Source organism: Streptococcus sp. HMSC062D07 (assembly GCF_001814215.1).
Classification (GTDB): domain Bacteria; phylum Bacillota; class Bacilli; order Lactobacillales; family Streptococcaceae; genus Streptococcus; species Streptococcus infantis_I.
This window is the reverse complement of sequence record NZ_KV815328.1, coordinates 38,371-79,845: the sequence shown is the minus strand read 5'-3', so window position 1 is coordinate 79,845 and position 41,475 is coordinate 38,371. Positions and strand designations below refer to the sequence as shown.

Here is a 41,475-nt window from a genome sequence, read left to right as displayed (position 1 = left end):
TACAGTTATAGAACACTCCCAAATCTAGTAAAAGACCTGGGAGTGTTAGCAAATTATTCGACAAGATTGAAACTTCTTCGTTCTTGTAGCATTTTTTCAGATAGCTGAACTTAGTGTTAGTCCTTTGTTGGCATAGCTAGGAGCACCAAAAGTGCGATACCTCCAACCATTGGAATAAAAGCAACGAAGATGAGCGCCCAATGGAAACCAGCATCACGTAGACGACGAACTGTCAGTGCTAGTCCAGGCAATAAAACTGCTAGTCCAAAAATGAGATAGACAAATCCGATTAAGCCCAAAGTCATAATAGCAGCTTCGCTATCTGGATTTGCCATTGCAGCACCGTATGCCATGTAGAAAGGAATAGAAAGGATAATGTTTGCCAACCAAATCCACCAGTAATCTGCGCGAGTTGAACGTCCTGAAAAATCTACATAACCTTTAAAGAAATTTTTAATTGCGTTAATCATAAGTTACTCCCTAATTTTTTATTTACTATAGTTTACCATATCTGTTCAATAATAACAAGTTTGTTCAAAAAACTCTGAAAGTCTCTCGAAATCTAGAAAAAAAGATACTATCCGCTCTTTCTCATAAACAGAAGTTGCAGATAATATCTCATCTATTTTTAGTCAACATGTGTTGTTTCATTAGCAAAAGCTATGATTGCTCTCTTCAATTCAGAACCTTGCAAGGTACGGAACTCTTCAATCTTCTGATTGATCATCTCAAGAGGCATTACATTTACTTTACCAACAAAGATTTTGTCCATTACTTGATTATCAACTAGTTCAGTTGATACAAGCAACTCTTCGTATAGTTTTTCACCTGGGCGAATACCTACTTCTACGATTGGAATTTCATTTTCAGTATGGCCACTGAGTAGAACCATTTTCTTAGCCAAATCGTAAATGCGTACTGGCTTGCCCATATCAAGGATAAAGACTTCTCCATCTTTTGCATAAGCACCCGCATGAATCACCAAACGGCTAGCTTCTGGAATGGTCATAAAGTAACGAGTCATTCGGAAGTCTGTCACCGTTACAGGCCCACCTTCAGCAATCTGACGTTCAAAGACAGGAATTACACTACCACGGCTACCGAGTACGTTACCGAAACGAACCGCACAGTAGGTAGATTGGCTACGTTGATTAAATCCTGTAACAATTAACTCAGCCACACGTTTAGTTGCTCCCATTACGTTTGGTGGATTAACAGCCTTATCTGTCGAAATCATGACCATTTTTGGAACTCGAGCAGCGTCAACTGCCTTAGCAACATTATAAGTTCCAAGGATGTTATTCTTGAATGCTTCTTTTGGATTACGCTCCATCATCGGAACATGTTTATGAGCTGCAGCATGGTAAACAATCGCTGGTTCGTACTGTTCAAAAACTTGAAGCAAACGATCGTAATCTTGAATATCGGCAATGACAGGAACAAAGTCAATTCCCTGGAATTTACGAATCAATTCATGGTAAATCAGATAAATAGAGTTTTCTCCATGACCGAGCAAAACGACACGTTCCGGATTGAAGCGACTGACTTGACGGCAAATTTCTGAACCAATCGAACCTCCGGCACCAGTTACCAAAATCGTTTTATTAGTGATTTCAGAACCCAGACGTGATTCATCGAGCTGAATCTCTTTACGTCCCAACAGGTCCGTGATATCAATTTTCTGGAAACCACCTGCTTGAGGCTGGATACCTTGCACAACTGATTCAATCATCGGCATCTTAAAGCATTTTACACCGATACTGTTACACATTTGCAGGATTCGTTCATATTCAGATGGATCTAGAGACGGAATCGCAACGATCACTTTTTCAACTCTGTAGCGTTTAGCCAATTCTGGTAGATCATCATAAGAACCCAAAACTGGGATTTTCCCAAGTTTTTGTCCTTTTTTCTTTTCATCATTATCCAAAATCCCAACTAGTTCAAGGTCACTAGTAGGATGTTGGTAGCTGTTCATAAAGAGCGCGCCACCATCACCAGCACCAATCAAGAAGGTACGACGGTGTTCTCCAGCTCCATTTCCCTTTTTACGTCTTGAGTAAATCAACTGCCAAGTGATACGAGGAAGTAGAATCAAGAATGTTGTTAATAGGATAAAGAGTACGATAAAGCGGATAGAAAAGAGCGGCAAGAAAGCATAGCAGATCACATAAGATAAGATACTACTGATAGTCACTCCGAAGAAAATCTTCATGAAATCTGTTATTTTGCTATATCGACTAATACTAGCATTAAGCCCCCAGAATCCAATCATCAGTTGGTAGAAAAGGAAGGTTAGACCTGTGTAAATGACATAGTCTACCGGGGCTGGATTAATCAAGCCATAAAATAGAATATAGGAAACAATAATTGATAAGACCATACTGGCAATATCAAAAAATCCCCAAAAAATTTGTTTCTGTTGTTTATTTAATACTTCAACCAGATCAATTACGTAATCTGTTATTTTTTTATTCATGTGAATGGTATCCTCCTACACAGAATCACATTTTCTAGTAATCTTCAGATAAATTTTTAAAATCTAATTAGCTTCAATTACTTGCTTTTTCTTAGAAGTTTCAAAAATATAAACTGTCGCACAAATCCTGGACATAGGGCAACGACAACTTGGATTAAAACACTTTTCAGATATTCGCCATAAGAAATCTGTCCACGAGCGTGCATTCTTTGACGTGCTTGGCGATAGAGTTTGAGATAGCGAAGACCTCCACGGCGTTCAAACATCCCTGCTCCCACGCGCACCTTACATAGAATTTGATCCACATTTCCAGTTCGAGCTCCAGCGCTAATCATATTGAGCCAGAGAAGATCATCTTCCATATAAAGACCATCCTCGTAGTTACCAGCCTTGAGAACCATTTCTTTTTTGAACATAACAGTCATATGATTAAAGGCACTTCTCATACGTTGGTAGGCAATGATATCCTCATGCTTAGTCGGTACACGACGGTAAGACACAATCTCGTCAGGTTGGTCGATAAACTCTGCGATATGACCACCTAGTAGGTCCAAGTTTTCTTTTTCCATCAATTCGAACTGCTGTTCGAAACGGTCTTCAACAGCAATATCATCTGTATCCATACGAGCAATGACGTCATATTGGCACTGTAAGACACCGTACTGAAGCGCTAAACCTAAGCCGCGATTTTGCTCAAGTGGACAACGTTTGATTGGAATACTTGACTGTGCTTCCAATTTCTCCAAAACTTGATACAGTTCAGGTGTCAGCGGACCATCTTCGACGATTACCACTTCGCTAGGTTTGAGCGTTTGATGTATGATACTCTCTACCGCCTCTTCTAGAAAGACTGGATTTTCTTTAACATAGACTGACATCAGGACGCTAAATTTACGATTTTCAGACACAGTAGTTCTCCAATATATAGATTTTCTTTCACTATTTTATCACAATTTTTCAGACTTTCCTATTTTTATTTGAATCCCAGAAAAAAACTAGTAAATATATTGTCCTTCTTTACTATGATTTCTATCGACTACGTAGCGAATCACGTCAGGTCAACTTGACATCTTTAGGAAAAAAAATTAAAATAAGCTGCTATCAAAATCAGCTTATTGAGGTTCACATGAAAAAACGATCACTCTTTTTTATTCTAGGAATTATCTTAATTGGAGCGGTCTTAAGAGCTCCTTTCACAGCTTTACCAACTATTTTGGGAGATATTGCCCAAGGTTTAGGCGTGGAAGTCAGTTCACTTGGTGTTTTGACCAGTCTCCCTCTCTTGATGTTTGCCCTCTTCTCCTCTTTTGCGACTCGTTTGGCTCAAAAAATTGGACTCGAGCACCTTTTCACCTATAGTCTTATCGTATTGACCATCGGTTCAGTGATTCGTATCTTTAATCTTCCTTTACTCTATCTAGGGACTTTACTCATCGGAGCAAGTATTGCGATCTTTAACGTGCTCCTTCCTAGCGCCATTCAGGCCAATCACCCACAAAAGATTGGCTTTCTGACAACCATCTATGTGACCTCTATGGGGATTACAACGGCTCTTGCTTCCTATCTCTCAGTCCCCATTACTCAGGCAACATCCTGGAAAGGCTTGATTCTCTGTTTATCCTTGGTCTGCTTACTAACTTTAGTTGCCTGGCTCCCCAATCATCGTCACAATCATTTTCTAAGAGGAAGTGAGAAAAAACAAAAGAAAGAGAATATCTTAAAAAACAAGGAAGTTTGGGCTATTATTGTATTTGGTGGGTTGCAGTCCCTACTCTTCTATACCAGTATGACCTGGCTACCAACCATGGCCATCAGTGCAGGACTATCTCATACAGATGCTGGACTTCTGGCTTCTATCTTTTCACTGATTAGTATCCCCTTCTCGATGACCATTCCAAGTCTCACAACTCGTTTATCAAATCGTCACCGTCAAATCATGCTGACAGTCATCTCTCTGGCTGGAATGCTTGGAATTGCTATGCTCCTATACCCGAGCAAGAGTTTCCTTTACTGGTTAGTAGCGCATCTCTTGATTGGTACTGCTTGTAGCGCTCTTTTCCCTTATCTCATGGTTTGCTTCTCCATCAAAACCAGCTCTCCTGAAAAGACGGCCCAATTATCTGGTCTTGCCCAGACTGGTGGTTACATTCTAGCGGCCTTTGGACCAACTCTCTTTGGTTACAGTTTTAACATGTTCCAGTCTTGGGTTCCAGCGGTACTGATTCTTCTAGTAATTGATATCATCATGACGGTCGCCCTCTTTATGGTGGATCGAGCGGATAAAATCCTCTAATCTTCTAGTTTTTGCTAGAAGATTTTTTTATATATAAAAATTTTACACATATTACTTGACAGGGCTTACATTTAGATGTATGATGTATGTGTAGAATAATTATATATAAAATTTTTACATACTAAAAAAGGAGGTGCCCCATGTATTTTCCAACATCAGCGGCCTTGATTGAATTTCTCATCTTGGCCATCCTAGAACAAGGGGATTCCTATGGTTATGAAATTAGTCAAACCATTAAACTCATTGCCAAAATCAAGGAATCTACCCTCTACCCCATCTTGAAAAAACTGGATACCAACCGCTACCTGACTACATACTCTCGCGAATACCAAGGTCGGATGCGGAAATACTACTCCTTAACAGAGATTGGGGAGGAGCAACTATTTGTACTCAGAGAAGAGTGGACACTCTACACTGACACTATCAACGGCATCATAGAAGGGAGCGTTCGCCATGACAAGAACTGAATATTTGAATCAGCTTGAAGCCTATCTGATGAAGCTTCCTCAATCTGATCGTATCGAAGCCATGGACTACTTCAAAGAACTCTTTGATGATGCTGGTCCAGAAGGTGAGGAAGAACTCATGGCTAGCCTCGGTAGTCCAAAAGAGGCTGCCCATGACATCCTGACTACACTTCTTGATAAAAAAATCAACGAAGAAAATTCCAATAAGAACAACCGTCAGGTTTTACAAATCGCAATCCTCGCACTTCTGGCTGCACCTATTGGGATTCCAGTCGGGATTGGTCTTCTCATGGCTATCATCGGGATTTTTATCGCTGCGGTTAGTGCACTTTTAGCCTTCTTTGCTGTATCAGCAGCTGGACTAATCCTAGGAGGCGTTCTCCTATTTGAAAGCTTCTACGTTCTGGCTGAATCGACATCTGCTTTTACGCTGATTTTTGGTGGAGGTTTGCTAGCTATTGGAGCTTCATCCCTAGTCTTGCTAGCGACTTCCTATGTGACCCGTTTCTTTGGAATACTAATCCTTCGACTTATTCAGTGGATTCTTAATAGAGGAAAGAGAGGTGAAAGTCATGCGTAAATTAACAAAAGGATTTCTTATCTTTGGTGTTGTTACTAGTATCATTGGTTTTGCCATGATGATCATCGGCATCCAAACAGACGGTATCAGAGACCTCCTTGCAATGTCACAAAAACCAGTCTTTGAGAGCCGAATGGAAGAGCTCGTTTTTGATCAAGATATTGAAAATCTTAACATGTCACTGACAGAACATTCGTTAGTCATTAGAGAATCTAGCGATGACAAGATTCGCCTTCAGTATCATCCAACTATCTCTGAAAAAGAAAATCTTCAACATTCTACCAAAGAAAAAACTCTTGAGATTTCTGACACCAAATCAACTACACGTCGTTCTGTAGGTTCTAGTATCCAAGGTATCCTCTTTATCGCAAGCGGAATTTCTAGCCGCAATGATGAAGTCGTTCTATCGTTGCCAAAAGGAAGAGAATTAAAAGATCTAACCGCCCAGGTCGACCACGGTGTCCTTTCGATTGCCGATGTAAAACTCAGCAATGCCAAGATTCAGTCAAATGGCTTTCTTCTTCGTATCACAAATAGCGAGATTAAAAATAGCCAACTGACCACAACTGGAATTGTCAATGTATTTGGAACCAGTCTAACAGATAGCCGTATCCAAGCAGAACATGAACATATCTCTGCTGACGATATCCAAGTGCACGGTAAGGTAGAATTCGAGGCAGAAAATGACATATCGCTCATGTTATCAAGAAAAGAGCTTGAACGAATCAATCTCAATCTCTCGTCAGAATACGGAGCTATTTATCATCGAACTCGAGAAGGAGTGAAGCCTGGCCAGGGAAATGATGTAAATAGGGACGAAGAATTCTCAAATCCTTACAAAGTAGAGAAAAAAGATACGCAAGATCTCCTCGTCGCAAAGGCAGGTCAAGATATCAACATTCCAGACGAACCGGATCGCTCACCTAATTCGAGAGATCATGAATAATAGTTAATCATTACTACTCAAACAAGAAATAAAAAGGAGGTCTCATCATGACTCAAGAATGGTTCGAAAGTGCTGATTTCGAGAAAACAGCCAACAATGAGAAAAAAGATAACCCATCTGACCTAGTCATTCCTGAAGAAGAGTTAAAAGAAAAAGAAGAGTTGCCAGTGGTTGAAGAAAGCCTTCAAGCCAATCCTGAAGAACAAGAAGCTGACCTAGAAAAAGTAGAGAATAGCGAACACGAAGAGATCGTGGAAAATACAGACAAGTCAGAAGAACCTGTAGAGACTGAAGAACAAGAAGAACTGGCAACAAAGACAGACCAAGCAGAAAAACTAGTTAAGGAAGCACCTCAGCCTAGCAAATCTTTGGAAAGTCCATTTGTCCCAGATCCTGTCCCTACAAAAACTACAATCTTCAAAGAAGAATTGGCTGATTTTTGGGTCTGGTTACAAGGTGCTCTCAAAGAGCCAACAGCAAGTATTGATACAGATAAAAAACATAGTTATAATGCCTTTGTGCTCCTAACTATCTTTTCTGCCACAAGTTTCCTCTTTACAGTTTATCACGCCAAACAAGGCTACTATGGTCGTATGGCAAGCATCGATGCTCACTTCATGGAACAATTCCCGTCTCTCAATCTCTTCTCGGTCTTCTCCATCCTAGTGGCGACAAGTCTCTTCTTCTTTTCAATTCTCATGGGTGGATTTGTAGTCAAACGTTTTGTCGACCAGGACAGTGATTGGACATTAGAAAGAGCCTTTCAAGCACATAGCAGACTCTTGGCTATCCCAGTTCTCTTGACAGGTATTGCTAGTTTCTTCGCTCTTTTTAATGGTCTACGATTTGCAGCATTGCTTTGCTTGATTAGCATTGGTCTGACTCTCTTGGCCAATCTCTACTTCATCTCAAGACCTAGCAAGGATAGTCAAACCGATCCCTTCTATCGCCTTCTTTTAGCTTTCCTAGTCAACGGTGGTGTTCTATTTCTCTTCTTTCTAGCAGAAATGGCTCTTGTTTTTGACTATCTTCGAATCCTTGCTTTTATATAAGATAAAATCCTGTCACTCTGACAGGATTTTTTTGTGTACACAAAAAGCAGATCAAACGATCTGCCTTTTCACATTATTTAAAACCAATATCTTTCATTTATGCCTCTAGTTACCTTTTACTAAGTTATCAAAATCTTCCCCTAAGATTGGTCCTACCACTATTTGGTTAGCATCTAAATCCTGATAAAGTTCTTTTGGCAAAGCTCCTAAAAACGCTTGGTAATCCAGTCTAGCTATCGCTTCATAATCTTCTGGTTTTGAGCCATCCCCAGAGATTTTTACCAAATCAATCTCCCAAACAAGTTCCTTGCCTACCAATTGCTCAACGTAAGGAGCAGGAATCACCGGTTCTTTTGGCAAAATGGTTTTTACTCCCTGAGCTAGGTGATAGACCCCATGCACCTTACCTTCACCATCTGGATAAAATTTAGCGCTGGAAGGAAAAGCATCTGACCCTTGAACCCTCTTAACTAGATCTTCAAAACGTGTCAATCCATCTTCTTCTAGGAAGCTTTCTAAATCCTTCTTATCAAAGTAAATAGTTGATAGAATACCCTGACAGAAACCTAAACGAGCAGCCTTATCCGCTAGATAGCTCTTAACCGTTTCTTGGAAATAGTTTTCCAAATCAAAGTCTGCCAAGCCCTCAACTGCTTCACCAACCTTGCTAGACAAAACCCGCAAGAGCCCTTCTACAATCTCCCAGTCAGCTCTTGTAATCAAGTCAGGAATGATTACTTGATAGCCTTTTTGAGCATCTAGATATCGAACTTTAAAGAGAAATTGAGACTTACCTACGATTCCACACTCGATATACTCAAGGCGATTAAGAGGTTGACGGAGGTAAACAGCATCATAACTATGCGACTCTAGGCCTTCTACTAAGCCTAAAATTGATTTAGCTGTGAGAATCTCCTGTTGTCCTAAAATACTTTGTTTATTTGGAATAAAAAATGTCTTCACCATAATGGTCTCCTTTGAAATCGTTTACATATAGTATACACCATTTTCCTGAAAGATGCAGAAACAAATTTAAGATTTTTTAGTCAAAAGCATAGAAAAACAGCCCTTTAGGACTGTTGATACTATTATACGACTTCAGAATGATCTAGGTTCTCACCAATCGCTGCTAAACGCTCGATGACTTGATCTTGTGTCAATTCATGTTCTAAAACATAGCGATTACGTGGGTGAACACGACACTCGTGTGAGCAACCACGAAGATATTTGTCTTCGTTGTCTTCTGATGCCAAGATACGGCGGTTACAGAATGGATTTCCACAGTTGACATAGCGTTCACATGGTGTTCCATCAAACCAGTCTTTCCCTACAATGGTTGGATTTACATGGTTGACATCGACTGCAATACGTTCGTCAAAGACATACATTTTCCCATCCCAAAGTTCCCCTTGAACTTCTGGATCTTTCCCGTAAGTCGCAATTCCTCCATGCAATTGACCGACATCTTTGTAGCCTTCACGGACCATCCAGCCAGAGAATTTCTCACAGCGGACTCCACCTGTACAATAAACTACGACACGCTTGTCCATGAACTTTTCCTTGTTATCACGGACCCATTGTGGTAATTCACGGAAGTTGCGGATGTCAGGACGGATAGCCCCACGGAAGTGCCCAAGATCGTACTCATAGTCATTACGAGTATCAAGGACAACTGTATCTTCGTCAAGAAGGGCTTCTTTGAATTCTTTTGGTGACAAGTAAGCACCTGTTGTTTCAAGAGGATTGATGTCGTTATCAAAGTTATCATCCTCTAAACCAAGGTGAACGATTTCCTTTTTGTAGCGAACAAACATCTTCTTGAAGGCTTGCTCACTTTCTTCATCAATCTTGAACCAGAGGTCTTCCATACCTGGAAGGCTGTGAACGTAGTCCATGTATTTTTGCGTTGTTTCGTAGTCACCAGAAACGGTTCCGTTGATCCCTTCGTCAGCCACTAGGATACGGCCCTTGAGGCCAATAGACTTACAGAAAGCCAAGTGGTCTGCAGCAAATTGTTCCGCGTTTTCGATGGGAACATATTTATAGTAAAGTAAAACTCGAATATCTTTTGACATTTGCTTCTCTTTTCTAAGATTAAATTATCAGAAATTTTCATTCAACTATACCAGTATACTCTCCCAAGAAAGCGAATGCAATTTATTTGACCGAAAAATAAAAAACAAGACCCATTTTCAGATCTTGTTTTAATTAAATATTTGAAGAAGAAAAATTAACAAAAAGATATCCATGGCCTGTCTTGAATAAATTACTAATCATGATCTAAAAAAACAAGACTGATAAGATTTCGAATCCAGAAAAAATTGCACTGATTTTTAGGAGTAGATGGTATTTTTCATGTACCTATTATCAACGCTACTTGTAAGGCAAATGTCTGGATTTCAAACACAGATAATTATATGTATTTGCTCAAAAAAAGAATCACCACCCCGTCTGGAAAAATCCAGACAAGGCAGTGATCGCATCTTTTAGGAATGAATACACGAAATCAATCTATCTTATGATTTTTTGTTTTTCAAGAATTCGTCGTATTGTTTTTGCATTTCATCCAATACTTTTTGGTAAGCACCTTCAGATTTAAGTTTTTCCATCAATTCTGGAATAGCTTTTTCTGGGTCTACAGTACCAGTGTTGATAGCTGTATCGAATTGTTGCATAGTGTTAGTGATAGCTGAGATTTCAGATTTCACGTTGTCAGTGTTGAAGATGAATCCAAGCGCTGGAGATTCTTTTGCAGTTTCCAAGTCTTTCTTAGATTGTGCAATTTGCTCATCTGTAACGTTTTCGTTGATGTAAAGGATCCAGTTGTTACCAGTGTTCCATCCTGACATGTGAGTGTTTCCTTTGTATCCATCAAGGACTTTAACACGGTTTTCTTTACCTGCAACTTTTTCCCAGTTCTTGCCTTCTGGACCGTAAACAAGGCCGTTCAAGAGTTCTGGGTTAGTGTTCAAGAGGTTCAACACTTCCATTGCTTTTTCTTTGTTCTTAGAGTTGTTTGAGATTACAAAGTTTGCAACTTGAGTTGTTTGGTTTTTCTTGATGAAGTTAGTAAATGGTTTGATTTGGATGTCTCTGTTAGCAACACGAGAAAGCAAGCTGCTACCGTAGTCAGCTGGTCCTACTGTTTCTTCACGAACAAGCCAAGTATCTTGAGTAAGGTCATATGAAGTTTCACTTGTTGCTACGTCTTTTGGAATGTATCCTGCTTCATAGTATTTGTGAAGAGTCTTCAAGTGTTCTACGAAACGAGGAACTTCGTAACGGTTTACGATCTTAGTAGTGTCGCCTTCAAGGTCGATAACGAATGGAAGACCATTTGCAACTGGGTAGTCAAAGTTTTCTGACGGGATAAAGTTTTTACCAACAGCGAATGGCATTACGTCTGGAGCTTTTTCTTTGATTTGTTTCAATACTGGTTCAAGTGTTTCGTATGAAGTTACACCTGAGATATCGATTCCATATTTTTCAAGAAGTGGGCCGTTGAAAGCAAAGTTTTGTGAAGATGCAACGTTAGCTGCAACTGGAACAGAATAAATCTTACCGTTTACAGTGTTACCTTTGATGTAAGCTGGGTCAAGCGCTTTGTAAAGGTCAGCTCCTTCTTTCTTGTACAATTCTGTCAAGTCAGCATAAGCACCTTTTTGAGCGTTTACAACGTAGTTATCTGCAAATGCGATATCATAGTTTTCACCTGATGAAGTGATAACTGACATTTTCTTGCTGTAGTCACCCCATCCAAGATATTGGATATCTAATTTAGCACCAACTTTTTCTCCGATGATTTTGTTTGCATTTTCTAGCAACTCATCCAAGTTATCTGGTTTGTCACCGATTTGGTACATCTTGATAACAGTTTTGTCACCTGAAGCTGAGTCAGCAGCTTTTTGGTTGTTACCTTTAAGGTTTCCACAAGCAGCGAGGCTAGCAGCCAAAGCTACAAGGCTAGCAGATGCAAAAGCATATTTTTTCCAGTTTTTCATGATAAAAACTCCTTTTTTTATTTTTAAATTTAAAACAATTTTAGTGATCTACTTTTCAACAAAGAAAAGTTAGATAGGGTAGAGAAAACTTGTTTCTCAGTGCCTCTTATTCTTTAACACCACCGATAGTCAAACCTTTTACAAAGTAGCGTTGGAAGAAAGGATAGAGAATCGCAATTGGGACAGTCGCAACTACGACCATGGCCATACGACCTGTTTCTTTTGGTAGGGCAACCGCAAGCTGTCCTGACATACCAACTGACTTAGCAATGTAATCCATGTTGTTTTGAATTTGCATGAGCAAATATTGCAATGGATACAAGTTGTCACTCTTGATGTAAAGAAGGGCATTGAACCAGTCGTTCCAGAATCCAAGTGCTGTCAAAAGTGTGATAGTCGCGATCCCTGGAAGAGAGAGTGGTAAACAGATTTGGAAGAAGATCCGCGCCTCGCTAGCACCATCGATACGAGCTGATTCGAGGATTGCTTCTGGAATGGTTTTCTTGAAGAAAGACCGCATCAACATGATGTTGAATGGCGATAGAAGCATCGGAACAATCAAGGCCCAAATAGTATCACCCAAGTGAAGTAACTGAGTTACCACAATATAGCCTGGTACCAAACCAGCATTGAACAACATACTAAGAAGAGCAAAGATTGTAAAAAATTTGCGATACTTAAATGTTGAACGTGAGATGGCATAAGCGTATGTTGTTGTGATGAAGACGTTTGTCAAAGTTCCAACAACTGTTACAAAAGCTGAGATAAAGAGCGCTTGTAAAATTTTGTCTTTAAACTGAGCCAAGAATTGGAATCCATCTACACCAAACTTGGAAGGGAAGAAACTATATCCATATTGAACAATACTTTTTTCGTCTGTAACTGAAATAATGATTACGAAGATGAAAGGCAAGATACAAGAGAAGGCCAGCAAACCAGATATGATACTAAAGAAGATATCTGCCTTTTTGCTGAAGGAGTGTATGCCAACATTATCAATTTTTTCTTTTTGAATTTTTTTTGCCATATGCTCCTCCTTTCTAGAATAGTGCTGAGTTAGGATCAACACGTCTTGCAAGTAAGTTTGATAGGATAACGAGAATCAAACCGACGACTGACTGGTAGAGACCGGCTGCTGAAGCCATACCGATATCTGCTGTCTGAGTCAATCCGTTAAAGACATAGACGTCCAATACATTTGTTACACTATAGAGCTGACCTGCGTTGTGAGGGATTTGGTAGAAGAGACCGAAGTCTGCACGGAAGATGTTTCCGACTGCAAGGATGGTCAATACTGTCACAAGCGGTGTCAACTGAGGGATGGTTACGTTACGGATACGTTGCCATTTGCTAGCACCGTCCACTGTCGCTGCTTCGTAGTAAGTTGGGTCAATACCCATGATCGTTGCGTAGTACATCACACTACTATATCCAAAGCCTTTCCAGATACCTAGGAAGAGGAGGAGGTAAGGCCAGATACTGACATCAGCGTAGAAGTTAATACCCTTCATCCCTAGAGCTTCTAAGGTATGGTTGATAAGCCCTTTATCGATATTTAGGAATGCATCTGTAAAGAAACTGATGATAACCCAAGATAGGAAGTAAGGGAATAACATAGATGTTTGGTAGATTTTAACCATTTGCTTAGAGCGAAGTTCACTAAGGATAATGGCGATACCAACTGACACAACCAAACCGATAAAGATAAATCCAAGGTTGTAAAGTACTGTGTTTCGAGTGATGACAAAGGCATCCTTGGAACTAAACAAGAATTTAAAGTTATCTAGTCCGACCCATCTACTATTTATAATACTGTAGACGAATCCTTCACCAGTCATATGGTAGTCTTTGAAGGCAACCACATTCCCAAAAACTGGAATGTAGAAGAATAAAATCAACCAAATTGTTCCTGGTAGAACCATTAAGAGAAAAATCCAATTATCTCTTAAAGTTTTTGAAAACTTGTTCATAATTTCCTCCCTTTTTATTTTCTAAAACTTCATAATCTCACATTTTTAAACTTGATAACGTTTACAAAAATAGTATACTCTTATTTTTAGGACAGTTTAAACTACAAATTATAGAAAAAACTCCACAAATTATTTTATGTGGAGAACTTTTTATATAAGAATAGGTTTCACGGGAAACTTCTTTTCTGAATAGAGTTTTTCTAGGTCGTATAAATAGTCGAAGCTGTCGCAATGGTATGCCATTGATTAGCCGTTGTGGCTGCGAAGTCCTTATCTCCGTAGAAATCGTTGAATGGCAAAATCTCTACTTCCAACTCATCGATACGAGAGATTTCGCCTGCTAGGTAGTTTTCAATGCGACTTTCTGCTCGCTTGATTCGTTGCAATAGGCCACCCATACGGATGTCCACTGTATCCAAGCCAAAGACCTTGTTTTCTTTCAACCATTGGTGGCTAAAGAGCTTGTGGAAGGTTTCAATCTGGCTTCTTAATTTTGGTAATTCTTCCCTAGCAATTTGTTGCAAGCTCTCTTTATCACCTTTTTGATAGGCTTGACGAATGCGTCGGCCCACATCCACCTTGCCACTTAAAATAGCATTCAACTGGGCCTGGGTTTCAAAGAGATAAGCATAGTTTCCTGCTTTTTCTTTAATAGCAGAAAGAGTCTCCGCTGCCTGGGCAAAGTGAGGCTTGTCCTGTTCAGGAGTCATGTGCTTATCAAGGATTGGACAGAGAACATCCTGATAAAAGACATAGCGATTGGGGTTGATCCCGCTGAGATTATCTGGTAGATCTGGCAAGAGGTTGGCAAGATCAAGTTGCATGAAGTCCTCAACCGGTAGACCTGTATTGGTCTTGAAATGAGCTGACAAACGGTCTAAATCATTGCGGTAGCTGAGTTCTGCCCAGATTTGCAAGCTTGGCAGAATAGAGAACTGAGCTGTTTCACCACCATTGTCTCCCCAACCAGTCACAATGACTTCTTTGATCTGATTAGCACGGCAGGCTTTGTTTGCTTCGACAGCGATGAGACGACTGAAATGGTTGTGTGGTGTGAAACCAATCCACTTCCAAGCACCACCTGCAAAGGCAATATCCTGGCTAATCTTGTGGTGATTACCGAAGTTACGGTTGTATTTTTCTTCGCTATCCTGATAATAATCCCAGTAAACCAAGGTCACACGGTCTTTTAGACGGTCAAGATAAACGCGTGTTTCCTCTGGAATTTCGACATCACGGTCGTACTGGCCATCTGCTGACATGAGTTTGAAGAACATATCGCTCCACATCTGGCAGTGGAAACCATACTTGTCTGCAATATCCAGCACGCGCTCCAAGTGTTGGCACATAAGGAGACTACGATCCACAACACCATTGAGAATCAAATAGCGTCCCAAACCAACCAAGTGGGCTTCGTCCATGCCGATATTGACCTTGCGTGTTTGTAGCTTAGACAAAGTGGCAAACATCCCGTCAATCAAATCATAAACCTTTTCTTCACCGATGAGGAGAATGTCCTCTACATCACGAAGTTGCTGAACTTCTTTGACACCCCATTTGACAAAGGCTGATAAGTGAGCCAAGGTCTGGATACAAGGAACAAAAGTCATGTCAAACTGCTGGGCATAAGCTTCGATTTCCTGTAATTCTTCAGCTGAATAAGCCCCGCGGAAATAGCCAAAATAAGGTTGCCCTTCAATCTGATAGGTGTCTTCCATGTAGAGCTCAAAGATTGAATAACCCATCAGAGCCAAGACTTCAATCATCTGCTTGGCTGATGCAACATTTAGAACCGCATTTCGCGAACAGTCAGCCATGTAGGCTAAATCTTCATAAGCCGCTTGTTCTTCAATCTCTACCTTATCACCTTCTACCAAAGCTGTTGCTAGCACAGACAAGGCGCGATAGAGTTGGTGAGGTTTGCGATAAGTCAATTGATAGCTTCCGTCCTCACCCTTGATAGAGATAGAAGCTTGGTCAGACTGAGCGACTGCCACTTCTACATCTGGTAGAGAAATATGCTTTTGAAGTAAGTCTATAGCTTGCTGTTGTTTACTGCTAATTCCGGTAAAATTTACCATTGGTTTTCCTCCTGTAACCAGTTGACAAGGGCACCGTAGAGATTGGCATCTGCGTGATAGGTGCAAGCTTGAATGACTGGAGCGATTGTATATTCTTCATACCTTTCCACAAAGGCGTCTACTGCTTTTTGCACTCCTTTGATAAAATCTGGGTTCTGACTGATAGAGCCACCTAGGCTAATCACATCTGGATCAATCAGGTACTGGATATTGAGCAATCCTTGAGCTAGGTTACGATTCATGCGCTCAATGGCTTCTTGACAGAGAGCATTTCCTGCTGCAGCCTCTTGGTAAACCTTGCGGCCATCCCAGTCAGACTGACCTGATTTTTCAATCACATAACGAACCATGTTTCCCGTAGAAGCTAGTAGTGACCAGTTGTTGAGCTTTTCTGCAGGCTCGATAGTTGTCATATAACCAAACTCTCCACCCAAACCATGACGACCTCGGTGAAGTTTTCCATTGATAATCATAGCGCCACCGATTCCTGTCCCAATCACGATACAGGCTGCATTTTCAATCTCAGGATGAGCTAGCAGTTCACTGAGTCCAACACAGTTGGCATCATTTTCTAGGTGGACAGGAAGCTTATGATGAGCAAGGGCCTCATACCATGAAAAACCATGGATGTAAGGAATGGCACTGATCCCTTCAATCACCCCTGTTTCTTGGTTAACAGCCCCTGGCACACTCATAGCAATCCCACGGTAGTCACGTTCTGACAATCGCTGGTCCAACCAAGCCAACAAATCTTCTAAAGTTTCAGGCGTTGGGGTGTTGGTCTTATCTAAAATTTTTCCATCAGGAGTGAGACTAGCAAATTTTATACCGGTCCCTCCGATATCAATCGTTGCAAGGGTCATTGCTTTTACCTGTAAAAAGGAGCGAGAAAAGTAGTCGGTTCTTACTCTTTTCGCTCCTCCTTTCTTTTTATGTTATCTTTTTGAAATTAGATTTCTTCTTTTTTAATCAATTCTGTGCGAATTTCTTGTAACGCCAATAATCCTGAATGAACTGGATATGGTCGTTCCAATAAGTCAAGAATGGTTTGTTGTTTATCAGACACACGAATATTTTCTTGGCTCATGTTGTAGTAACGAAGGACGTAACCTTCTTCATTTTCAGCTACCTTAAAGGCTGTTGGGCAGACTTGTGGCAAACTGAGTGCCGGATGGTTAAAGAGGCTACCCGTTGCAGCAACGCTACCTTCTTGTTTTGCAACTTGAAGAGCTGTAAATGGCACCTGGAAAGCTTTTGCACGACGGAAGGCTGAGAAACGTTCGCCTGCTTGATGGCATTCTACTGCAAACTCAACTTCGATATCACGCAAGCACTGGGCTTCTGGAGTTGGGAAGTACCCCCAGTCACCTAGCTCACCTGAAGCACGGAGAAGTGTTACAGCTATTGTGTCGTCTCCAAGGATTTCGTATTCGTTCAATCCTTTATTGGATACGGTCACTCCTTTTACATCATCATACAAGCTGACAAAGGCTTGTTGGTGTTGGGGATTTTCAGGATTTTCCCAAGAAGTTGCTGGTTTATTTGGTCTTGTCACAACTTCATAGATGCTTTCAGAATCATTACTTGGACGAGTATTATGAGTTTTTACCAAGAGACGGATACGGTGGTCTTTGGCTGTATTTGTAAAGCGAGTCTTGAAGCGAATCTGTGGATTGTCCACAAAGACAGTCATCTCAGTTTCAAGAGGAATAGTTGTCAATTCTTCTGAACGTCCTGCATCTCGTTTCATGAACTCAATAATGCCTCTTTGTTCAGCATCCAATTTTTCATCTGCGCTAACTGGAATAGTCAAGTCATGTTTTAGTAAAACCTTAGCATAGCGAGCATTATTTTCTAATACTTCATAACCTTTCAGTTGGGCAAAAATTGGCTCAGTTCCTTTTGGTTGGAAGTAAATGTACTCGTTACCGATATCCCCACGATCCTCGAATTGGATAAAGTCTTCGTAAGCTTCGTTTGTAGTCTTGTCATAGACTGTGATGCCTTCGTCTACACTAAGAGTCACGAATGGTGTATCAATGACTCCATTTTGGAAGATACCATCGCTTTGCGCTACTGCCCCTTCGACTAATTGGAAGCTTGCCCAAGAAAGTGGTGCAAGGTGAATTGGAATCGTCACGCGTACTTGACGAGCAATATAAGGCTGACGGAATTTATCCTTAGGTAAAGTGTAGCCAAAACTTGCTCCCAAATCTTCAATCTTGGCTTCAATGACATGACCATCCAAATCTTCAACATGGTAATCTGGCAAAGTCAAAGCTGCCATTTTCTTGAAGCCTTCTGTTGGGTGCAATTCCTTGAAATCACAAGTGGCCACATCTACCACAACACTGGCAGTATCAACCTTGTCATGTAATCCAGTGTTGATGACTGTAAAGAGGTGGTTGCTTTGTGCTTCCTGAGTTGCTATTTTGTGTTTCCATTCATTGAGAAGGTTTGTTTTGACGAAGTTTCCAACTTGGTTGACCTTGGCGAAGCGAGTTTCCATTTCACGGTGAACCTCGTCAATACTACAACCACAGATACTATCGTGTGGGGCATTCTGCAAGAGCGTTTTCCAAGCATAGGTTAACTGATCTTTATGATTATGCCCTCCTGTAAGAATAGTCAATGGTTCCACGACTTGCTCTAGCAAGTTGCTGTTTTCCTGGAAGGCTTGTTTGAGATAAACACGTGAAGAAGAGGTATTGGCAAGGGTGTACCAGCCATCCGTTTCCTGGCTAGTCAACTCACCTGTGACCGTTGATAATTGTTCAGGAAGGGCACTTTCCAGTGCTTGGACATATTCGTCAAATGAGCTATGAATAAAGGTCACGTCAGGGAAGAGTTCGTTTGCCACACGAATGGCTTCGCTCAAGTTCCGTTGAACTGGTTGGTGGTCGCAACCGTTCATCATCAACCATTGGTTAGTTGATGCATAGTCACGAACGTCTGCCAATTTTTGTTTCCAGAAATCCAAAGCTTCATCTTTATCCACTGGAATTTCGTTCCCGTTACTGTACCAGTTGGCAAAGAGAATACCCAGCACACGGCTACCATCAGCCCCTTGCCAGTACATCTCAGAAAATTGAGAGGTAAACTGTTCATCTTCAAGGACTTGATTGTCAAATCCGATTGGCTTGACACCGCGACCAAAGGCTGCTACGTGAATACCTGATTTTTGAAGGATTTGAGGAGCCTGCCCCATATTTCCAAAAGTATCTGGGAAATAACCAATTTGAGTAGATTTGCCCCATTTGGCACATTCCGCTTGTCCAATCAAGGTATTGCGGACGTTAGCTTCACTGGAAATCAAGTAATCATCCTGCAAGATATAGAAAGGCCCAATCTTCAATTTGCCTTCGTCGATATAACGCTGCACCTTGTCACGGTTTTCAGGGCGAATTTCTAAATAGTCATCGAGGACAATGGTTTGTCCATCTAGGTGGAAGCTCTTGAACTCAGGATCATTTTCAAAAAGATCAAAAAGATTGTCAAAAAGTTCCACCAATTGCATACGGTGACTTTCAAAAGGTAGATACCACTCACGATCCCAGTGACTGTGAGAGATGATATGTACAACAACATTTTCCATGAAGTAAAACCTCATTCTAAATTTAAATTTTTATTGTTAACGTTTTAAATGTAAATTTGTGATTCTTTCCAAGAATCAGTTGAGCGAAAACGTACTCCTTATACTCAATGAAAATCAAAGAGCAAACTAGGAAGCTAGCCGCAGGTTGCTCAAAGCACTGCTTTGAGGTTGTAGATAGAACTGACGAAGTCAGTAACATATATACGGCAAGGTGAAGCTGACGTGGTTTGAATTTGATTTTCGAAGAGTATTAGCGAATATCTAGGTAATCCAAGACCAATTCGCAGAACATCATGTTGGCCCATGAGAACCATTCACGAGAGTAGAGAGTCGGATCATCTACGTGGAAGCTTTCATGCATAACACCTGTTCCGCCATCGCAGGCAACTAGTTGGTCTAGCAAGTATTTTTTCTCAGCTTTATCTGTAGCTGTTAAGCCTTGAATTGATAGGGCAATCGGCCAGATATAACGATAGAAGGTATGAGAGCTTCCGAGACCGCTAGCGTATTCTCCTTGGTAGAAGTATGGATTTTCAGGGCTGAGAATGGTGCGACGAGTTGCTTGATACACTTCGTCATTGACATCACAATAACCAAGATATGGAGCAGCTAACAAACTTGGTACGTTAGGGTCGTCCATGATGCTAGCATTTCCTAAACCGTCTACTTCAAAGGCATAGATCTTCTCGCCCTTGCTGTTAGTCGTGTAGGCGTAATTTTCGATCCCTTCTTGGATTTCAGCTTGCAGACGTTTAGCGTCAGCAATGATGCTTTCACTATCAGCTAGACTCAATGTAGCAAAGATTTCTTGGACATAACCTAAGACAACGACTGCAAACATATTGGATGGAATCAAGTAGCTATACTGACAGCAGTCATCGCTTGGACGGAAGGCTGACCAGGTCATCCCTGTCACGGCAAAATCAGGTCCAAAACCATCATTAACCAAAGTGTCTTCCTTACGATCGGTATCACGGACGAAACGGTATGGTGAGTTCTTGTGATCTTGCTCCACCGTCCAAAGATGAAGAATCTCCTTGGTCGCTGTAACAAAAGTCTCATCAAACTGGCTAGTCTCACCAGTTTCCTTCCAAAGAAGGTAAGCCAATTGCAAGGGATAGCAAAGCGAATCTACTTCATACTTGCGTTCCCAAATCCAGCCATTGAGGTCTGTATGGTCTGTCTCGTGATGGCCCTTCCAGTTCTCCTCAATATTGAAAGAGTTGGCATAGGGATCCTTGAGAATCAAAGTCATCTGGCGTTTAACCAAACCAGCAATGGTCTGGCGCAAACGAGGGTCTCTTTTTGCCACATGAAGGTATGGTCTAAGCTGAGCAGTTGAATCCCGAAGCCACATAGCTGGGATATCCCCAGTTAGTACAAAGGTCGAGCCATCTTCTAAGATTTCAACTGTATTGTCTAAAGTGTCTGTATAGCAACGCTCAAAGACATCCACCCATTCAGGATGTTCCTTGGCTCTCTCCGCTACCTCATCTAGCCACTCTCTGACAATTTCTTTAGAATAAACCATAAACTATTTTGCCTCTTTCAAACAAATTTTCATTTTCAGTATATAGCTTTTAGCCCAGAAAATATATACACAAATGTTAGTCATTATTCTACAAAATTGTTATATTTTAAAGTCATTTTCTAAAAGTATCCTTTTTCTGATATAATGTAGAAAACTACAGAAGGAAATCGCTATGAAACCGATACTTGAAACCATTGATACCCGCTTTGGCACCGCGAGCAAGCATGCCTTTTCTCGGGGAAATACCCTACCTTACACAGGTGTGCCTTTTGGGATGAATTACTTTGTTTCACAAACTAGTGACCAGGAAGGGTCTTGGTTTTTTGATCCCCATCTTCCTATCTTTCAGGGCATTCGACTAACCCATCAGCCTAGCCCTTGGATTGGCGATTATTCTTGGTTGCTACTGACTCCTGTTACAGGAGAAATCAGTGGCGAGACCCTCTTCTATCGTCAGTCTTCTTATAATCTTGAACGTGCTATTTTCAATCCTCATTTTCTAAAGATTTTTTCTGAGCGTTATCAGATTGAAACGCAGCTAAGTCCTACTTGCCATGGAGCTTCTATTCAACTAAGACAAACACAAGGAAAAGCCCTCTCCCTCTATCTTCACGCAGCAGATGAACTGACAGTTGAACAAGTCGATAAGCGAACTCTGGCCCTGAGACAAGAAGGTGAAACCGAAACTAATAAAAGTCCTCTCGTCATGTACACTGCCCTCACATTCTCTACGGATATTCTATCTATCAATCAAGAGGGGCAAGACTGGCGTATTGATTTGGCTGGAGCGGAAGCTCAGATTCAATTGGCCACTTCATTTATTTCCAAAGAACAAGCTTTCTTTAATCTTCCTAAACAGGATTTTACAGAAACAAGAGCAGACGCCAAAAAAAGTTGGGAAGATCTTCTAGGCCGATTTGATGTCGTAGAAACCGGCTCTGTAGACCGAACATTTTTTGATCATTGTCTATACAGACTCTTTCTCTTCCCGCAAACCTTTTATGAGGTGAGTGAACAGGGAGAAGAGATTCATATAGACCTCGCTTCAGGAACAATTAAACCAGGTCTTCTCTTTACCAATAATGGTTTCTGGGATACCTTCCGCACTTCATTCCCACTCTTTGCCTTGATTATTCCAGAATACTATCGTCAGTTCCTTGAAGGCTTCCTCAATAGCTACCGCGACACTGGATATCTTCCTAAGTGGCTTGCTCCTGACGAAAGAGGAATGATGCCTGGCACTTTGATTGATGGTCTTATTGCAGATAGCGCCTGCAAAAACATGGCACCTGAGCTTGAGGAAGAATTTCTCAAAGCCATGATCAAAACTGCGACCAAGGCAGATCCAAAAGCTATCAATGGACGCCATGGTCTAAGCCAATATCAAGAACTGGGCTACTTATCCACAGATTATCATGAAAGTGTCAGTCACACACTAGACTATGCCTACAGCGATTTTTGTATCTCTACTTGTGCAGCAAAATTAGGTCAAGAAGAGCTGGCTCAAATCTATGCTCAATATTCTAAAAACTATCAGAATCTATTTGACTCTGAGACGGGGTACATGAGGGCGCGTGATGTAGATGGCAACTTCCGTCCTGACTTTTCTCCCTATAGTTGGGGTCGTGACTACGCTGAGTGTTCAGCTATTCAAGCCAGTCTCGGTGTTTTACACGATATTTCTGGACTTAGTCAACTAATGGGTGGAAAAGAAGCCTTTAGCAACTATCTTTTGAAAGCTTGTCAAAGTCTCCCACTTTTTGAAACGACGGGCTATGGATATGAAATTCATGAGATGAGCGAGATGGCAACAGCGCCATTTGGTCAACTAGCCATTTCCAACCAACCAAGCTTCCACATCCCTTATCTGTTCCACTACAGTAGTTATCCTCAATATACCAGTCTCTTAGTCAAGACTCTCCGTCAAAAAACCTTTCAAGCTGGCTGGGATGCTTATCCAGGAGATGAGGATAATGGTAGTCTATCGGCTTGGTATATATGGTCTGCTCTCGGACTTTACCCAACCTGCCCAGGAAAAGCAAGTTATGACCTTGGAATTCCGCTCTTTAATCACCTTCGTGTCTATCTGGCAGAAACAAATCAGTGGTTGGATGTTCGTACTCAACAAAATTATGAACACTTCCACTTTGTCCAAGACTGTCAACTGGACGGGAAAGAAAAACAAAGCATCAGCCATCAGGAGCTGCTCAATGCCAAGACTATTGACTTTACCCTCAGCTGGTTGCCAAAGCATTAATAGATCAAAACCCTTTGTCATGCACAAAGGGTTTTTCTTATCCATATAAAGTTATCCACAAACTGTGAATAACTCTCCAACTTTTCTTTGGAAAAGATTTTCAAGTTTTTCCAAAATATCTTTCCAATCCAAGTTCATAGGATTTACAATAGAAATGCTGTTAAAATCCTTGTCCAATCAGGCTTTATCCCAGATTCTCCTATCTTATAATTCCTAAATTTCTTGTCCCCTTTACAAACGATAGCTATAAAAATATTTTTGATAGGATGGTGTCAACTTATCCACAGGTTGTGGATAATCCTTTTCTAAACCAACAAGCCCTTTCCCCTATCTGTTAGCTGGGTTTTACAATTTTTATAGTAAATTTCAAATTTTGTTAGGCGCTTTCAAAAAATCATGATATACTGAAATTATAAGAAAAGGAGACATTATGAAAAAAGATCAACACCAACTTAATTGGCTGATGGTTTCTCTGATTGCTTTCAACATGGTTTGGGGGCTAGGAAACGTCGTCAACAACTACTCTCAACAGGGGATTTCAGTAGTCGTATCTTGGGTTTTAATCCTCGCACTCTACTTTATCCCATATTCACTCATCGTCGGACAACTAGGTTCTACCTTCAAGGAAAGCGGAAGCGGTGTTAGTGACTGGGTTGAAAAAACATCAACCAAACGCCTCGCCTACTTTGCCGCTTGGACCTACTGGGTTGTGCACATCCCTTATCTTGCACAAAAACCTCAAGGAATCCTGATTCCACTTGGATGGGCCTTGCAGGGTAACGGACAATTTCTGAAACAAATCGACATCCACTGGATTGTTATTCTCTGCTTGCTAATCTTTGGGCTTTTCCTCTACCTTTCTACAAAAGGATTGACAACACTGAAAGTCATCGGTAGCTTGGCAGGAAGTGCCATGTTGATTATGTCTTTACTCTTTGTGCTTTTGGCTGTCGGTCTGCCTTTCATTAAGCCAGACATCCAGTTTGCGACACCGCACATGGATCAACTGAGCACCTACATTCCAAACTTTGATTTTTCTTATTTCACAACGATCTCATTACTGGTCTTTGCCGTTGGTGGTTGTGAAAAAATTTCCCCTTATGTGAATCAGACTCGCAATCCTGCAAAAGAATTTCCAAAAGGTATGATTGTCATGGCTATCATGGTAGGACTCTCTGCTATCCTTGGTTCAGTTGCTATGGGAATGCTATTTGATGGTAATAACATCCCTGAAGACCTCATGCGTAATGGTGCTTATCAAGCCTTCCAAATGTTAGGAAATTCTTGGGGAGTTGGAAATCTTTTCGTTGTGATTTACGCTCTTACAAATATGGTCGGACAAATCGCGGCACTTGCCTTCTCTATTGACGCACCATTACAAATCCTACTCAATAACGCTGACGAAAACTACATCCCAAGCTGGCTTCGCAAACGTACTGAAAAAGGTGTCCTCATTAACGGCTACCTCCTTACAGGCGTCCTCGTTAGCCTTATCATCATCCTTCCAATTTTTGGTATCCAAGAAATTGACGGACTTGTAAAATGGATGACCAACCTCAATTCTATCGTAATGCCAATGCGTTATCTCTGGGTATTCCTTGCCTACATGATGCTTAATCGCGCTTGGAAAACATACAAAAATGCCGAATACAAGTTTGTGAACAATCCTAAGCTTGGCTTTGTGATCGGTACTTGGTGCTTCCTCTTCACTGCCTTTGCTTGTATCCTAGGTATGGTTCCAAAAATTAGCTATGCTGAGAATCCAACTGCTTGGCAATTCTCTCTTCTTACAAACATCTTGACCCCAATTATTCTGATTGGTTTAGGTGTTATTCTACCAATCCTTGCAAAAAAAGAACAAAAGAAACAAATCAAATAAATCCTACTATTATCTAGATAGTTTTACTTTTGTCTTTTCCTGAAAGAAAAATCCCCTTTGAACCATAATGTTCAAGGGGATTTCTTTTTTATCTGATAGGCTATTTCTACTTAGCTTCGTACCAAGTTACGCCTTCATTTTCATCAGCAATCAGGGGTACACTGAGTTGAATGGCTTCTTCCATGGTTTGTTTGACAAGTTTTTTAATAGCTACCAATTCTGACTTAGGCACTTCAAGAACAATTTCATCGTGTACTTGTAACAGCATCTTAGTTTGATAACCACCTGCTAGCAAGGCTTTATCTAGCTGAATCATAGCGATTTTAAGAATATCTGCAGCCGATCCTTGAATAGGTGAGTTGATAGCTGTACGCTCTGCAAAACCACGAATGTTAAAGTTACGCGAATTGATATCTGGCAACTCACGACGACGTTTGAAGAGAGTCTCTACATAACCCTTATCACGCGCCTCACGAACCACTTCATCCATGTAATTTTTGATACCAGGGAAGCGTTCAAAGTAAGTGTCGATGTATGCTTTAGCCTCTTTACGGCTGATACCTAGGTTATTGGATAAACCAAAGTCTGAAATTCCGTAAACCACTCCAAAGTTGACAGCCTTGGCATTACGACGGTCGTTTGGAGTCACATCCTCAGGACGTTCAATTCCAAAAACACGCATGGCTGTCGAGGTATGGATATCAGCTCCCTCTTGGAAGGCTTTGATTAAGTGCTCATCTTTAGAGATATGCGCCAAAACTCGCAACTCAATCTGTGAATAGTCAGAGCTGAGAAGGACACTATCCTCCCACTCTGGCACGAAAGCCTTACGAATGAGGCGGCCTTGTTCCAAGCGAACAGGAATATTTTGCAAGTTTGGATCCACACTAGACAGACGCCCTGTCTGAGTTAAATCTTGGACATAGCGTGTGTGAATCTTGCCATCCGCTAAAATCCAGTCCTGTAAACCAATCACATAAGTGGATTGAATTTTAGCAATCTGACGATAATCTAAAATTTTCTTGACGATTGGGGCAATAGGAGCTAGGCGCTCTAACACATCCACTGCTGTTGAATAACCTGTCTTGGTTTTCTTGGTGTATTCTATAGGGAGACCTAGCTTTTCAAAAAGTAGTTCGCCCAACTGCTTAGGCGAGTTGATGTTAAACTCCTCACCAGCCAATTCATAAATCTCTTGAGTTAGCTTTTCAATGACAAGCTCATTTTCAGCTTGCATCTCAAGCAAGGTTTCTTTTTTGACCTTGATTCCAGCGATTTCCATCTTAGCAAGGACAAAAGCCAGAGGTTGCTCCATATCATAGAGGAGGTCCAATTGTCCGTTTTCACTTAATTTTTCAAGTAAAACAGGCTCTGTCTCAACTAATACAGCAACCTTACGAGCCAAGTGCTCCAAGAAGGTTTCTCTCTCAGGGATAGCTTTCTTGACACCCTTACCATAGAAGGTTTCATCATCGACTAGGTAAGTTTGACCATAAAGACTAGCAATGGTTGAAATTTCATTATTCTCTACAGTAGAGAGAAGGTATTTGGCCAAGCGACTGTCAAAAGCAGGAGCCTGCAAGTCCAAACCAAAGCGATTTAAGAGAACTTTAGCTTTCTTACAGTCATATACTTTCAGAGGTGTTTTTTCTAGAAATTCCTTAAGAATCGAATCCTGCAGAAGTTCCAGCTTATCTGTAGCATAGAGTTTGTCTCCGCATGACCAAGCAAAACCAATCAATTCATCTGTATGGTAGTTTTCACCAAAAAGTTCAAAGTGGAAGATAGAGTCGGCACTCAGCATATCTTCAGTCACTTTGTCCACCATGGTGAAATTCAAAGTCTCAGCTTGATTCGCCTGAGAAGCATTCAAGGCTTGTTTGAGCTGCTTAAAGCCCATCTCATCGTAGAACTTCCCAAGGTTTTCCACATTTGGTCCACTATAGACCAAATCATCTAGACCTATCTCAATTGGCGCTTTCGTGTCGATGGTCGCTAGTGTTTTAGACAGAAAGGCTTGTTCCTTGTCATTGACAAGATTTTCCTTCATCTTGGAAGCCTTCATGCCATCGATATTTTCATAAATACCTTCCAGCGAGCCATATTCTAACAAGAGCTTGATCCCAGTCTTTTCACCAATCTTGGTCACCCCAGGGATATTATCAGACTTATCCCCCATCAGGGCCTTGAGGTCTATAAACTGAGCTGGTGTGAGTCCCATCTTTTCCATGAGGTATTCTGGTGTAAAGGCCTCAAACTCAGCCACACCTTTCTTAGAAATCTCAACTACTGTATGCTCATCCGTCAGCTGAATCAAGTCCTTGTCTCCGCTGACAATGGTCACATCAAAAGAATCCTTTTCAGCCAAGCAACCAAGAGTTCCAATGATATCATCCGCTTCATACTGAGCTAATTCATAGTGGCGAATCCCAAGATGGTCTAGCAACTCACGAATGAAGGGAAATTGCTCACGAAACTCATCTGGAGTCTTAGCACGACCACCCTTATAATCAGCATACATCTCTGTACGGAAAGTCGTTTTCCCCGCATCAAAAGCAACCAAAATATGACTCGGTTGGACACGCTCCAGTAGGTGATTTAGCATCAGATGAAATCCGTAGATTGCATTGGTATGTAGTCCATTGTCATTTTTAAAACGATCCAGTTGCTGGTAAAGTGCAAAAAATGCCCGGAAAGCAACTGAAGATCCATCAATCAATAATAATTTTTTCTTGTCCATACACCCATTATAAAGGAAAGCAGGGAAAAATACCATTGCTAAGAGTTAGATTATCGGTCAAGGCTTATTGGGATTTTTTTCAACTCGCGCACCATTGCTATCAACTTGGAAACCATCGATAGTCGTATCTACTGCCAATTCTCCAGATGCGTTCACGTAATAATATTTCCCTGAAACCTGGAACCACTGACTAGCTTTCATAGCACCCGAGCTTTCGAGATAATACCAAATGCCCTTATCCTTCAACCATCCTGTCTGCATTTCTCCAGATGATTTCAAGTAGTACCACTTGGAACCGTCTTTTAGCCAACCTGTTCTCATTGAACCATTAGTTTGGAAATAGTACCAACTGCCGTTTATCTTTTTCCATCCAAGTGCGACTTTGCCATTTTCATAGTAGTACCAGACTGTTCCCTGTTTTTCCCATCCATTCTTCGAGGTTACCGTTTTAATTAAGGGGATATAACGTCTGTTCCCACTTCTTGAAATATAACTAATCCATCTATAGCCATCCTTTTCAAGAGTTTGATCATAATGAACACTCATTCCAGGTTCGTAGTAATCAATAATAGTAGATGTCAATGATGGCTGATTCATAATAGCTGCCTTTTCTGTAAAGTAATGAGTTCCACTAGAAGCTAGTACAGATTGATAATTTCCTACACTAGCATTCCCCACATCTTTAAAATGAATGAAACCAGTCATAGAGCTTGCTTTTACTATTCTACGATAATACGTTTCTGTATAATCGTAATTGTACTCCTCGATTTCAACCATGTCTCCAATCACGTTAGAAACCCAAGCTACGTGGCCATGTGTTCCCCTCGTGCTCCAAGCAATAGCTCCAATCGCTGGTCTCTGGTCTACACGATATCCTTCTTTTTGAGCTCGGTATCCCCATTCCTTCGCATGCCCATAAGCAGCTGGTAGTTCAAATCCATTGACACTACTTAAACGAAAGGCAGCGAAAGATGTACACTGTCTGGAGTATAGACGCCATTTATCAATTTCTTGACTTCCATTTTTATAATAATAGGGATAATCATCTCCTCGTGCCAGTGAGCCGTTGTTTGCCTGATTGGCATGAACAGCTCCTCCACCAAACAAAAAAGCACCTGCTAACAGTAGGGAAGCTGTCCCCACTGTCGTTCTCTTAAGAAAAGTTCCCTTTTTACTATATGTCATTCATTCTCCTTCGAATAGATAAATTTTTGAGGTTGACCTCATTTATATCATTCGAAAGAAAAAGAAAAAAGTGAGAAAACTCCCACTTTTAAGCTTAATCCAAATAGTGAATCAAATTCTTTTCCGTTAAAATATCAGAATAGGTGAAGGATTCAACGTAGACGTTGGCCTGTTTGTCCCCTTCAACATCCCCAAATTCAACAATAAAGAGCGATGGATAGACTTCAATAAGTCTTCCTAAGCGATTCTTTTGGCGTTTACGACCATTTTCCAAGGTCATTTCCACGACTTGTCCTTCATGCGCCTTGATTTCTTCTTTGATTTTTTTCATCTTGGCTACATCTGTAAATGCATCTGTCATCTTTGTTCCTCTCTCTTCGAAATACTTGAAAACTTGTTATACTCTTTTTGAAAAATCAATTCTACCGTTCCACGTGCACCGCTACGGTTTTTCTCGATAATAACTTCTACCTTGTTATTTGGAAGCCCTTCCTCTTCTTCGCCACCACGTTCATAATAGTCATCTCGATAGAGAAAGGCTACGATATCCGCATCCTGCTCGATAGATCCAGACTCACGAATATCTGATAATACCGGTCTTTTATCTTGACGTTGTTCAACACTACGCGACAACTGACTTAGCGCGATAACGGGAACCTTCAATTCCTTGGCTAGAATTTTCAACTGACGTGAAATCTCTGACACCTCTTGCTGACGGTTCTCACGACCAGTCCCTGTAATTAACTGCAGGTAGTCAATCAAGATCAATCCAAGATTGCCTGTTTCCTGAGACAATTTTCTGGCGCGTGATCGAATCTCCGTAATTCGAATTCCAGGGGTATCGTCAATATAGATACTTGCTTTTGCAAGATTACCTTGAGCAATCGTATATTTACGCCACTCTTCCTCAGTCAATTGCCCTGTACGGATAGAGTGAGACTCTACTAGTCCTTCGGCAGCTAACATACGATCGACCAGACTCTCAGCACCCATCTCAAGTGAGAAAATTGCAACGGTCTTGTCTAGCTTGGTTCCGATATTTTGAGCAATATTCAAGGCAAAAGCAGTCTTACCAACCGCAGGACGAGCAGCAAGAATGATTAACTCCTCCTCGTGCAAACCAGTTGTCATATGATCCAGATCCTGATAACCAGTTGCAATCCCTGTAATATCAGAAGTTTGTTGTGATCGAACTTCCAGATTCCCAAAATTAAGATTTAAAATGTCACGAATGTTTCTAAAACCACTACGATTTGCATTCTCACTGACATCGATCAAACCTTTTTCTGCTCGCGCAATGATTTCATCTGCTGGACTTGAGGCTTCGTAAGCTTGGTTTACAGACTCTGTCAACTTCGCAATCAAACGACGAAGCGTGGCTTTCTCTGCTACAATTTTTGCATAGTATTCAGCATTTGCAGAGGTTGGTACAGAGTTGATAATCTCAACAAGGTAGGACAAGCCACCAATATTTTGCAAATCACCTTGATCATCTAATATCGTACGAACAGTCGTTGCATCAATGGCTTCACCTCGATCTGACAAATCAACCATGGCCTGAAAAATCAAACGGTGAGCATACTTAAAGAAGTCTCGAGAGTCTATATATTCTCGAACAAACACGAGTTTACTCTCATCGATAAATATAGCTCCCAATACAGATTGTTCTGCCAAAATATCCTGGGGCTGAACTCGTAGTTCCTCTACTTCTGCCATCAGATTTTCCTTCCTTTTACAAAATCATTACTCAAATCTAGCTTAACCTTCTTTTACACGAAGATTGATGACGCTAGTTACATCCTGATAAATTTTTACTGGAACATCAATCAAGCCAACTGCTCGAATTGGCGCTTGTACTTGGATGTGACGTTTATCAATTTTAATTCCAAATTGTTTTTGGAGCTCTTCCGCAATTTTCTTGCTAGTAATTGAACCAAAAGTTCTTCCATCTGGACCAACTTTTTCAACAAACTCAACAATTGTTTCTTCTGCTTCAAGTTTCGCCTTAATTTCTTGTGCTTCTGCAAGAAGTTGAGCATGTGCTTTTTCTTCAGATTTTTGCTTCCCGCGCAACTCACCAATTGCTTGTGAAGTCGCTTCTTTAGCAAGGTTTTTCTTAATCAAAAAGTTTTGCGCATAACCTGTTGGCACTTCCTTGATCTCGCCTTTTTTCCCTTTTCCTTTTACATCTGCTAAAAAGATTACTTTCATTCTTCTGTCTCCTTTTCTCTAATTTCATTAGAAATAACGGTTTTTAGTTTATCACCCGCTTCTTGCAGACTCATATCTGCAAGTCGAGCAGCTGCCAAGTTGAAGTGGCCTCCGCCACCCAATTCTTCCATAATCCGTTGCACATTAATCTTACTACGACTTCGTGCAGAAATGGAAATATCCCCTTGGCGGTTTTTTGCAATGACAAAACTAGCTTCAATACCTGACATAGCTAACATAGTATCAGCTGCTTTACTAATCACTACAATATCATACTCCTTACCATCCTTGGCCTGAGCTACAAGAATAGAAGGTTGTACGGCCTGTCCTTGCAAGATTAGCTCATTAACCAATCGATACTCTTCAAAGTCAGTCGCCGCAAGTTCTTGAATTACAATACTATCACTACCACGTGTTCTTAGATAACTTGCCACGTCAAAGGTTCGGCTAGTTACACGAGAGGTGAAATTCTTAGTATCCAGCATCATACCGCCCATAAGAACACTAGCTTGGATACGACTTAAGCGTGCTTTCTTAGAGTTTTGGAATTGAATTAGCTCTGTTACAAGCTCGCTCGCACTACTTGCTCCACTCTCGATATAGGTGATAACAGCATTTTCCGGGAAATCCTGATCTCGTCTATGGTGGTCAATAATGATGGTTTGTGTAAACAAATCATAAAACTCTTTTGACAAGGTTAAAGCTGTCTTAGAGTGGTCCACCATCACTAGCAAGGAACGATTAGTGACCATTCCCATAGCTTGAGTTAGAGGGATGAGTTTTGTTACTCCCTCATTCTCTAAAAATTGAATGGCACGATGAATGTCCGGAGACATTTGTTCTGCATCATAGACCACATAACTATCATCCAAGACGTTACTCGAGAACAATTGCATACCAACAGCAGAGCCTAAAGCATCCATGTCTAAGTTTTTATGACCAACCACGAAGACATGGTCAACGCTTCTCAACTTTTCAGAGATTGCCGTCATCATTGCTCTTGTACGTGTTCTTGTTCGCTTAATAGAAGCTGCAGAACCACCACCAAAATAAATTGGATTTTTCGTCTCATCATTTTCTTTTACAACGACCTGGTCTCCCCCTCGAACTTCTGCAAGGTTGAGATTTGATAAAGCAACTTTACCAATACCCTCATGATCGCCATCACCGTATGACAAGCCCATACTCATGGTTAAGGCTAAATCTCTCTGCTTAGCTTCTTCACGGAAGGTATCAATTACAGAAAATTTATCCTGCATCAATTGCTCTAATACCGTATAGTCGGTAAATAAGTAAAAACGATCCATGGTCACTCTACGAGAAAACATCTGATATTTTCCAGTAAATTCTGATACAAAATTTGCGACAAAACTATTAATATGACTGATGTCTGATTCAGATGTTTCGTCCTCTAAATCATCATAATTATCTACCGAAATAATACCAATAACAGGGCGACTTGTAACCAATTCTACTGTGGCTTCGTACTCTCCAGAAACGTCAAAAAAGTAGAGCACGCCAGAATTTCTATCTAGATGCACTGCATAACGTTTTTCCCCCACATTTGCATAAATTCCAGGCGAAGATATGGATGTTTTTATAATTTCTTGAAGTTGAGGAAGGTCAATTTCTCCATCTTCCGTTGTCAACATTAACTCTGCGTAGGGATTGAACCACTCAATCTCACTGCTTTCCATGTTTAGCTTGACAACTCCAACAGGCATCTGTTCTAAGAGTGAACTTAAACTATCTTCTGCCTGATGGTTTACGTATTGGATTTGTTCAATTTCTGTTTTTTGATAAGATTTCTTCTGAAAATAAAATAGCAAAAGAAATGTCACCATTAAGAAAAATAAGCATGCTATTGTGACTAGGTTATTTTGAAGAAAAATAACCAATACAGTCATGATTATAAAGGAAATCCCAACAAATAAGAATATAAAAAAGGGATTCATTTCATTTTTTTTCATTACAAACCTCTTGCGCAATATTATACCATATTTGCACTGAAAAAGCGACCTTTAAAGAAGGAATAGCACTTGTGCTCAAATGTAGCATGTAGGAACACAAAAGGTGGTTTACACTAGTGTAAACCACCTTTTTAGTCTAAGCATATTAAGTATTATGATTCTTTCACTTCAAGAAGACCAATATCTCCATCTTCGCGTCGATAAATAACATTTGTAGTTTCATCTTCAACATCGATGTAAATGAAGAAATCATGACCCAATAAGTCCATCTGAAGAAGTGCTTCTTCAAGATCCATTGGTTTTAAATCAATTTGTTTTGAACGAACAACTTTAGGTTGAGCAGCATCTGTCTCTTCTACCAAGGTATCTGTAAATAGTTGGCTAGTAGAAACTTTATTTCTGTTTTTACGTTCAATTTTAGTTTTATTTTTACGGATTTGGCGTTCAATCTTATCTGTCACCAAATCAATAGATCCATACATATCTTGAGAAACGTCTTCTGCACGAAGAGTAATAGATCCAAGTGGAATTGTTACTTCTACCTTAGCAGTCTTTTCACGATACACTTTCAAATTTACACGCGCATCTAATTCTTGATCTGCTTGGAAGTATTTTTCGATCTTTTCGAGTTTAGAAACTACATAATCACGAATTGCTTCTGTTACTTCTAGGTTTTCACCACGGATACTATATTTAATCATATAAGTACCTTCTTTCTAAACATATTTGTTTTTCTATATTTATTATAACGCTTTCAAAAAATTATTGCAATCTTTTTCCTCATCTTACGAGGGAAAATGTTCTAACCTCTTCTGCTCCTGCCTTCTCGAGCAGTATTTTAACACGGTTAACAGTAGCTCCAGTCGTATAAATATCATCAATCAATAAAATCTTCTTTGGAATCCTAATGCCTTCTTTAATAAAAAACGGAAGTTCCGTGGCCAAACGCTCCGAACGATTTTTAGAAGAACTTGCTTTCTCTTCTCTTTTCCCTAATATATCCTGATGAGAAAGCCCTGCAGCCTCTATTAGGCCTGCAACCTGATTAAAACCTCTTTTTGCATACCTCTCAGGGCTTAACGGTATTAAAATAAAATGATAGTCCTTGTATTTTTTTAAATTCTCATTTAAAATCATTGCAAAAACTTTTCGGAGAATATAATCGCCATCAAATTTGTAACGATTAAAGAAGTCTTTCATAGCTTGATTATAACTAAAAATCGCTTCATGGCTTACTTCAATCCCTTCTTTACACCAAAGTTGACAATCTTGACACAAAGTTGACAATCCTTTTTTATAACAATTTGGGCAATGTTCTTCCCCAATAATTTCAAAACTTGAGTAACAAGCTAAACAAAGTGAGCCCTCCTCCTTTTTCAAAATAAGAAGCTCTCCAAAAGTTAGAGTTTTCTTCAAATGTTGGGCACATAGTAAACAAATCATAGGCCTGCCTCCTTGTTCATCAGTTTAATTTCCTTTATAGCATTCTTAATCGAACGATTTAATCCATTATGAAAGAAAATTAGATCTCCTGTAGGTCTATCCATGCTACGACCTACACGTCCTCCAATTTGAATGAGGCTTGATTTTGTAAAAAGACGATGGTTTGCTTCTACGACACAGACATCCACACAAGGGAAGGTAACTCCGCGCTCCAATATTGTTGTGCTTATCAATATGGTCAATTCCCTATCCCTAAAAGCTTGAACTTGCTCTAATCTATCTACAGTAACTGAGGATACGAAACCAATTTTCTCATTTGGAAATGTCTCTTGTAAGATTTCCTTCAACTTCTCTCCCTTTGTAATTTCTGATGCAAATATTAGTAAGGGGTAGCCAGTTCTTCTCTGGTTTTCAACATATCTTTTTAGCTTTGGTGGTAGGTGAAACTTATCCAAACATTTATCCAGACCAGATAACCAAACGGGTTTTGGAATAATTAAAGGATTTCCATGGAACCGCCTTGGCAGGCTTAGTCGTTTTAGCTTCCCTAAGCGAACCTTCTTATCCAACTCATCTGTAGAAGTTGCAGTGAGAAAAATTCTGAGTCCATTTTCCTTTACACAATTCTTTACAGCTTTGTAAAGCATCTTGTTGTCAACATAGGGGAATGCATCTACTTCATCTACTATTAGTAAATCAAAAGCGTGATAAAACTTTAATAATTGATGAGTTGTTGCAACAACTAGTGGTGTCCGAAAGTATGGTTCAGACTCACCATGCAGTAAAGCTATTTCACAAGCAAAGTCATTCTGCAATCGCTTATACAATTCCAAACAAACATCTATCCGTGGACTTGCTAGACAAACTGCGCCACCATCATTAATAACTTTCGCAACAACTTTATAAATCATCTCTGTCTTCCCAGCGCCAGTCACTGCATGAACTAAAGTCGGTTGCTGGTTCTCTACTGCCTGAAGTAATCCTTCTGATACTTTCTCTTGAAATGGAGTCAATTGTCCCTTCCATTTAAGAACATCTTGTTTAGGAAAATCTTCTTGAGGGAAATAATATAAGGCCTGATCACTCCTAACTCGCTTCATCAACAAACATTCTCGGCAGTAATGAGCATTAATAGGTAGAGACCATTCATCTTGAATCATACTATCACATCGTTGGCAGAAGAGTTTCCCCTTCTCTTTTCTCATGCTTGGCAGCTTCTCCGCCAGTTGTCGTTCTTCAGGGCTTAATTCTTGTTCTGTAAAAAGTCGACCAAGATAATTTGGATTTATTTTCATACTTCTTTATTCGTAAAATCTAGAACTTTAGACTATTTTTTAGTACAATAAAAATATGGAATTTAGAACTATAAAAGAGGACGGACAAGTCCAAGAAGAAATCAAAAAATCACGATTTATTTGTCATGCAAAACGTGTCTATAGTGAAGAAGAAGCTCGTGCCTTTATCACTGCTATCAAAAAAGAACACTATAAGGCTACCCACAACTGCTCTGCTTTTATTATCGGTGAGCGCAGTGAAATCAAGCGAACCAGTGATGATGGGGAGCCAAGTGGAACTGCTGGTATACCTATGCTAGGAGTTCTAGAAAATCACAATTTGACCAATGTTTGTGTAGTTGTTACCAGATATTTTGGTGGTATTAAACTGGGAGCAGGAGGTCTTATTCGCGCTTATGCAGGTAGTGTTGCCTTAGCTGTCAAAGAAATTGGAATTGTTGAAATTAAAGAACAAGCAGGGATTCAAATTCAAATGAGCTATGCTCAATATCAAGAGTATGGGAATTTTCTTAAAGAACATAATCTTATGGAACTCGAAACCAACTTTACAGATCAAGTTGACACAATTATTTTTGTCGATAAAGAAGATAAAGAGGATACCAAAGCTGCCCTCATAGAATTTTTTAACGGGAAAGTTATCCTAAAAGATCAAGGGTTACGAGAAGTTGAAGTTCCTGTAAACCTTGTGTAAAGTACTTTTAAATACCTTCCCTCAATTTTTAGATTTACACTGACTATTTTTCTGATTGTTATAAAAAAATCCTATCGCTTCGATAGGATTTCTATATTTTACAAAAGTTTAAGATAGCGTTATACTAGAAGCATCTTATATAAAGAGGTGCTAACATGGCTATTTATAACAATATCACAGAACTTATCGGAAAAACACCGATTGTTAAATTGAATAACATTGTACCAGAAGGTGCAGCAGACGTTTACGTAAAACTAGAAGCTTTTAACCCAGGTTCATCCGTTAAAGACCGCATCGCTCTTAGTATGATTGAAAAAGCAGAACAAGAGGGTAAACTGAAACTAGGCTCAACTATTGTAGAAGCAACAAGCGGAAACACTGGTATCGGTCTTTCATGGGTTGGTGCTGCTAAAGGTTATAAAGTTGTCATCGTTATGCCTGAAACAATGAGTGTTGAACGCCGCAAGATCATCCAAGCTTATGGTGCTGAACTAGTCCTCACTCCAGGTAGTGAAGGAATGAAAGGTGCGATTGCAAAAGCGCAAGAAATTGCTGCTGAACGTGATGGTTTCCTACCATTACAGTTTAATAACCAAGCTAACCCAGAAGTTCACGAAAGAACAACAGGAGCTGAAATTCTAGCTGATTTCGGAGCTGATGGTTTAGATGCCTTTGTTGCCGGTGTTGGTACTGGAGGAACTATTTCTGGTGTCTCTCACGCTCTTAAATCGGCTAATTCAGACATTCAAGTTTTTGCAGTTGAGGCAGACGAGTCAGCAATCTTATCAGGTGAAAAACCAGGACCTCACAAAATTCAAGGTATCTCTGCAGGATTCATCCCAGAAACACTTGATACAGAAGCTTATGATGGTATCGTTCGCGTGACATCAGACAATGCTCTTGCACTTGGTCGCGAAATTGGTGGAAAAGAAGGCTTCTTGGTAGGTATTTCTTCTGCCGCAGCTATCTATGCAGCAATCGAAGTTGCTAAAAAACTTGGGGCAGGTAAAAAAGTCCTTGCGCTTGCACCAGATAACGGAGAACGTTACCTATCTACAGCGCTCTATGAGTTCGAAGTCTAGTCTCCTAAATACACAAAGCCCTTTAACAAGGGCTTTTTATTTTTTTTATAAAGTTTTTCTATATGAAAAAGGAAGCAAATCTGCTTCCTCTTTTTATTATTAGTTATTCAAAGCTGCCGCCATTGTAGCTGCAACTTCAGCTTCAAAGTCATTTGCAGCTTTTTCGATACCTTCACCAACTTCAAAGCGAGCGAACTCAACTACTGAAGCGTTAACTGATTCAAGATATGCTTCAACTGTCTTGCTGTCATCCATGATGTATACTTGTGCAAGAAGTGTGTATGCTTGGTCAACTTTAGTGTTGTCAAGCATGAAGCGATCCATTTTACCTGGAATGATTTTATCCCAGATTTTTTCTGGTTTACCTTCTGCAGCCAACTCTGCTTTAATGTCAGCTTCAGCTTGAGCGATAACTTCATCAGTCAATTGTGCTTTTGATCCATACTTCAAGTGTGGAAGTGCTGGTTTGTTAACCATTGCACGGCTTTCGTTATCTTGGTCGATTACGTGGTTCAATTGAGCCAACTCATCTTTAACAAATTGCTCATCCAATTCTTTGTATGAAAGAACTGTTGGTTTCATCGCAGCAATATGCATTGAGATTTGTTTAGCAAGTGCTTCGTCTCCACCTTCGATTACAGAGATAACACCGATACGTCCGCCGTTGTGTTGGTAAGCACCGAAGTGTTGTGCATCTGTTTTTTCAAGTAAAGCAAAACGACGGAATGAGATTTTTTCTCCGATAGTCGCTGTTGCAGATACATATGCAGCTTCAAGTGTTTCACCTGAAGGCATTGTCAATGCAAGTGCTTCTTCGTTGTTAGCTGGTTTACCTTCAGCGATTACTTTAGCTGTTGCATTTACCAATTCAACGAATTGAGCATTTTTCGCAACGAAGTCAGTTTCAGCATTTACTTCAACTACTGCTGCGACGTTACCGTTAACAAATACACCAGTCAAACCTTCTGCAGCAACACGGTCAGCTTTTTTAGCTGCCTTAGCCATACCTTTTTCGCGAAGCAATTCAATCGCTTTTTCGATATCACCTTCAACTTCGACCAATGCTTTCTTAGCGTCCATGACACCAGCACCAGATTTTTCACGCAACTCTTTAACAAGTTTAGCTGTAATTTCTGCCATTTTAATTCTCCTATATTTTTTAAAAATAGGAGAGCCGGGCTAAGCCCCGCCCTCCTAGGTAATGATTAATTATTTGAATTAAGCGTTGTCGCCTTCTACAACTTCAACGATTTCTTCGATTGAGTCTGCTTGAGCTTCTGAAGCTGCAAATTCTGCTTCAACTGCTGCTACAGCATCTTCACCTTGGCGACCTTCGATGATAGCGTCTGCCAATTTAGCTGTGATCAACTTAACTGCGCGGATAGCGTCATCGTTAGCTGGGATGATTACATCGATATCATCTGGATCAGTGTTTGTGTCAACCATCGCTACAACTGGGATACCCAATTTTTTAGCTTCTTTAACAGCGATTTGCTCTTTATGTGGGTCAACTACGTACATTACATCTGGGATGCGAGGCATGTCTTCGATACCACCCAAGAATTTTTCAAGACGAGCGCGTTGTTTGTTAAGAAGTGCAACTTCTTTCTTAGGAAGAACGTCGAAGATTCCTTCTTCTTCCATGCGTTTGATTTCTTTCAAACGAGCGATACGTTTTTGGATTGTTCCCCAGTTAGTAAGGGTACCACCCAACCAACGGTGGTTGATGTAGTATTGACCTGAACGTTCTGCTTCTTCTTTAACAGCGTCAGCAGCTTGTTTCTTAGTACCAACAAACAATACAACTGCATCGTTAGCTGCTGCATCACGCATAAAGTCGTATGCTTGGTCAGCGTATTTTACAGTTTGTTGCAAGTCGATAACGTGGATTCCGTTACGCTCAGTGAAGATGTACTTAGCCATCTTAGGGTTCCAGCGACGAGTTTGGTGACCAAAGTGTACACCAGCCTCAAGAAGTTGTTTCATTGAAATTACTGCCATGAGTATTTCTCCTTTTTTGTTTTTTCCTCTTCTTGATTTCAACTTGCAAAACAACCAAAAGGCAACAGTTTCACAATTCATCAAGAATGAGTATTATCGTTCACACGACAAGTTTCATTTTATCATAATTGGAGCTTTATTTCAAGTGATTTTGTTATTTTCTCCTTATTAAATTACCATTTAAAAGCTCTAAATTTAAAACATCTCAACATATACTGCTGAGATGTTCTAATAGCTAATTTTTTAAAATTTAATGTAGGGGTGTTTATGCTATCTACTTCGAAGTTTCTTACGAATCTTATAAGCTAGATTAAACAAGAAATATAATGAACTAGTTGGATAGTTAAACTCACCAGCAAACTCCTCAATAGTGGGATTAAACTTAGATTTAAAATTAAATAACCCGCCTTCTAAGTTGTTTTCAATTCCACCCATATTATGAGTCTCTGCCCCACGTTCAAATGAATGTTGAGCTGTCTCAAACCATGTAGGAATAGCAGGTTGATAATGTCTAAATTCCTCATTCATTCCAGCATATAAGTTTTCAGAAGTTTTCCCAAATTCGATGGTTAAAGTTCCAGACAATGGAACGACACTGTACCCTCTATCAATATGGCTCTTAAGAAAAGAAATTTCTTCCTCTAATCGTTTTCTCTCTTGCTGATTCTCTTTTATTTTGCCTTCTTTCGTTTTATCAGTAAATTTCTGCGCTATTTTAAGATTCTTTTCGAGTTGCTGCTCAACTTCTTTCAGTCTATTAGGTAAATCTAAGTAGCTCAGTGTGATAAAAGAGTGATTAGGATAAGTAGTCAGTAACTTTTGATAATAATCTTTGCCTCGTAAACTGATATTCTTACGAGACTCTGTTTTCTTCATTAAAAATGAAAATTCATCTAATAAATCAATTCCACCGAATTTCACTTCCAATCCTTTATTCCTTGCAGTTCGGATTGCCTGTCTAGTGGACTTGGATAGTTGATCCAACGAGAAGTTCTCTTTATGAATATTAGCTTGAAAACGTGGTTGTATATTTTCTGCCATATCCTTTGTTAAGCCTGTCCAATAAACTTTATTTTTTTTCAGTTCTTCAATAATTTCTAAAGTCCTAGAATTTTGGACAGTTTCTTGCCCAATAAGACCTCTACTGATAAATAAACTTGGATCAAATTTAACCATTATTGCATTGCTTTTTTTAGCAATTTTTTTCAATGTTAAAATCACAAATTTCAGAAGTTCTTTATCTTCATAGTCAATTACTGGACCTCGTGGAATATAGAACATAGAAAGTCCTAATGGTAGTGGCTGAATTAAGATATTCGCTACTCCAACCAATTGATTCTCTTTATAAAATCCAACTCTCTCATTCCCCCAAGTATCCTTAATCTTGGCCCAATCACTACTCTGCAACAAATTTCCTTGAGGATGATTTTCTAAAAACAAATCCCACTCTTTGACATCAACATTTATTTTATACGTAAACATAACTCCAACACCGACTCCCTTAGAAACCATTTTTTTATCAACATGCTACACTCGTACTAAATCCCTAAGTTTCATTTTACTTTAACTAAAAAATTATAAAAATAGAGAATAAGTTCAAGTAATTATATAATGAAATTTATTTTTCAGCACTATACAAAGGGTGAGATTAATAAAATCTCACCCTAATTTTAGTAATAATCAGTATATTAGTTTGGATAAATGTATCTTACAGTACCTCTTGATG

At 40.1% G+C, this 41,475-nt stretch carries 33 protein-coding genes; 9 read left to right on the top strand and 24 right to left on the bottom strand.

All coding sequences use genetic code 11. The features are described 5' to 3' along the window. Positions 1–116: 116 nt before the first annotated feature. The 3 genes from HMPREF2957_RS04665 to HMPREF2957_RS04655 form a co-directional block, all read right to left on the bottom strand. Positions 117–470, bottom strand: a complete 354-nt coding sequence (locus tag HMPREF2957_RS04665) for a DUF805 domain-containing protein (RefSeq protein WP_004251045.1) — start codon at positions 468–470, stop codon at positions 117–119. Positions 471–628: 158 nt separating this feature from the next. Then, positions 629–2,479: a polysaccharide biosynthesis protein gene (locus tag HMPREF2957_RS04660; RefSeq protein ID WP_004251043.1), complete on the bottom strand. Its 1,851-nt coding sequence runs from the start codon at positions 2,477–2,479 to the stop codon at positions 629–631. A gap of 77 nt (positions 2,480–2,556) precedes the next feature. Beyond that, positions 2,557–3,387 carry a glycosyltransferase gene (locus HMPREF2957_RS04655; RefSeq protein WP_004251041.1) on the bottom strand — a complete coding sequence of 277 codons (831 nt, stop codon included), beginning with the start codon at positions 3,385–3,387 and terminating at the stop codon, positions 2,557–2,559. Between the two features lie 218 nt (positions 3,388–3,605). Here HMPREF2957_RS04655 and HMPREF2957_RS04650 point away from each other — a divergent pair, with 218 nt between their 5' ends. From HMPREF2957_RS04650 to HMPREF2957_RS04630, 5 genes are all read left to right on the top strand, one after another. Continuing rightward, the gene (locus tag HMPREF2957_RS04650) at positions 3,606–4,772 is read left to right on the top strand and encodes a CynX/NimT family MFS transporter (protein WP_004251040.1); all 1,167 of its coding nucleotides are present in this window, start codon (positions 3,606–3,608) and stop codon (positions 4,770–4,772) included. A gap of 140 nt (positions 4,773–4,912) precedes the next feature. Continuing rightward, on the top strand, positions 4,913–5,239 hold the full coding sequence (locus HMPREF2957_RS04645) for a PadR family transcriptional regulator (RefSeq protein WP_006153330.1): 327 nt from the start codon (positions 4,913–4,915) through the stop codon (positions 5,237–5,239). Next, a complete protein-coding gene (locus HMPREF2957_RS04640) occupies positions 5,226–5,819 on the top strand; it encodes a DUF1700 domain-containing protein (protein ID WP_070677834.1) in 594 nt (197 codons plus the stop codon). The genes HMPREF2957_RS04645 and HMPREF2957_RS04640 overlap by 14 nt, the downstream gene beginning before the upstream one ends. Then, positions 5,812–6,765 carry a DUF4097 family beta strand repeat-containing protein gene (locus HMPREF2957_RS04635; protein WP_025170532.1) on the top strand — a complete coding sequence of 318 codons (954 nt, stop codon included), beginning with the start codon at positions 5,812–5,814 and terminating at the stop codon, positions 6,763–6,765. The genes HMPREF2957_RS04640 and HMPREF2957_RS04635 overlap by 8 nt, the downstream gene beginning before the upstream one ends. A gap of 47 nt (positions 6,766–6,812) precedes the next feature. Continuing rightward, positions 6,813–7,817 carry a DUF6574 domain-containing protein gene (locus tag HMPREF2957_RS04630; protein WP_070677833.1) on the top strand — a complete coding sequence of 335 codons (1,005 nt, stop codon included), beginning with the start codon at positions 6,813–6,815 and terminating at the stop codon, positions 7,815–7,817. 105 nt (positions 7,818–7,922) lie between these two features. Here the strand turns inward: HMPREF2957_RS04630 and HMPREF2957_RS04625 are convergent, their stop codons facing one another. The 9 genes from HMPREF2957_RS04625 to HMPREF2957_RS04585 form a co-directional block, all read right to left on the bottom strand. Beyond that, a complete protein-coding gene (locus tag HMPREF2957_RS04625) occupies positions 7,923–8,783 on the bottom strand; it encodes a DUF4299 family protein (protein WP_070677831.1) in 861 nt (286 codons plus the stop codon). A gap of 122 nt (positions 8,784–8,905) precedes the next feature. Beyond that, positions 8,906–9,892, bottom strand: coding sequence for an oxygen-dependent tRNA uridine(34) hydroxylase TrhO (locus HMPREF2957_RS04620; protein WP_004251023.1), 987 nt, complete (start codon positions 9,890–9,892; stop codon positions 8,906–8,908). Positions 9,893–10,333: 441 nt separating this feature from the next. After that, the gene (locus HMPREF2957_RS04615) at positions 10,334–11,818 is read right to left on the bottom strand and encodes an ABC transporter substrate-binding protein (RefSeq protein WP_004251021.1); all 1,485 of its coding nucleotides are present in this window, start codon (positions 11,816–11,818) and stop codon (positions 10,334–10,336) included. A 106-nt stretch (positions 11,819–11,924) separates the two neighbouring features. Continuing rightward, positions 11,925–12,845, bottom strand: coding sequence for a carbohydrate ABC transporter permease (locus HMPREF2957_RS04610; protein WP_025170531.1), 921 nt, complete (start codon positions 12,843–12,845; stop codon positions 11,925–11,927). A gap of 13 nt (positions 12,846–12,858) precedes the next feature. Then, entirely contained in the window at positions 12,859–13,788 is a 930-nt protein-coding gene (locus tag HMPREF2957_RS04605) for an ABC transporter permease (RefSeq protein ID WP_070677829.1), read from the bottom strand. A 200-nt stretch (positions 13,789–13,988) separates the two neighbouring features. After that, the gene (locus tag HMPREF2957_RS04600) at positions 13,989–15,869 is read right to left on the bottom strand and encodes a beta-N-acetylhexosaminidase (protein ID WP_004251013.1); all 1,881 of its coding nucleotides are present in this window, start codon (positions 15,867–15,869) and stop codon (positions 13,989–13,991) included. Further along, entirely contained in the window at positions 15,863–16,732 is an 870-nt protein-coding gene (locus HMPREF2957_RS04595; protein ID WP_070677827.1) for an ROK family protein, read from the bottom strand. Before HMPREF2957_RS04595 ends, HMPREF2957_RS04600 begins: the two co-directional genes overlap by 7 nt. Positions 16,733–16,818: 86 nt before the next feature. After that, positions 16,819–19,464, bottom strand: a complete 2,646-nt coding sequence (locus HMPREF2957_RS04590; RefSeq protein ID WP_070677824.1) for an alpha-mannosidase — start codon at positions 19,462–19,464, stop codon at positions 16,819–16,821. 250 nt (positions 19,465–19,714) lie between these two features. Then, entirely contained in the window at positions 19,715–20,995 is a 1,281-nt protein-coding gene (locus HMPREF2957_RS04585) for a glycoside hydrolase family 125 protein (RefSeq protein ID WP_070677822.1), read from the bottom strand. A gap of 172 nt (positions 20,996–21,167) precedes the next feature. Here HMPREF2957_RS04585 and HMPREF2957_RS04580 point away from each other — a divergent pair, with 172 nt between their 5' ends. Together HMPREF2957_RS04580 and HMPREF2957_RS04575 are read left to right on the top strand one after the other, a co-directional pair. Beyond that, positions 21,168–23,252, top strand: coding sequence for a GH92 family glycosyl hydrolase (locus HMPREF2957_RS04580; RefSeq protein ID WP_070677819.1), 2,085 nt, complete (start codon positions 21,168–21,170; stop codon positions 23,250–23,252). 430 nt (positions 23,253–23,682) lie between these two features. After that, the gene (locus HMPREF2957_RS04575; protein WP_006153364.1) at positions 23,683–25,131 is read left to right on the top strand and encodes an APC family permease; all 1,449 of its coding nucleotides are present in this window, start codon (positions 23,683–23,685) and stop codon (positions 25,129–25,131) included. Positions 25,132–25,237: 106 nt separating this feature from the next. On the opposite strand, the gene polA is transcribed toward HMPREF2957_RS04575, so the two are convergent. The 9 genes from polA to HMPREF2957_RS04530 all read right to left on the bottom strand — a co-directional run bounded on the left by polA (position 25,238) and on the right by HMPREF2957_RS04530 (position 35,975). Continuing rightward, positions 25,238–27,871 (bottom strand): DNA polymerase I, encoded by a 2,634-nt coding sequence (gene polA, locus HMPREF2957_RS04570; RefSeq protein ID WP_070677817.1) that lies wholly within the window; start codon positions 27,869–27,871, stop codon positions 25,238–25,240. 57 nt (positions 27,872–27,928) lie between these two features. Further along, positions 27,929–29,056, bottom strand: coding sequence for an SH3 domain-containing protein (locus HMPREF2957_RS04565; protein ID WP_070677814.1), 1,128 nt, complete (start codon positions 29,054–29,056; stop codon positions 27,929–27,931). Positions 29,057–29,150: 94 nt separating this feature from the next. Beyond that, complete coding sequence (locus HMPREF2957_RS04560; RefSeq protein ID WP_004250994.1) at positions 29,151–29,417, bottom strand: Veg family protein; 267 nt, start codon at positions 29,415–29,417, stop codon at positions 29,151–29,153. After that, complete coding sequence (dnaB, locus tag HMPREF2957_RS04555) at positions 29,414–30,772, bottom strand: replicative DNA helicase (RefSeq protein WP_006153396.1); 1,359 nt, start codon at positions 30,770–30,772, stop codon at positions 29,414–29,416. Before dnaB ends, HMPREF2957_RS04560 begins: the two co-directional genes overlap by 4 nt. A 42-nt stretch (positions 30,773–30,814) precedes the next feature. Then, positions 30,815–31,267 (bottom strand): 50S ribosomal protein L9, encoded by a 453-nt coding sequence (gene rplI, locus HMPREF2957_RS04550; protein ID WP_049494446.1) that lies wholly within the window; start codon positions 31,265–31,267, stop codon positions 30,815–30,817. Then, positions 31,264–33,111 carry a GGDEF domain-containing protein gene (locus HMPREF2957_RS04545; RefSeq protein ID WP_398577646.1) on the bottom strand — a complete coding sequence of 616 codons (1,848 nt, stop codon included), beginning with the start codon at positions 33,109–33,111 and terminating at the stop codon, positions 31,264–31,266. The genes rplI and HMPREF2957_RS04545 overlap by 4 nt, the downstream gene beginning before the upstream one ends. Before the next feature lie 278 nt (positions 33,112–33,389). Beyond that, positions 33,390–33,938, bottom strand: coding sequence for a ribosome hibernation-promoting factor, HPF/YfiA family (hpf, locus tag HMPREF2957_RS04540; RefSeq protein WP_004250989.1), 549 nt, complete (start codon positions 33,936–33,938; stop codon positions 33,390–33,392). Between the two features lie 79 nt (positions 33,939–34,017). Beyond that, the gene (locus HMPREF2957_RS04535; RefSeq protein ID WP_049494448.1) at positions 34,018–34,680 is read right to left on the bottom strand and encodes a ComF family protein; all 663 of its coding nucleotides are present in this window, start codon (positions 34,678–34,680) and stop codon (positions 34,018–34,020) included. Next, a complete protein-coding gene (locus HMPREF2957_RS04530; RefSeq protein ID WP_049494449.1) occupies positions 34,677–35,975 on the bottom strand; it encodes an ATP-dependent helicase ComFA in 1,299 nt (432 codons plus the stop codon). The genes HMPREF2957_RS04535 and HMPREF2957_RS04530 overlap by 4 nt, the downstream gene beginning before the upstream one ends. A gap of 55 nt (positions 35,976–36,030) precedes the next feature. Here HMPREF2957_RS04530 and HMPREF2957_RS04525 point away from each other — a divergent pair, with 55 nt between their 5' ends. Together HMPREF2957_RS04525 and cysK are read left to right on the top strand one after the other, a co-directional pair. Further along, complete coding sequence (locus HMPREF2957_RS04525) at positions 36,031–36,666, top strand: YigZ family protein (RefSeq protein ID WP_049494450.1); 636 nt, start codon at positions 36,031–36,033, stop codon at positions 36,664–36,666. A 155-nt stretch (positions 36,667–36,821) separates the two neighbouring features. Next, on the top strand, positions 36,822–37,748 hold the full coding sequence (cysK, locus tag HMPREF2957_RS04520; RefSeq protein ID WP_049494451.1) for a cysteine synthase A: 927 nt from the start codon (positions 36,822–36,824) through the stop codon (positions 37,746–37,748). Between the two features lie 99 nt (positions 37,749–37,847). Here cysK and tsf read toward each other — a convergent pair whose 3' ends face one another. From tsf to HMPREF2957_RS04505, 3 genes are all read right to left on the bottom strand, one after another. Further along, positions 37,848–38,888 carry a translation elongation factor Ts gene (gene tsf, locus HMPREF2957_RS04515; RefSeq protein WP_049494452.1) on the bottom strand — a complete coding sequence of 347 codons (1,041 nt, stop codon included), beginning with the start codon at positions 38,886–38,888 and terminating at the stop codon, positions 37,848–37,850. Between the two features lie 78 nt (positions 38,889–38,966). Further along, on the bottom strand, positions 38,967–39,749 hold the full coding sequence (rpsB, locus tag HMPREF2957_RS04510; protein WP_004250981.1) for a 30S ribosomal protein S2: 783 nt from the start codon (positions 39,747–39,749) through the stop codon (positions 38,967–38,969). Between the two features lie 270 nt (positions 39,750–40,019). Further along, positions 40,020–41,231 carry an aminoacyltransferase gene (locus HMPREF2957_RS04505; protein WP_070677871.1) on the bottom strand — a complete coding sequence of 404 codons (1,212 nt, stop codon included), beginning with the start codon at positions 41,229–41,231 and terminating at the stop codon, positions 40,020–40,022. Positions 41,232–41,475: the final 244 nt, after the last annotated feature.

Excerpts from the sequence above, each read along its gene's own strand:
- HMPREF2957_RS04585 (WP_070677822.1), bottom strand. The coding sequence starts at position 20,995 with ATGGTTTATTCTAAAGAAATTGTCAGAGAGTGGCTAGATGAGGTAGCG.
- HMPREF2957_RS04565 (WP_070677814.1), bottom strand. The coding sequence starts at position 29,056 with ATGACATATAGTAAAAAGGGAACTTTTCTTAAGAGAACGACAGTGGGG.
- HMPREF2957_RS04605 (WP_070677829.1), bottom strand. The coding sequence starts at position 13,788 with ATGAACAAGTTTTCAAAAACTTTAAGAGATAATTGGATTTTTCTCTTA.
- HMPREF2957_RS04595 (WP_070677827.1), bottom strand. The coding sequence starts at position 16,732 with ATGACCCTTGCAACGATTGATATCGGAGGGACCGGTATAAAATTTGCT.
- HMPREF2957_RS04625 (WP_070677831.1), bottom strand. The coding sequence starts at position 8,783 with ATGGTGAAGACATTTTTTATTCCAAATAAACAAAGTATTTTAGGACAA.
- HMPREF2957_RS04635 (WP_025170532.1), top strand. The coding sequence starts at position 5,812 with ATGCGTAAATTAACAAAAGGATTTCTTATCTTTGGTGTTGTTACTAGT.
- hpf (WP_004250989.1), bottom strand. The coding sequence starts at position 33,938 with ATGATTAAATATAGTATCCGTGGTGAAAACCTAGAAGTAACAGAAGCA.
- dnaB (WP_006153396.1), bottom strand. The coding sequence starts at position 30,772 with ATGGCAGAAGTAGAGGAACTACGAGTTCAGCCCCAGGATATTTTGGCA.
- HMPREF2957_RS04525 (WP_049494450.1), top strand. The coding sequence starts at position 36,031 with ATGGAATTTAGAACTATAAAAGAGGACGGACAAGTCCAAGAAGAAATC.
- HMPREF2957_RS04545 (WP_398577646.1), bottom strand. The coding sequence starts at position 33,111 with ATGGTGACATTTCTTTTGCTATTTTATTTTCAGAAGAAATCTTATCAA.
- HMPREF2957_RS04620 (WP_004251023.1), bottom strand. The coding sequence starts at position 9,892 with ATGTCAAAAGATATTCGAGTTTTACTTTACTATAAATATGTTCCCATC.
- HMPREF2957_RS04650 (WP_004251040.1), top strand. The coding sequence starts at position 3,606 with ATGAAAAAACGATCACTCTTTTTTATTCTAGGAATTATCTTAATTGGA.
- rplI (WP_049494446.1), bottom strand. The coding sequence starts at position 31,267 with ATGAAAGTAATCTTTTTAGCAGATGTAAAAGGAAAAGGGAAAAAAGGC.
- HMPREF2957_RS04600 (WP_004251013.1), bottom strand. The coding sequence starts at position 15,869 with ATGGTAAATTTTACCGGAATTAGCAGTAAACAACAGCAAGCTATAGAC.
- HMPREF2957_RS04535 (WP_049494448.1), bottom strand. The coding sequence starts at position 34,680 with ATGATTTGTTTACTATGTGCCCAACATTTGAAGAAAACTCTAACTTTT.
- polA (WP_070677817.1), bottom strand. The coding sequence starts at position 27,871 with ATGGACAAGAAAAAATTATTATTGATTGATGGATCTTCAGTTGCTTTC.
- HMPREF2957_RS04560 (WP_004250994.1), bottom strand. The coding sequence starts at position 29,417 with ATGACAGATGCATTTACAGATGTAGCCAAGATGAAAAAAATCAAAGAA.
- HMPREF2957_RS04580 (WP_070677819.1), top strand. The coding sequence starts at position 21,168 with ATGAAACCGATACTTGAAACCATTGATACCCGCTTTGGCACCGCGAGC.
- HMPREF2957_RS04615 (WP_004251021.1), bottom strand. The coding sequence starts at position 11,818 with ATGAAAAACTGGAAAAAATATGCTTTTGCATCTGCTAGCCTTGTAGCT.
- HMPREF2957_RS04530 (WP_049494449.1), bottom strand. The coding sequence starts at position 35,975 with ATGAAAATAAATCCAAATTATCTTGGTCGACTTTTTACAGAACAAGAA.
- HMPREF2957_RS04645 (WP_006153330.1), top strand. The coding sequence starts at position 4,913 with ATGTATTTTCCAACATCAGCGGCCTTGATTGAATTTCTCATCTTGGCC.
- HMPREF2957_RS04610 (WP_025170531.1), bottom strand. The coding sequence starts at position 12,845 with ATGGCAAAAAAAATTCAAAAAGAAAAAATTGATAATGTTGGCATACAC.
- HMPREF2957_RS04665 (WP_004251045.1), bottom strand. The coding sequence starts at position 470 with ATGATTAACGCAATTAAAAATTTCTTTAAAGGTTATGTAGATTTTTCA.
- HMPREF2957_RS04505 (WP_070677871.1), bottom strand. The coding sequence starts at position 41,231 with ATGTTTACGTATAAAATAAATGTTGATGTCAAAGAGTGGGATTTGTTT.
- HMPREF2957_RS04575 (WP_006153364.1), top strand. The coding sequence starts at position 23,683 with ATGAAAAAAGATCAACACCAACTTAATTGGCTGATGGTTTCTCTGATT.
- HMPREF2957_RS04640 (WP_070677834.1), top strand. The coding sequence starts at position 5,226 with ATGACAAGAACTGAATATTTGAATCAGCTTGAAGCCTATCTGATGAAG.
- tsf (WP_049494452.1), bottom strand. The coding sequence starts at position 38,888 with ATGGCAGAAATTACAGCTAAACTTGTTAAAGAGTTGCGTGAAAAATCT.
- HMPREF2957_RS04590 (WP_070677824.1), bottom strand. The coding sequence starts at position 19,464 with ATGGAAAATGTTGTTGTACATATCATCTCTCACAGTCACTGGGATCGT.
- cysK (WP_049494451.1), top strand. The coding sequence starts at position 36,822 with ATGGCTATTTATAACAATATCACAGAACTTATCGGAAAAACACCGATT.
- rpsB (WP_004250981.1), bottom strand. The coding sequence starts at position 39,749 with ATGGCAGTAATTTCAATGAAACAACTTCTTGAGGCTGGTGTACACTTT.
- HMPREF2957_RS04660 (WP_004251043.1), bottom strand. The coding sequence starts at position 2,479 with ATGAATAAAAAAATAACAGATTACGTAATTGATCTGGTTGAAGTATTA.
- HMPREF2957_RS04630 (WP_070677833.1), top strand. The coding sequence starts at position 6,813 with ATGACTCAAGAATGGTTCGAAAGTGCTGATTTCGAGAAAACAGCCAAC.